Origin of the sequence: Galbibacter sp., assembly GCF_035306585.1 — a bacterium.
Lineage (GTDB): Bacteria > Bacteroidota > Bacteroidia > Flavobacteriales > Flavobacteriaceae > Galbibacter.
In genome coordinates, this window is the sequence record NZ_DATGNU010000021.1 from 1 (window position 1) to 57,671 (window position 57,671).

Consider the following 57,671-nt stretch of genomic DNA (forward strand, 5'->3'; position numbering starts at 1 on the left):
TAAGATGCGATAATATCAATTCCACCTTTTACTTTTTGATGTAGCTTTATTTTAAGCTCCGAATCCAGTGGTAAAAATAAATCTACTCTTGATCCGAATTTTATAAATCCAGCGTCACTTCCTTGAACAACAGTTTCTCCTACCTTGGCGTAATTGACAATCCGTTTTGCCATAGCTCCCGCTATTTGTCGATACAATACTTGGCCATAAGTAGGGTTTTCAATCACAATTGTGGTGCGCTCGTTTTCTTCAGAAGCTTTGGGGTGCCAGGCCACTAGGTATTTACCTGGATGGTACTTACTATACTTTACGACTCCTCCCAGAGCATACCGGGTAACATGTACATTGATAGGAGACATGAATATAGACACTTGAATTCGCTTATCCTTAAAGTATTCTTTTTCGTATACCTCTTCTATAACAACCACCTTGCCATCCACTGGTGCGATGATATGAGCGTCATTTAAGATAGTGGTTCGTTTAGGGTTTCTGAAAAATTGAAGAATTGCCACTAATAGGATGAGTAGGGCAACTTGAACAGCTTTCTCAATATAGAAGTTGTCGATATATACTTTGGCCAATAATATCCCTGAGGCAATAATTGCAAATGCGGCAATGATGATCTTGAAGCCTTCTTTATGAAACATAGATATAAATTTGAAGGGTTAAAAAAGCAAAAGGCGCAGCAAAAATTAAACTGTCCAATCTGTCTAATAATCCACCATGGCCGGGGAGAATTGCTCCACTGTCTTTTACACCTGCCAAACGTTTAAATTTTGATTCTACTAGATCTCCTATAGATCCCGTTATTACCAATACAGCTGCTAAAATTAACCATTGTATCGATGTTAGTTCTTTATCGGATAAAGATAATAAATAGGCCGCTATTAAAGCAAATATAAAACCTCCTAAAAAGCCTTCAACAGTTTTCTTGGGCGATACGCTGGGGAATAATTTGTTTTTACCAACGGCCTTACCAACTAAGTATGCAAAGGAGTCGTTCACCCAAATCAGTACGAAGACACCGATAATTAAAGACTTAACGAAATGAGGGTCCTTATAAGGGATCATGGTAAGAAAAATAGACCCACCACCAATGTAAAATATAGTAATTAAAAATTTGAGCGTATTGGAGTATTTTGGGATCTTAGCTTTAAATAAGGTTATGCATAGTAGCATGTTGACCAAAAGTGTTGCTGCCAATAAAATGTTACGCAATAGTTGCTGCTGGGATAACTCTCCGAGTAGGTAGATAAATACCCACCACAAGGCTAAAAAGGCAATAAAGATATAGTAGCCCTGAAGACGTATTAGTTTTTTAAACTCATAGATACAAGTAATCCCGAATATTAGAAAGAGGAAATCAAAGGCATCATTGCTTAAGTACACTGCTGCAATTAATAAAAATACATATATAATGCCAGTCAAGGACCTTTTTAACAGTTCTCTCACTTAGGTTAATTTTTTAGGTTTTAGCTTTTAGGTGAATTTCTAATATTGATTAGAGGTCTTCAAGCAGCAACAAATATAGGTTTTTTGAGCTACTTCCGTAAGTGAGGAAATCTTTTTCTTCTTTTATGCTAAAATGCTTGATCGTAGTAATGTTGGTCGGAATCTGATTTTTATTTTTAGCTTTGATGCCCCTTAGACCTTCTCCGATGGTGTCTACCAACTGACTTGTGGTGGCAAAGATAATAAAGTTATCAGGCAGGTCGTTTAACTTACTTTCTTTAATCTGATTGGATGAAATTAAGATCGCACCATTGTCCGCTACCAAATTTTCGCAACGGGACAACAAAATATTTGCCTGATGACAATTTGAATGGTTGCTAAACTTGTAGTTTTTAAATATTTGAGAAAGTTGTGGATCTAAACAACAAACTGTTTGGGAGGACCAATTGTTTTCTTGCAGAATATTATTGAAGCATTCGTAAATCTCATCTAAAGAATCACAGTAGAGGAACTTACCACCATTTTTCTTGAAATTAATCGTAAATTTCTCGTCAGTAGGAAGCTTTATTTCTGGCATGAACTTACCTCTTTGATCTGCGCCAGTTCCAGTGGTGTCGTCTTTTTGTTTGGATCCGAAAAGTTTTTTAAATAAGCTCATTATAAATTTAACGGGGGAGTTATTATTTATTTCACATGCCAGTTGTAGTATAAAAGTAAGAAATTCTTAGGGATAACGTATAAAACAAGGGGAAATTTTGTTTCCCCTTGTTTTTTGTCCTTATTTTTGTTCTAGATTTTCTTTTTCTTGCTTCTCTTGTGAAGGCTCCTGTGACTTATCGGCTTCTTCTTCGAATGGTCCTTCAAACGGTCTTTTACCAAAGATGCGCTCTAGGTCATCTTTGAAAATAACTTCTTTTTCTAGTAATCGATCTGCGAGCTCTGTTAACTTGTCCTTATTGTTTTTTAATAACTCAATAGCTCTAGCATATTGTTCTTCAATTATCTTAGAGATCTCCTTGTCAATTAATTGCGCTGTTTGCTCGCTATAAGGTTTGGAGAAGTTATAATCAGATTGTCCAGTGGAATCGTAATACGTTAAGTTTCCAATAGCCTCGTTAAGACCGTAAATAGTTACCATGGCTCTTGCCTGTTTGGTTACTTTTTCCAAGTCACTTAATGCTCCAGTTGAAATAGTATCGAACATAACTTTTTCCGCAGCTCTACCGCCAAGGGTAGCACACATCTCATCAGCCATTTGCTCTGGCCGTACGATCAATCGTTCTTCAGGTAAGTACCACGCAGCTCCCAAACTTTGACCACGAGGGACAATGGTAACTTTAACCAGTGGCGCCGCGTGTTCGAGTAACCAGCTCACCGTTGCATGGCCTGCTTCGTGATAGGCAATAGTTTTCTTTTCGCTTGGTGTGATAATTTTATTTTTCTTCTCTAGTCCACCTACGATTCTATCAACGGCGTCTAAGAAGTCTTGCTTGTCCACCGCTTTTTTACCTTTTCTAGCGGCAATAAGTGCAGCCTCATTACACACATTAGCAATATCAGCTCCTGAGAATCCAGGTGTTTGTTTTGCCAAGAACTCAACATCGAGTGTTTCGGCCGTTTTTATAGGACGTAAGTGTACTTCAAAAATTTCTTTTCGCTCACGAACATCCGGAAGATCAACATAGATTTGCCTGTCAAATCGACCAGCACGCATAAGTGCTTTATCAAGTACATCTGCACGGTTTGTGGCTGCCAATACAATCACGTTTGTGTTGGTTCCAAAACCATCCATCTCTGTTAGTAACTGGTTCAAGGTATTCTCTCTTTCGTCATTACTTCCAGTCATATTGTTTTTTCCTCGTGCTCTACCGATGGCATCAATCTCATCGATGAAGATAATTGCTGGTGATTTGTCTTTCGCTTGTTTGAAAAGGTCTCGCACTCTTGAAGCACCAACACCTACAAACATTTCTACAAAATCAGAACCAGATAGCGAGAAAAATGGAACCTTCGCCTCACCAGCAACTGCTTTAGCCAATAAGGTTTTACCAGTTCCTGGAGGCCCTACCAATAAGGCTCCTTTTGGAATTTTACCTCCAAGTGAAGTATATTTCTCTGGGTTCTTAAGGAACTCAACGATTTCTTGTACTTCCTCTTTAGCACCTTCTAATCCTGCTACATCTTTAAAGGATACTTTCATATCCGTTTTCTCGTCAAATAGGCGCGCTTTCGATTTACCGATATTGAAAATTTGTCCTCCCGCGCCTCCAGCTCCTCCGCCAGACATACGTCTCATTAAGAAGATCCAGATACCGATAATAAGTACAAAGGGTAGTATTGAAAATATTAATTCTCCCAGAATGTTTGAATCCGTGTCATACTTTACAGATGCGGAAAGGTTGTTTTCTTGTATGGTGTTATTTATGTCGTTTTCGAAATTCTGGAGATCCCCGTAGTTTAATTGATATTGTGGTGTGTCTCCTGATGGAAACAGCGACTTATCAACGGCGTCCTTATGAATTTCTTTTTGTTTTGCCTCGTCGGTCAAAAATACCTTGGCTTGTCTGGTATTGGTAATAATTACAATTTTGCTGACGTCCCCCGCTTTTAAGTATTCTTGTAGTTTGGCAGGGGTCGTGTCAGGTGGGGTTTGCCAATTGCTTCCTCCTGAGAAAAATTGCATACCAATGATGATCGCTAAAATAACGCCATAAATCCAATATGAACTAAATTTAGGTCGTTTCGGGCCCGTATTATTGTTGTTCTCTTTTGCCATTAATTCTTTCTTTTACTTTCTAATAGTTTAGCTTAAAGCTAAGTATTACAATAGCTTGTCTTTTGTTCTTTGTTTTTCAGAAATCTAGTTTGGTTTAATTTGATGGTATGGTCGTTAATTTGGCATCACCCCATAATCCTTCAATGTCGTAGTAGTCTCTGATGTGCTTTTGGAATACATGCACCACTACATTGACATAATCCATAAGAACCCATTCAGCATTATCAGTACCTTCGACGTGCCAAGGCTTGTCCTTGATTTCTCGACTAACTGTTTTTTGAATGGAATTTACGATGGCATTCACTTGGGTGTTTGAAGTACCATTACATATAATGAAGTAATCACAAACCGTGTTTTCAATATCTCTCAAATCTAGAATACTAATATCCTTTCCCTTAACCTCTTCAATCCCTTTTAAGATAAATGTTATTAATTGATCTGTGCTACTATTCGTGTTTACCATTAATTTTTTTTATTTTCACAAAGTTATTATTTTTTTAGTTCTTTAGCTACCTCTACGAATATAAGATTACAGTGGTAAATGTAATACTATTTAGATGAATTTAATCAAACTTAGTGCCATTGATTCGACCAATTCTTATTTAAAAGGGTTGGTCTCCAATAGTGAACTGGATGATTACACAGTTGTCATGGCAGAAACTCAAACTCAAGGTCGTGGACAAATGGGGACTAAATGGGTCACCGAACCTGGTCAAAACCTTACATTTAGTGTGTTTAAAAAGATTAACTGCCTACAAAGTGATGAACAATTCTATCTTAGTATCGCCGTTTCTTTGGCAATTTATGATGCGCTAACTTATTTCAGTATTCCTGATTTAAAGATCAAATGGCCTAACGACATTTTGTCATGGAATTCAAAAATTTGTGGTATTTTAATTGAAAACATCTTTAAAAACGGTCACATGAGTGCAGCCATAATTGGAATTGGATTGAACCTGAATCAATCCAATTTTGAAGGGATGATCAATGCAAGTTCACTAAAAAAAATTACGGGTGTTTATTATAACAAGTTGGAGGTGCTACAGAAGATCGTGGATTGTATTAAATTTTATGAACCATGGATAGTGGAGCGTAAGTTGGATGACCTTAAAACTAATTATGAACAACTATTGTTTCGTAAAGACAAACCCTCTACATTTAAACGAAAGGATGGAAGCTTAATGATGGGATTTATCAAGGGGGTCAGTAATCAGGGCATGTTAAAAGTCTTGTTAGAGGATGAGGTCATCGAATACTTCGACCTAAAAGAATTACGACTTCTTTATTGATGGAATTTTATCAAGAGACTATTGGTTCCCTTGAAACGATTACTGCTTGAAAAACTTCTTGGAAGTGTTTTAATAGTTTTTCTTTAACCTGGGATTCATCGACCTTTTCTTTTCCTAATTCTACATTTAAGGAAGTGACGCCCTTTCCTCTAATTCCACAAGGAATAATGTTGTCAAAATAACCGAGATTGGCATTGACATTTAAGGCAAAACCATGCATGGTAATCCATCGAGATGCCCTTACTCCCATGGCGCATATCTTTCTAGCAAAAGGAGTTCCTACATCAAGCCAAACACCGGTTTCTCCCTCACTACGACTAGCCTGTATCCCGTACTCTGCAAGTGTGAGAATAATGATTTCTTCTAGAAAACGAAGATACTTGTGAATGTCAGTAAAAAAGTTGTCTAAGTCTAGGATAGGATAACCTACAATTTGACCTGGACCATGATAGGTGATATCGCCTCCTCTATTGATTTTGTAGAAACTAGCATTTTTTTCCTTTAGCTGTCTTTCGTTTAGGAGTAAGTTGCTTATGTCGCCACTTTTGCCCAAAGTGTACACATGTGGGTGCTCTACAAATAAAAAGTAGTTGTCGGTGGGGATGTTCAATGATTCTTTTCGGTTTTTTGACTTTATATCGAAAATGGATTGGAAAAGTGACTCTTGATATTCCCAGACTTCTTTATAGTCTTTATATCCTAGATCTTCTAAAATTACTTTTTTGTTCATGATGCAAAGATACGGTTTCCTTTTCTTTAAACTTTATGACCGACCCATGAAGTTCGAAGACCCACTGCTGCTTATGAATTAGGATTGTTTAGGATAACAAGTGCTGCAATTATTCCTGGAACCCAGCCGCATAGTGTTAGTAAAAATACGATGACAATAGATCCACATCCCTTATCTAAGACTGCTAAGGGAGGCAATATTATAGATAAAAGTACTCTCCAAATACTCATTCTGTAGTGTTTTTATTGTTATAAGTCTATTTAAAAGACAAATGTAATTGAAATCTCTATCTATAAGACGCATTCCTTTTGGTTTTGTTACATCTTATTTTAAGCAAGGATCACCTGGTTATGTACTTTTTAGTAAATTAGTGTTCTTGAATAGGGTCAATTGTCAGGAACTAAAAGCAGTTTTTATGAATACTTCGAAGGCAATATCCATACTTTTTTTTACCTGGCGGGGGTAAGGATGGATACCAAGTGGATCGGCCAATAGTGGCTTCTCTAGAGGAATTCTTAGGAGAATCATTTCGATTGTATTATCCGGAATTGTATTGGGACGAATCTTCTAAAGACTATGGTTGGATCTGGCAAATAGGGGTGGAGCTATCTAAAATTCATAGCCCCGTTGTATTGGTAGGCCACTCATTTGGTGCCTCCATGATTTTAAAATATTTGACTGAAAATCCGTACGCTAAAATGATTCGAGGAATCTTCCTTCTGGCAACGCCATATTGGAGCGGTGATGATGACTGGATTCAAGGTATAAAGTTAAGGGATGGTTTTGAAAACAACCTTTGCACAGAGGTGCCAATTTTTTTCTACCATTTCCAGGATGATCAAGAAGTTCCAATCACCCCATTTAGATCATTACATGGAGCACTTGCCTTTTGCAACTTATCGAACTATAAAGAGTGGAGGGCACAATTTGTAGATGATATGTCATTGGTCGCGAAGGATATCACCGCTCTGTTGGGATAAAACCCCTTAAAGCTTGCATCGCTGGCTATTTGTTTTTAGACATCACCTCGAGTAGGGTGTAGTGTTCTTTAAATGGGGATGCTTGAATGGTTTTCCTTACTCTTAAGCGGTAATGATATCCCTTTTTAAAATGAAATTCTTTAATTTTCAGTATGGGTCTGGGTTTGGATTCTGTGGTTACCTTAACCAGGTATGCTTTTCTGGGTTCCTTTCCTCTAGGGATGAAGTTGATCTTTACGGGTGCTACATCCATGATGAGATCTTCGGCTGCATCCTGCGTAATAATTTTTTCCTTGGAGAGGGTTTCTAGATATTGATAAATAACACTAGATGCTTGTTTTGGAGAATGTTTGATATTAATCTTTTCCGCCTTTATGGTATAGTGATAGCCCTTTTGGTAGTTGAAAGAGGCAAAGCTCTCTCCAGGGCTTAAAAGTAATTGTTTGCTGGTGTTTTTACCTTCGGAATATTGCAGGAATTCCCCATACATGTCATCCGAAAATAAGTATTCATTGAAGCCAGTATTAGGGTAGATAGATAGCTCGACGATTTTCTTTTTATCAGTATCAAATTCTCCACTACCACTAAATAGAAAAGGATCTAGTATCAAAATATTAAAGCTATTAGTATGTTTTTGGTTAATTCTTTGAGTTTGACTATTTAGATGCAATCAATTTAAAATGGTTGCTTTGAAAAATAATTCAATTGGAATCTAAGGTCCAAAAGCCTACAATTTGATTGATAGATTGTTAAATACTCACTATCTTTGCGGGCTAAAATTCAGAATTATACATATGCAACTTTCAGAACAAGAAATTATTCGCAGAGAAAAATTAGCCAAGTTAAGAGACTTGAACATAGATCCTTATCCAGCGGCTTTATATCCAGTTGATCATACCACTAATAAGGTGAAGAATAATTTTGAAGTCGATAAGAAGGTTGTGTTAGCTGGACGATTAATGAGTAGACGTATCCAAGGAAAAGCTTCTTTTGCTGAACTTCAGGATAGTGAGGGAAGAATTCAGCTCTATTTCAATCGTGATGAAATTTGTCCAGGTGAGGACAAAACCCTCTATAATGAGGTTTATAAAAAATTATTAGACATCGGGGATATCATCGGTGTTGAGGGGGTATTGTTTAAAACGCAAGTAGGGGAGATGACTGTAATGGTGAAAAACTTCACAGTACTTAATAAATCACTACGTCCTTTACCACTTCCAAAGGTAGATGCTCAAGGAAAGGTTTTTGATGACTTTAGTGATCCTGAACTTCGTTACCGTCAACGTTATGTGGATTTAATTGTGAACCCTCATGTAAAAGAAACTTTTATTAAAAGAACTAAGATCACTACTAGTATACGAGATTTTTTCAACAGTCGGGGTTATCTAGAGGTGGAAACACCTATTTTGCAACCCATCCCAGGAGGTGCTGCTGCTCGTCCGTTTGTAACGCATCACAATGCACTTAATATTCCGCTGTACCTTAGAATTGCTAATGAGTTATATTTAAAAAGACTTATTGTAGGTGGTTTTGATGGGGTGTATGAGTTTGCAAAGGACTTTAGAAACGAAGGGATGGATAAGACGCATAACCCAGAGTTCACCGTCATGGAACTTTATGTGTCCTATAAAGATTATCATTGGATGATGGAGATGACCGAGGAGTTATTAGAAAAAGTTGCCATCGATTCAAACGGTAGTTCAGAGGTAACAGTTGGTGATCATAAGATCGACTTTAAAGCACCTTATCCAAGAGTGCCAATTTTACAAGCCATTAAAGATCATACTGGTTTTGATGTTGCGGATATGGATGAGAAGGCATTGCGCGAGGTTTGCAAGAAACTTAACATCCCAACAGATGAAAGTATGGGAATTGGTAAACTCATAGATGAGATCTTTGGAGAAAAATGTGAACATCACTATATTCAACCTACCTTTATTACTGATTATCCAAAAGAGATGAGCCCACTTACTAAAGAGCATCGTGATAATCCTAAACTTACCGAGCGTTTTGAATTAATGGTAAATGGAAAGGAATTAGCAAATGCTTATTCGGAATTAAATGATCCAATTGACCAAAGGGCACGTTTTGAGGAGCAATTAAAATTATCTGAAAAAGGTGATGACGAGGCGATGTTTATTGATCAAGACTTTTTAAGAGCCTTGGAGTATGGAATGCCTCCTACCTCTGGAATTGGTATTGGAATTGATCGATTGGTAATGCTTATGACCAATAACGCTTCCATTCAAGAGGTATTATTCTTTCCACAGATGCGACCGGAGAAAGTTGTTGAGGTTGTCCTAAGTGAGGAAGAAAAAGCGGTCTTTGATCTTCTAAAACAGGAACAAAGAATGTTGCTTGATACCCTCAAGGATAAGGCTGGATTAAGTAACAAAAAGTGGGATAAAACCATCAAAGGGCTTACCAAGAATAAATTGGTTAAGGTTGAAAAATCAGATGATGGCCTGTATTGTGAGGTCATATAAACCGTCGTTATTCGCTTTTTTACTTTATGGCGTTGGATTGTTTTAAAAACTTTTCTTTTAAAACAGCACCTTGGTAGGATTTTGATAATGGAATTGCTGTAGGGCCCAAGGTAACGCTTCTTGCGGTTATAGAGGTGATCTTATGAGCATTGATGGCATACCTGCGATGAACGCGATATACATTGTCAAAGGATAACTGTTCTAAAACCGTAGTTAGTTTGTTACGAGTTGTGATACAGCTATTGTCCTGATTAAAAATACGTACGTAATTTCCATCGGATTTTAAATACAGAATCGTATCACTAGATATCTTAATAAGGCCAGTTTGGCTCCGGATATACTTATACTGTATTGCAGAAGGGTCGGTGGACTTGGTAGGATTTCTCTTGTAATTCTGCAAGGCTAATTTAACGGTAGATAATAAGGTAGGGTTATTGAATGGCTTCATGATGTAGCCATTTGGATTGGTTTTATATATCTGTGAAAGGATTCCGTCACTTCCATAGGCTGTTAGGAAAACGATCGCACAGTCGACTGACTTTCTGATTTTCTTTGCCAGCCATAGTCCATTTTTATTTCCTTTTAGATTTAAATCAAGAATTACGATATCAACAGGAAGCTCTTGGATCTCGATCCATGCTTTTTCTGCTGTAACGGCACTTCCACAAATACAGTATTCTTTATCTTTGAGTACCGAAGCAATGGCAGCTCTTGTGACAGCCATGTCCTCAACGATATATACATTCTTTTTGCTCATGCTGTATTAAAATCAAGCTGCAGGCAAAATCCTGGTGAATCGGGCAATACGATCACGCCAGATAAATCCTCTGCAAGCATAAAGATAAGATTCATTCCTGTGTTAAAAGAATCTGGGTTGTTTTTTTGCAAAAATCCTTTCCCATTATCACTGTAGATAAGACGATAGTTAGACCTTGTTTTGGTCAAACTAATATCGATTTTACCACCTTGTGTAAAGGCGTGTTTTAAGGAATTTATGATTAATTCACATACCATCAAACCTAATGGGGTCGCTGTTTTTACATCCAGCGTTAAGGTAGTGTTGATTTTCCACTCTACTTCCAAGGCCGGATAATTGTTAATCAAAAAATTGGCCATTCTGTGAAAGTAGGCGTGCATGTCTAGTACGTCCAAACCTTTATCTTGTTCGTAGAGCAGCTCGTGGATCATGAACATACTTTGCAAGTATTCCTGGGAGGCTTGGAGAATGGAATTTTCAGATAGTTCATGCTTTTGTTTTTGAATCTCCAAAATCCCTGAAATCATCTGTAAGTTGTTTTTAGTTCGATGTTGGATCTCGTCAAGCATAATTTCTTTTTCCCGAATACCACGAGTGAGTGCTGTTTTTTGGGTATTTATAATGGAGTTTGCTCTTTTGGTTTTAAAGAATAGGTGCCCCATTAGAAGTAATAAGCCGATACTAAAGCCTGTTATGATCCATTGCAACTGAGCGTTTTTATCCTTTTGTGCTAGTAGTTCTCGATTTATCTTCAACGCTTCCTCGGACTGCGTAAAATTAAATTTTGAAGTAGCTTCCATATAATTTTTACGTTTTTCCTCCTTGATCAACGAATCTTCAAGACGGTTCGCCTCTTCGATATAGGATAGAACGCTGTCGTTTTTATGAGTTTTAAGTAGTATCTTGGCTCTTAGTAATAATGCTTTTTGTCGATTTGATGGGTTGTAAAAATTCTTTTCAAAATACAGGCAGCTATCATTATAGATGGTTGCTAGATCGTACTGTTGCCTCAGGTAATAATAGCGACTAATTTTTTCGTAGGCTTGCGCAGCAGTGCTAAATTCTCTTACTTGCTTACTGGAGGCTAGTTCTTTTTGAAAGGCTTGTTCTGCTTTGTCAAATTTTCCTTGATTCATGCGAATCTGTTCAATATTGGCACTTATGACGTTTTGAAAATGTAAGTGATAGGCCTTCGCAGGGTTGTTTGGTCGATCGCGCATATCATTGGCGAGCCTTAGCGCTTTTTTATAATATTTCAGCGCACTATCGGTTTGCTCTTCGCGATTGAAGGTCAGCCCAATATTGTTTAACATGCTTGAGGCTTGGAAGAGATCGCCACTTTCTAAAAATATCTTAGCCTGCCTTCTAAAATTACGTCGTGCAAGTTGATAGTGCTCAAGTCTGTAATATATTAATCCCATTTGGTTGTAATAAGCATAGGTTTGAGGGGCTACACTCTCTCCAAATTCTTTGTTGAATTTTATAAGTTTTTCTAGAATGGCTAATTGTTTTAAATATTGTCCTTTTCGATTGTAACTCGAGTTTAGAGCTGATAATACTAGACCACTTTCGCTGGTTTTCATTAAGATACTATCCTGAAGTAGTTTTTTTCCTAGTTCTATAACTTTATCATCATAGATACTCTTGTCGTAATACATCAAAATGAAAAACTCTGACATTGACTTTTGAACTTCATTGCCATGATTATATGCCCAACCTTTCGCATTTTCAAGCACTTGATAAAATTCTGGATTCCAAATAGGAACCTCATTAACGGGTAAGCTGAGCGCATTTAATATTTGAGACCTAAGCGCTTCAAATTTAATAGAATCCATGACCATAAAGCGCTCGGGCAGCTTCTTGTTTTCGTGCCGATCGTTCTGAGCATGGATCACACCTGCGTAAAGGATTAAAATGTAGAATAGGTATTTCTTCAAGATTATTTTTTAGATGCAAAAATTAAGGTAAAATTCTCAAACCTGCTCCAAATTAAGTTAATTGATAATTTTGAACGTAAAACTTACCTTACTTCCCTAAAATAAGTAATTACTTCCCAAAATTAAGGTATTTCTCACTTTTGTGTTGTGTGGGAATTTTTTTACTCTAGGTTTATCCTTTAAAAGTACGCGATTTTTATAAGATTCTACAATATGGATAAATACTACGCTACCCAACGATTGGGGACTCCTTTTTTGCTTATTTGTTTATTAATAATAGGTGTTTATGGTTACAGTCAAGGACCTCCGACACCTGATAGTAATGGGATTGTATACGTAAAACCCACTGCTACAGGAACTGGAAGTGGTGATAGTTGGACCAATGCGACAGCAGACCTGAAAGGAGCCATTAATGCTGTAGGTACGACGCAGGTTTGGGTGATGGTTGGTACGTATGATACGCAAGGGATCCCATTTGTTATGAAAAACCAGGTGGCTATATATGGCGGATTTGACCCAGATAATGGCGTTAGTAGCATCTCTGATCCCCGAATTATTATGGATACCAGTGGTGTTAGGGGAAGTATATTACATGCGTATGGTAACGGGAGAGTTATAGCTAATATTTTTACTGTGGATGCTCCGTTAGACAATTCTGCAATACTGGATGGATTTACAATCACGGGAGCTAATACCACAGAGATAGGTGGAGGAATATATAACTACTTTGCATCTGTATGGCTTCGCAATCTTGTAGTTATTGATAATTCAGCTAATGGTGACGGTGGAGGAATATGTAATATAGATAGTTCACCAATTATGAGTGGCTTATTCATCTCTGGAAATATTGCTACCAAAGGTGCGGGATTGGTTAATTACCAATCTAATGCCTTCATAGAGAATACCATTATATCAAACAATTATGCTAGGCTTAATGGAGGAGGGGTTCATAATAGGTTGGATACATCTAGGCTTTTTAATACCCTTATTACTGATAACCATGCGGAAGATATTGGAGGTGGAATTTATGATGAATCTGGGGGTGGAATATATATGAATGTAACCGTTGCAAATAATGGATCCAATGGATTTTATGGACATGAGACGACCCAATTGTATAACAGTGTTGTTTGGGATTCTATTTATGGAGCTGAGTTTCAAATAAGAAATAGTCTCATCAAAGGTAGTGGTGATATCACCAATGGAAATGTAGATGCTACGGCTATTACTGCTGCTGATGTTTTTAACGATATAAGTAACGCAGATTATAGCTTGTCAAATACTAGCCCTGCTATTAATGCAGGAGATAATACATTCTATACAAATCATGGGGGAGACTTAAGTTCGGATAAGGATTTAGCCGGTATGCCACGGTTATACCAAGGTCGACCGAGTGAGGATAAGGTAGATTTAGGAGCTTACGAATTTCAGGGAGAACCCGTTAAACTCCTGCATATCCTAACTTGGGATGGGGAAAGTATTTATATAGTGGCACACCAGAGTGATGCAATCCAGCAAATTAAACAGAAAATTGAAACAGCATTAGGTGTACCAGTAATGCAACAAGTTTTAGCTTTTGGTAGTACTGTGTTAGAGGATGGTCGAACTTTGGCAGACTATGAAATTGTCCTTGAAGATACCCTTCTTTTAAGTTTAGCACCCCTACCAACGGTTGAGAACATTCTGTATGTTGATGCAAATGTAGATGTAGATGCTGGAGGATATACTGGTGTTGGGAATAGTTGGCCCAATGCTAGTAAAGAACTTGCTGAAGTCCTAAGGTGGGCAAGGGAGCAAATAGACAATGGAACTGCTAGCTGGGATGAATTTAATCCATTACGCATTTTTATTGCTAAAGGGACTTATAAGCCACATTTTAGCGCCTTAGATGGTTATTACAATTTGGATCAAAAAAGGAGAAATTCATTTGTTATGGTGCCTAACGTACAACTATATGGAGGTTTTGACCCTGTAAATGGCATTAAAACACTTGAGGATAAGCGAATTTTGCCTAACCATGGAATGGATTTTCTCTCCGGTACAGTTTTAAGTGGAGACCTTAATGGGGATGATAGCATTGTTCCAACCCAGCAGCTGGCTGAGCACACAAGTCGTCAGGATAATACAAATCATGTGGTGATAATTTCAGGTCCCGTTGGCTCAGCTAGCATTGATGGATTAACGATCACGGGTGGAAATTCATGGGATCCTCCATCTGGTTCATCAGTACTAAAGGTAAATGGAGAAATTATTATTGAGGACCACAGTGGCGGGGGGATAATTATCAATTCGTCGCAATTTTTTATGAAAAATTGTGCGATTTGGAAAAATTCTGCCTATGATTCCGCGGGTGGAGTGCACATGTTGGAATCTTTTAATACCACGTTAAATCATGTTATTATTTCAATGAATACATCTCATAATGCTGCGGGGATAAAAATTGTGGATTCTAATCCCTTGTTAGGGAATATGTTAATTGTTGAAAATATTGCCAAGGAAAATTCTGGTGGTGTTGATCTATGGTCAGATGCCACAATCATAAATGCTACAATCGCTCGTAATAGCGCAGGATTGTATGGAGGAGGAATTGGGTATCATCCAAAGGAGAATGTCGATGGTATTAGTCCCAGTATATATAATTCCATAATTTCTGCAAATGATATACAAGGTGTTACCAGCGATCCCAATTCTTCTGTTTATATATTTGGGGAAATACCTAGCTCATTTTTAACGATTGAACACAGTCTAATATCTCATTCTGGAGGTAGTATGGAATGGCATTTAGAATCCGTTATTGATGGTGGTAATAATATAGATCAAGATCCAGAGTTTACAACCACTACCATGGGGGAAGCAGGTTATATGGAATTAATGCCAACTAGTGCTGCTATTAACAATGGGAGTAATTTGAAGTACGATCCTAGGGTTGGAGATATTCAAGGCAATGATTTAATTGGAAACCCCAGAGTGTATGATTTTTCAGGCGATGGGGTAATTGATATGGGCGCTATTGAATTTCAAGGGGATTATTTACCATATATTAAAAGTGTTTCTACTTTAGATAGCATTGTGGTCGAGTATGGGACCGATCTCTATGCCATTGAAAATGTTCCTGCGCAAGTTCAAGCTACCTTGAGCGATGATACTACGGTGTTGGTTTCTCTAGATTTGGATCCTGATCACTGGATTTTAAAACAACCCACCCCTGGTAGCTATGATCCAAATATAGCGGGTACCTATATATTTGAAGTGCCATTGATAATGCCTGGGCCAGATGATACTCCTGCTTTGGTTAATCGTGACGGTTTATTAGCAGAATTAGAAATTACGGTATCCAAAGATGTTCCCGATTTAAGAATCTTTTGGCAAGGGAATAGAGTCGATGTTACCTCAGTGTTTCAATTAGAATATGGAGAAGTTGGTGAATTTCTTATAGAAAGTAATGATTCGGATGCAGTACTCACCTATAGTTTTCCAGTGGGAGTGACTCCAATATTGGATTTAAGTGATCTTACTGCTGTAATTGCCCAACAAACTGGGGATGCCGTTTTAACTGTGCAACAAGCCGAAACAGATAATTTTGAGGCGGCAGAACTACATTTAACAGTTATGGTGTCCCCTAAGGCAATTACAGTCATCCCAGAGGTAGATCAGAGTAAAAAATACGGAGAGGCAGATCCGATTTTTAGTTTATTATTAGGTGAAGGTTCTGAATTGGAAAATGGAGATCAGTTGAGCGATCTCATATCTGGAATCAATCGTGAGGTTGGACAGGATGTAGGGAATTATGATTTATTACCAATTTTTGAAGGAGAAAAAGTTGATAATTATGATATTACCTTTGAGGTCGATAACGATGCTTTTGCTATTAAACCTGCTTTGCTCGATATCATCGTTGATGCCGATCAAGGCAAATCCTATGGGGGGAAAGACCCGATTTTCTCCTATACAGTAGTAGGACTTGTCAATGGAGATGATGAATCTGTGATTAGCGGAACTCTTAGCCGTGAAGACGGAGAAGAAAGTGGAACGTACGACATTGAATTAGGGAATTTAAGCGCAGGAGCAAATTATCAGATTAACTTGATTACCAATACCTTTACTATAAATCAAGGCGTATTATATGTTACTGTGAATCCTGGACAAGGTAAACAATATGGGGAGACAGACCCTCCTCTTAGCTTTAGTGTCGAAGGTTTTGTAAATGGTGATGATGATTCGATCTTAAGTGGGGCACTTATTCGGCAGGAGGGAGAAAACGTCGGGATCTACCCAGTTGAATTAGGGGATTTAAGAGCTGATTCCAATTATAAGATTCATTTTATCGCTAATGATTTTACCGTAACTCCTGCTTTGCTCAATATCACCGTGGATGCGGATCAAAGTAAATTGTACGGGTCCATAGACCCTATATTTTCTTATACTGTATCTGGACTTGTCAATGGCGATGATGAGTCTGTATTAAGCGGAGCTCTTAGCCGTGAGGTTGGTGAATCTATTGGAACCTATACCGTGGAGCAGGGTAATTTGAGCGCTGGGGATAATTACCAGATCAACTTTACGGGCGCTGAATTTTCAATTACCCTTGTGATTATTGATATAGTGGTTGACTTAGGCCAAGGTAAACGCTATGGGGAGACCGATCCTGAGATTACCTATACTGCTACTGGATTTGTCAATAATGATACTCCAGAAATATTGACCGGGTCACTCTCTAGAGGATCAGGAGAGGATGTGGGATCCTATCCAATTGATATTGGAAGTTTAAGTGCTGGGCAGAATTACCAGCTTCGCTTAGCGAGTGCAGATTTTACCATTACTGCAGTACCGCTAGAGATAATTGCTGACCCAGGGCTTGAGAAAACATATGGGTCAGAGGATCCAGTTTTCACCTATACCGTAACTGGTTTAGTAAATAATGATACTCAAGAGATTCTAACTGGGTCACTCTCTCGACAGCCAGGAGAGGATGTTGGATCCTATCTTATTGAACAAGGGACCCTCAACGCAGGATCCAACTATGAAGTGGTTATTTCGCCAGCTACTTTTGAAATTCTAAAAGTGGATCAAGAAATTCTCTGGGAGCAGGAGCTGGTTTTTGATTGTAGAGAGCACCAACAGATTGTATTGACCGCTACCTCCAGTAGTGGTTTGCCTGTTTCCTATCAAGTTTCACAGGGTTCTTCAGCACAGCTCCAAGGGAACATTCTAATCTTAAACGCCCGTGAAGAAATTGTTGTTACCGCGTTTCAACAAGGCAACCAAAACTTTAATCCTTCCTCACCTATTGAAAAGGTAAGTCTCTTAAAGCAAGGTGGACTTGTGAGACAGCAATGGGATGATGTATTGGTTTTTGATAACAGTAGTGCGAGTTTTGTCTCCTTCCAATGGTATAAAAATGGAACTGCAGTTCCAGGAGCTACCAAACAGTATTATTCGGAAGAACAAGCCTTAAATGGGGAATACTACGTGTTAGCTACCAAGTCAAATGGGGAAGTAGTTACTACATGTCCTTTGATTGTGTTGGGAGAAAACTATCAGCGAACAATTAGGATCGTTCCTAATCCTGTGAATTCAGGGGATTCTTTTGCGATCATTGCGGATTTTGATCAATCCCAGCTCGATGAGGCTGTTGTAAGCATATTTGATATCAGCGGTAAACTCGTTGAAAACACCTCGGTTACTGGAGGAGAAACTATTCTTACCGCACCACTTCAAAAAGGTATTTATATAATATCTATTGTATTGTCCGATGGGCAACGAAAAACAGCCAACTTACTAGTGAAATAAAGAAAATATAAATGAGAAATCTCAATCCAGACTTTATGAAATTAACGACATTCATATTATTTTTTATTATAGGGACGACCGCTGGGTTGTCTCAAGAATTGACCTTAAAAATAAATGCGGGGCCTTCTGGGATTTCTTATAAAAGTTCCAAAGGGGATGGTTCTCTTGGCTTTGGAGCAGGGGGAGGAATTGGGTATACGCATTTCTTTAGCCAGCACTGGGGACTTCAAACTGGATTGGAGGTACAATACAATACCAATAGCTTTGATCTTTACAATGGACAGCCACTTTCCTCCTTTGAAATCGATGATCAAGGTTCCGCTTTTCAATACACGGTAAGACCTGATTCTTATTCGGAGGATCAATCCTTTTATAGTGTTTCCATACCTTTGATGTTACAGTTTCGAACACCTATCTCGGATAAAACAGGAATCTACCTTGGGTTAGGAGGGAAGGTTCTTTTTCCTGGAGATCAAGACATACAGTCTCGTGCTAGTTCATTGGTATTAAGCGGGTACTACCCAGATCTTAACCTTGAGATTGACGATCTTCCAGCACATGGGTTTGGAACGCTAAACAACTTTGAGGATAAGGGGAACGCTCCTTTGAAAACCGCTGTGTTGTTGAGTATTGAGGGAGGTCTTCACTTTACACTTGGCGATCACATGCGCCTGTACACAGGAGTGTATGCAGATTATGGCCTAACAGATCTTCAAGAGAAAAGTGATGGGAACCTGGTAACCTATAACCCAAATGGCATCGATGGAATTGCAACAAACGGTGTGATTAGAACGACTGCTCTAGCGGATCAAAGCCCTTATTTATCTGCTGGTGTTCAAGTGAAATTAGGTTTTGATTTCAGAAAAGATATTAGGTTGCAAGCACAAGAAGAAATTATAGTAGAACAACCTCAAGTTGTCCAGACCACTGAACCTACGCCAGTTGAAACTCCTAAGCCAGTGAAACAAGAAAAGAAAGAAGTACCTGTGCTTTCTCCTAGTGAGCAAGCCTATATCTCACAACCCCTTGTAAATGGTGCTATCAATGAAATAGCCCTTACAAAAGAGATGGAAAACCGATTGGATCGTATCTATGAGATGGTAAAGGATAATGAAAATGTACACCTGGAATTATATGGACATACGTGTGATTTGGGCCCCCAGAGTCTTAATCAAAGAATCGGACTCAAAAGGGCTCAAGAGGTATCTGATTATTTACAAAACAAAGGAGTCCCGAATCAAAGATTGCATGTACAATCTAAAGGAGAAACAGTCCCTTTGTTACCCAATACTACAAGTCAAAATAGAAGTAAGAATAGAAGAGTTGAAATTAAAGTGTTGATTTTGAATTAGCCCATTTAAAATTTAACCTGCTACCGTGTATTTAAAAAAAGCTCCGGTTACCTCAACTGGAGCTTTTTTGAATACATGCCATTACTATGTTAATTGATCTTATAGCAAATGATCGAATTATTGTCCCCTTTAGTAACCATTTCTAATTTATTGTCATTGTCCATGTCATCTAAATCAATTTTAGAATCTCCATATACAGGGAAGTTCTCTAATAATTCAGCCTTGCTGTTAAAAAGATAGACTTTATTGGTTTGTAAATCGGTCGTTGTTACATAAATAGTATCGTTGATATAATAGATTTTTGGAAGGGTGTAAATACCAAAATCTAATGTCGTTGAATGATCCTTAATCGTTAATATGTTTTCTGAAATAGTGGCTAAGGTTTTAGTAGTGGCATCAATTAAGTGCTGATCTTTTAAATTGAGCTCCAATTTGTTGATCCCACCGTTTTGATCAATTTGGATGAGATCTCCTGATGCGTTTGTCGTAGTGAAATTACCATTATAGAGATACACTTGATTTCCAGAGAAATCAATAGTGCCTTTTACATTGATACGAACATCACCAGTGCGGTGAAGGATATCTAATTTTCCGCTACTCTCCTGGAAAACAAGGTAATCCTTAGAACCGATTCGAATATGTTTCGGATTGTTGATGATGCTACTTTTGGCTTTTCTAAAGGTGAAGCCATTTACAGATTCGCCATTTCGATCATACATTCTAACATCCTGATCCATTACTACTACAAAGCGATAGTCTTTCGTTTTGCTATAGTCAAAAACCGATAGGGGTTGGGTGATCGTTGCTTTGAAATCCAATGGGAAGGGCGAAACATCTTTTGAGTTTCGATCCACGATCATCAATTTAGAGGCCGTAGTAAAAGCTAGTTGAAGACGCCCATTTCTGTAAAGGTCCACTTGGGTGATCTCACCCCTTATTTTACTGTCCAACTTTTTCTTCCACAATACTTTACCTTCGGTGGAAATTAGATATAAATTGTTTTCCACGTCCTGAACGACAATCTCCTTCTTTTTGGTATAGTGATTTAAAACAAATTGAGGATCGGTGGCAACCTCTGCGTCTAATATTGTAGAGAATATTTGGGTGACAAGGTTAGAGTTTACCGTTGAGGTATTCGCTTTTTTAAGTAGGGTGTGGAAGTGTGCAAAATCACCTTCTGCAATATATTGAAAGGCTAAGAATTTATAATCCCCTAAATCCGCTTTCGAAAGATGCGTTTGAAAACCACTGTTTAGCATATGCTCATTCTCCTTAATCTTATTTAAGTTTCCAATAACGAGTATGGAAGATTCATCTGCTAATTCATTTCGAAGCGTTTTATAGCTTGATAACTGGGCAAGGGTAGCATTGTTTTGAAAATTTGTGATGATACTTTCTAGGGGCTCCATTGCACTAGTGAAAACATAGAAACTACCCACCTTGGCTACATGCTTACTCTGTATGTTTTGGAATAAGGTCGGATAGTGCTTTGAAACTACAGTACTGTCATTGAGGTTCCAAATTACAAAATCCCTAAAGTCTCCCTGATCCTTTACATACCTTTGTAGGTGATCTTCAAAATGGAGGTTATCCAAGGTGCTTACTGCAAATATTTGCTGATCGTTGATACCGATTTTAAGCAGTTCTCGGGAATTGTTAAATAACGAATCTGAAGTGTTTTTGTTTTCAACCAATCCAGCATCTGCACTGTTAATGGCAATGAAGTAATCAGCGTTTACAGGAACAATGTCTGCGCCTTCACTAGAGGAAGGAGTGGTGTTTTTTATAATGTCTAGGGTGTGGTTACCATCTGTACTGTTTAAAGAAACACCATTTAGTTTAATATAGTCCTGTGTTATCTTGGTGTCGAAGCTCGTCCAATCATTTAGTTGCGTCAGTTTTTTTGCTAATGGATCGGAGAGTATTTTTGAGAACAAATTTCCACTTTGTTGGTGGTTGATAAAAATGTTGGCTGAGGTATTGCTCTGTGCCACTTCAAAGAGTTTTACAAGGCTTGGGTCTGCATTGAGGTTACCTTGACTTCTTATGATATTTTCGATAATGAGTTTGGAAGACGAACCGATAAAATAATTCTTAATAAAGGTGCTGTACACTTTGTTTTTACCAATGGTTAAAACCCGTATAGAAGTGGATTCATATGTCAAGGTCTCCATGGTGCGATTAATTGTAGAATCTATGGAAAATAAATCGTTGTGTTTTTTTGTGATAAAGGTATAATCATAATTTCCTTTGCCAATTTCATTAATAGCTAGCAGTGACTGATCCTTTGCTTGAATGTAATTCAATGTGGAAAGTAACTCCTTACTATCTGTATAAGGTTTGGAGGTTTTAAGGAGCTCTAAGAAATCATTGTTAATTAATTCGCTCTTGAAGGCTTGGAAGTCATTGATCTTTATAACTACAGCTGCCTTTCTTGGGGTATAATGGATAATGTCTGATACTGGAATAACTTCCTTTTGACAAGACTGAAGCCCTATACAAAATATGAGAATAACTCCAAAAAAATATTTCATTTTACGTTGTTTATTTTAAAGGTTCAAAACTTCCAAAAACATGCTACTTACTCAATTCTATCCTTGATTACCTGGACCTGGTTGAATTGATTTGGCAACGCCATTGTATACAAAAATAGAAGTTACAATTAAAAGAAATTAAAAAATCAAGTTTTATTGTATGATCGATATGTTTCGCTGATTTTGATTTGTTTCCTACCCTTGTAATTCTAAGATCAATCTATTTTTAACGTCTTTAATATCAAAGTGTTGTTTCGGTTTGAGATTATAAATCAAGTTTTAATTGCTGCGGGAGCAATCGGAATGACTTTCTGTGATATTTTGTGGTGCCGTAGCGGCGAATGGCCTCCCGGTGTTCTTTGGTGGGATATCCTTTGTTTTTTTTCCATTGGTACATCGGATATTCTTCATGGATCCTATTCATATACTCATCACGATATGTTTTGGCTAAAATGGAAGCCGCTGCAATACTCAGGTATTTGCCATCTCCCTTTATAATACATTGGTGAGGTATCTCTTGGTATTTTTTAAATCGATTTCCATCTACAATTATAAATTCAGGTTGGTAGATCAGTTGCTCAATAGCATAATGCATGCCCAAGATAGATGCATTTAATATATTGATGCGGTCTATTTCTTGTGGTTCAATATGAACCACGGCGTAGGTATGAACTTGTTGTTCTATAATAGGCCGAAGAAGCGCTCTCTTTTTTTCCGAGAGTTGCTTGGAATCATTGATGAGTTCATTGTAAAATCCTTCTTTGAGGATGACCGCGGCTGCCGTTACAGGGCCCGCAAGACAACCCCGACCTGCTTCGTCAGTTCCTGCTTCTAGGGATCGATTACTATGGGTGTTTAAAAGCACGTTACATATAATTTATCAATTGCGAAAATAAGAAATTCCTGCTCGATTGATAAAATTCAACAATAGACAATTTGAAACTTTTAATTTCGTTCAAATAGTATACCTTTGTTTTTGAAGATGTAGCCTAACAAGTGCGTGCTAAAAGAATTATCGTGTGAAATACTCTAATAGCTTATTTATATTTTTCTTCCTCCTTGGGAGTTGCTTTATATTTGCCCAAGATGAAGACCTAGAAAGGGAGGTAAATGACACTACTCTTGTTTCCTCCAAAGATGCAAAATCCCCTAAAAAGGATGATGAAAAATTTCCAATCACGGATTATAGAATCATTTCCTATCAGCGTGATACCACTTATTTTGATACCACGCTGACGGTCTATAAACAGTATAAATACAATTATCTTAGAAAGGATAATTTTGAATTATTACGGTTTAATAACATAGGACAGACTTATAATCGTCTTGGGGTTACTACAGCGGATAAGAGTTTGTATCCTAGATTGGGCGCAGAGGGTAAACATTTTAACTATATGGAGGTTGAGGACATCAACTACTATAGAGTGCCTACGCCTACCACGGAGTTGATGTATAAAACTGTTATGGAGCAGGGACATATTTTGGATGCGATGATTACCGTGAACACTTCTCCGCAACTCAATATGTCAATTGCCTATAAAGGAATGCGCTCGCTAGGGAAGTATCAACACATCCTATCGAGTTCTGGAAATTTTAGATTTACCACAAGTTACCATACCAAGGACAAGAAATATCTTATGCGATTGCATTATGCAGGGCAAGATATTTTGAATCAAGATAATGGAGGGCTATTGGTTCCAGAACAGTTTTCTAGTGGAGATGAGGAGTTTATTGATCGTTCTCGAATTGATGTGAAATTCGAAGATGCCGAGAACTTCTTGCTGGGAAAACGGTATTTTCTGGACCATGAATACTTTATTTTTAAAGAGCAAGATTCGTTAAAGAATTACGGATTATCTGTAGGGCACGAACTCACCTATGAAACCAAAAGTTATGAGTTTAGACAGGAAGCTGCAAATTCTTATTTTGGGGAATCTTACCAAACTTCAAAATTGCATGATAAGTCTAAACTAAGGACTTTTAATAACTTACTGAGTTTAAATTATCAAAATAAGATTATTGGGAAGGCTAGTTTTTTGGCCAATTTCTATAAGTATAATTATTTGTTTAATAGTATTGTTGTAGGACCTCAAGGAACAATTACAAATCAACTTAAGGATAATGAGATAGCCTTAGGAGGGCGTTGGGAAAAGAACATCGGTGGTTTTTCTCTTAAAGGGACACTAATACAAAATATCGTTGGGGAAATGGGCGGTACGCAATTAAATGCCCAGATGAAATATAGCCTGAGCGATGCGATCCAACTTGATGCTTCCTTACATGCCTCCACACGTATGCCAAACTTTAATTTCCTCTTGTACCAAAGTGATTATAAAGGATTCAACTGGCAACATACGGATGATTTTGAAAAACAGAAACTCAGCACTATTACAGGGAAATTAACCCATCAGAAATGGGGGAGTCTAGAGGTTTCTTATACGGTAAGGGACGGGTATGCTTATTTTAAAGAACACGCCACCTATGATAGCATCTCAGGGGTGGACACCCAGCAATTGGCTACCGCAGAACAATTTAATGGGAGTATCAATTCTATTAAAGTGAAATTTCAAAATAACATTCATTTTCTCAGGAATTTGGGGCTGGCCAATACGATCATGTATCAAAATGTAAGTCAGAGTGAGAATATCCTCAATGTCCCTGAGTTGACAACGCGTCAATCATTGTATTACTCAAACCATTTGTTTCAAAAGGCACTGTACCTACAAACTGGAATCGAAGCGAAGTATTTTACAAAATATTATATGAACTCGTATAGCCCAGTATTAGGGGAGTTGCTCATTCAGGATAGGGAAGAATTTGGTGGTTATCCGGTGCTTGATTTCTTCATAAACGCCAAAGTTCAACGTACCCGTATTTATCTTAAAGCAGAACACCTTAATTCCCTCTTTGGTGAAAAGGAATATTATTCAGCTCCATTTAACCCTTACCGGGACTTTATTATAAGGTTTGGCGTGGTTTGGAATTTCTTTACCTAAGAGCCGTATCAAATAACTAACAATATGACCATAGAACAGTTTAAGAAAGATTACCCTGTGATGACAAGATTTTGTTATCTCAATACGGCTTCCTCAGGACTTCTTGGGGAAGGTCTAATGGAGTGGCGTCAAAATCATGATATTGACTTTCTTATCGGGGGGAGTCAGTTTCGATTGTCAGTCGATCAAACTTTAAATAGCGTTAGAACCGATGTGGCGAACTATTTTAATGCCGCTAATAAAGAAGTGTTTCTGACACCGAACTTTACTTTTGCTTTAAAAACCTTAGTGAGCGGAATGGATAAAGACAAGTCGGTTTTACTGCTACAAGACGATTATCCATCGCTTAGTTTTCCTTTTTACTCAAGCGGGTTAAAGGTGAAGACAATCGAGATTACTGCAGATCTTGAGGATCGAATTTTACAAGAGTTTAATGATAATACTCCAGATGTATTTGCTTTTAGTTTGGTGCAATATATCAGTGGTATTAAATTAGATCTTAATTTTATTAATTCTCTTAAAAAGCAATACCCTGATGTACTTTTAATTGCGGACGCTACGCAGTATAGTGGCACTGAAATGTTTTCCTTTAAAGATTCTGGAATAGATATCTTTGGAGGTAGCGGATATAAGTGGCTTCTAGCAGGCTATGGAAATGCCTATTTGTTAGTCAAAGAAGCGCAACAAAATAACTTCTATAGCAATACCCTGGAAATAGAGCCACTAGAGCAGCCATTTTTACAATCTAAAAGTCACTTGGAACTTCACTTGGAAGCAGGTCATTTAGATACCTTAAATTTAGGAAGTCTAGGTTACAGTCTAAAACAGCTGTCAGCTGTTGGACAGAAGGAAATTGAACAACACATTTCGCGTGTTGCAACTTATGCTAAAGAACAATTTCTTTCTTTAGGTCTCTTAGATGGAACTATTGTAAAACGGACTGTTAAGCACTCCAATATATTTAATCTTCAACTATCAGATAAACAAGCGCAGTTGCTCAGTGAGCGAAACATTGTGTTTTCAAAAAGAGGACCAGGCGTTCGATTAAGTTTCCATCTCTACAATACTGAAAAGGATGTTGACAAAGTAGTTAAAATACTCCGTGGTAATCCGAAATAAGGCTGTTTGTTTTATCCTTTGGCCAACCGAATTCCACTAAATTGCCATCGTAAGGAAGGATGATAGAAATTTCGGTAGGTATATCGCGTATGGTTCTTAGAGGTTACAACCGATCCTCCACGTAGCACTTTTTTATTAACCATGAAGTTTTGGTTGTACTCCCAAATGAATTCAGTACGCTTTTTGAATTTAGGATAGGGTTGATACGCGCTCTCAGTCCATTCCCAGCGTTTTCCCCAATCGAAATAGTCTTGTGCGATTTCCCATTCAAACTCGGTAGGCAAACGTAGTTCTCTCCAATTGGCGTAGGCGAAGGCTTCATAATACGAAACATGGGTTACAGGGGCTTCAAGGTCTAATACTCGGATACCCTTAAGGGTGTATTGTTGCCACTGCCCTGCGACAAAATGCCAATACATAGGCGACTTTATCTGATGTCTTTTTAACCACTGCCAACCTTCAGCGTGCCATAGATGATCATTCTCATAGCCACCATCTAATATGAATTCTAGATACTCCCCATTGGTAACGAGTTTGTTGGATATCTTATAATTATTCAGATATACTTTGTGTTTTCCTAGTTCATTGTCAAAACAAAAGTCAGTAGTGGCGTGACCAATTTCATATAATCCTTCTTTTACTTTGATCCACTTGTTTTTTTGTTTCTCAATGATGTTCTCTTCGTAGGTCTCAGAGTAACGTGGGCGCAGTGGATTACTACCTAGGAGGTATTTGATATCATTAAGCAGCAATTCCTGATGCTGCTTTTCATGTTGTATACCTAAGGTTAAAAGAAATGACATCTGTTCATCGGGATGATCATCCAAGAACTCTGCCAAATAATTAGTGATGTGATCGCGGTACTCATAAACTTCTTCTACAGAAGGTCTTGATAGATTCGCTCTACTGGATCTTAAATGGCGATCTTCAATGTGCTGGTAGGCACTGTTAAAGATGTGTTTGAATTCTGGATTATACTCCTGGTAATTTTCGTTGAATTTTTTAAGGAAATATTCTTCAAAGAACCAACTCGTATGGCCTAAATGCCATTTTGGGGGAGACATATAATTTCGTAGTTGAATCACATAATCCTCTTGGGTTAAAGGCGCGCAAATCTCTTCGGTCGTTTGCCTAGTCTGAATGAAATCGCCAATGATTTGATCGGAGATTAGCATATACTATTCATTTACAATGATTTTATGTCCTAAAATTAGTGATTTTAAAACAATTGATATAGTATAATTGCGTTAAAGTTGTTCAAAAGGCTAGTGGCGATCATAGTTGTCCTTATACGGCTACACGTCCTTTGATGTGTGGATGTGGGTCGTAATTTTCAAGACTAAAATCTTCGAATTTAAAATCAAAGATGGATTTTATCTCCGGATTCAGTTTCATTGTTGGCAATGGTCTGGGTTCTCTGGAGAGTTGTAATTCCAATTGCGTTACATGGTTGTTGTAAATATGTGCGTCCCCGAAGGTGTGAATAAAATCTCCTGCCCCGTACCCACATACTTGTGCTATCATCATAGTAAATAGGGCGTAAGATGCGATGTTGAAAGGAACTCCTAAAAAGATATCAGCACTTCTTTGATATAGCTGACAGGACAATTTTCCATCGGCGACATAGAATTGGAAAAAAGCGTGGCATGGCGGTAGTGCCGCTTTTCCCTTGGCTACATTTTCTTGGAAGCTTAATTGATTATCAGGGAGCACACTTGGGTTCCATGCACTAACGAGCATGCGACGTGAATTCGGGTTGTTTTTTAAGGTGTGAATAACCTCTGTAATTTGGTCGATCTCTTCACTGTTCCAGTTTCGCCATTGATGGCCATAGACCGGACCTAAATCCCCCTTATCATCAGCCCATTCATTCCATATTCGAACGCCGTTTTCTTGGAGGTATCCGATGTTAGTGTCTCCCTTTATAAACCATAACAATTCATAGATAATTGATTTAAGATGTAGCTTTTTAGTGGTCACCATAGGGAAACCTTTGCTCAGATCAAAACGCATTTGATACCCGAACACACTTTTTGTACCTGTGCCTGTACGGTCTCCTTTCTCATGTCCATTCTCCAAAACGTGTCTAACCAAATCGTGATATTGCTTCATCTTATGTTTTTTTTTAAAATTGTTGAAATGATCCCTTCAAATCTAAGGTTTTTTGTTTAATCCCAAAACACTATTAGGGAGTGCTTATTTTTAAAAATCCTGAAGGCTTAAAGGTAACAAATCAGGGATAATTTATCCTAGAATCATTCCTGCGATAGTGGCAGATAAAAGGGAAGCTAACGATCCACCTAACACCGCTTTTAATCCAAATTCAGAAAGTGTTTTACGCTGTCCTGGTGCTAGAGAACCGATCCCGCCTATTTGAATCCCTATGGAGGCAAAATTCGCAAAACCACATAACATATAGGTTGCCATGATCACGGATTTATTATAGGTGAAATGCGTTCCACTTGTGATGTTTTTTAATTCTGCTAATTGGACGTAGCCCACAAATTCACTGGCGGCTAATTTTATCCCTAGTAATTGTCCCATAAGCATCATGTCCTCTTTTGCCACTCCGATAAGCCACATAAGTGGAGCAAATGCAATTCCTAGAATGGATTCTAGTGAGAAGAATTCATAGGGTGTGTTATTGGCTAAGAGCGTATTTAAATTGGTGATATCTCCAACCCATCTTAGGCCATAATTAAGCATGGCGATAAAGGCAATAAAGACTAAAAGCATCGCGGCTACATTGGCGGCCAGCTTAAGTCCTTCCGTGGTTCCATTTGCAATAGCATCCAGGAGGTTGGAACCAATTTTATCCGAAGTAACTTCTAAGTTAGCATTGATCTTTTCTTGTTGCGGGTAGAGCATTTTTGAAATCACAATCGCTCCTGGTGCTGCCATCACTGAGGCAGCTAATAAATGTTTGGCAAAAACCAGTCGTAACGCTGGATCGTCACCGCCTAGAAATCCGATGTATGCCGCAAGAACACCTCCAGCCACAGTGGACATTCCACCAACCATAACTAGGAGCATTTCCGATTTGTTCATGCGTTCCAAATAGGCCTTGATCATTAAAGGTGCTTCGGTTTGTCCGAGAAATATGTTTCCAGCGACCGACAGGCTTTCAGCTCCAGATATGCCCAATAGCTTGGTTAGAACCCATGCCATTGCTTTGACCACGTTTTGTATGATCCCTAAATAAAACAGCACGGAAGTCAGCGCAGAAAAGAAGATGATCGTGGGTAATACTTGAAATAAAAAGATGTACCCAAAACTTTCTGTATTCATCAAACCGCCTAGTAAGAACTCACTGCCTGCAGCGGTAAAATCAAGTACCAATATAAAAAGGTTTCCAAGCCATTCGAAAGCACTTTGAACAAAGGGAATCTCTAATATACCAATGGCTAATATAAGTTGAGCAGCCAGGCCCAGTACGACTGTTTTCCAATTGATCGCTGATCGGTTGTGACTAAAGACAAAAGCGATAAATATTAGTACCAACATTCCCAATGCCCCTCGCCATAAGCTGGTAAAGCTAAAACCTTGATTGGGTACAATTGCGCCTTGTCCTTGAAGGGTTTGTGCATTAGGGTGCGAGGTAAAGGCGAGCGTTTGAGTTTTATTTTTTAAAAGCAGCTTCTGATCTGTTAGTTCACTTACGGTATAATATTCCACCTGATCTGGGTGATCGTAAAAGTTTAAGCTCAGCAGATCATCAATATGGGTGTAGTTTCCTTGAAGTGTTTCTGTGGCAGTTGAGAGGGTGAAAGTTCCGTTTTCAAAAATAATCTTTGTGATAGAGGTGGATGGATCGGACTCGGTTATTTGCCATTCTTTTTTGATATTTTGCCCCAAGGCTATTATTGAAAAAAGGATGCTAAATAATAAGGCTATACGTTTTTTCATCAGTTGTAAGGTGTGTCTTGTGTAAACATCAATGTAGCGGTGGGTTGGTCCTTTTAAAAATTTCTACATCTATGGGTGATATATATATGGAAAAAGTTAAACTTTATATGATTTGCTATCTGTTTTTGGGTTCTCTTCTTGAGATTTCATCGCGTATTTTAGCGGCCTTTTCGTAGTCCTCACTTCGCACAGCTCCATCTAAAAGTTCGTGTAATTCCTGCAAGGAATGAGAACGGTAAGAATTATCATCTGAAGATGGCTTGTCTTCTTTACTGATCACTTCCTCTACAATAATACTGTCTTTTTCTTTGTCTTCTTTTGGAGAGAATTTTAAATAGATTCCTGCCTTGTCTAAAATGTTTTTATAAGTAAATATAGGTGCATCAAATCTTAAGGCAAGGGCTATAGCGTCACTGGTTCTTGCATCGATAATTTCTTCAATCTTATCTCGTTCGCAAATAATACTAGAATAAAATACGCCATCGACTAATTTGTGAATTATAACTTGCTTGACCACGATTTCGAACCGGTCTGCAAAATTTTTAAACAAATCATGGGTCAGGGGGCGAGGTGGTTTAATTTCTTTTTCCAGTGCAATGGCAATAGATTGGGCTTCAAAGGCTCCAATGACAATAGGAAGTTTTCGTTCGCCGTCTACTTCGTTGAGAATTAAGGCGTATGCTCCATTCTGGGTTTGGCTATAGGAAATTCCTTTTATGTTCAATTTTACTAAGCTCATACATCATCAAAATAATAAAGGCTGCCTAAATAATGAGGACGTATCCCTATAATTTAGACAGCCCTCTGCGGGCACAATTTAGCAAAAATTATGCGTTATTTGCTTTAAATTCTTTCAATTTTTCGATTAACTCTGGCACTACCGTAAAGGCATCCCCAACTACGCCGTAATCCGCAGCTTTAAAAAATGGTGCTTCAGGATCATTATTAATGACCAGTTTTACCTTTGAAGCATTCACTCCAGCCAGGTGTTGAATGGCACCAGAGATTCCTACGGCAACATAGAGGTTGGAAGCCACTGGTTTACCGGTTTGTCCAACGTGCTCGCTATGAGGTCTCCAACCCATATCAGACACTGGTTTTGAGCATGCAGTTGCTGCACCCAGTACTTCTGCTAGGTCCTCAATGAGGTGCCAGTTTTCAGGTCCTTTTAATCCACGACCTCCGGAGACCACAATATCAGCATCTGCAATAGCAATTTTTCCAGTGGTTTTATCCACAGCACTTACTTTGATATCAAAATCTTTTTCATCCAATACAGGGGTAAATGATTCCGAAGTTGCACTCGCGCTATGTTCCTTAAGACCATAGGCATTATTGGCCAGGCCTAGGATCTTTATTGCTGAGGTAATCTCTGTGTGATTGAATGCTTTGTTTGAAAAGGCAGTTCGCTTGACTCTAAATGGCTCAACACTCTCTGGTAATGCTACTACATTTGAAGCATAACCAGCTTTTAATCCTGCTGATAATAGGGGTGCAAGGTATTTGGAATTAGCACTGGAGCTTACAACAATAACCTTGCTTGAATTTTGCTCAGCTGCTTGCTGTAATACGTCTGCATATGCCTTTGCATTGAAGTTATCTAGCTTTGAATCCTTCACTTGAAGGACTTTGTTAACTCCATAATTTGCTAAAGCAGTGGTGTCATTTACATTTATAGCCACAGCAACAACCTGGGTGTTTAGCTGATCCGCCACACCTTTAGCATAGGAGGCAACTTCCAAAGCGCTTTTTTTGAATTTTCCGTTTTCTGATTCGGTATATACTAATATTGACATGTTTGTATCTTTATCACATTAAAAATATAGTTGGATTGTTTTTTAGTTAAAACTAAAAAAATGATCCATTAGGATGCCTTAGGCATGTTATTAAATAACTTTCGCCTCATTGTGTAACAAATCAATTAAGGCATCAAGGTTATTGGCCTCTACCAATTTAACCGCTCCTTTAGGCGCTGGTTTTTCAAAAGAGACGGCCTTTGTCAGGCTAGCTGTCTCGGTAGGTTCTTGCACGGTTAATGGTTTTTTTCTAGCCATCATAATACCCCGTACATTAGGGATCTTTAAATCTTTCTCTTCGACTATTCCTTTTTGGCCCCCGATAACTAATGGGAGGGATGTTTGAAGCGATTCCTTACCGCCGTCTATTTCGCGGGTTGCTGTTGCAGTATTTCCATCAACCTCTAATCCAATACAGCTGTTGACAAAGTTAAAACCAGTAAGCTCAGCTAGAATTCCAGGAACCATGCCGCCGTTGTAATCAATGGATTCTTTACCAGCAATCACAAGATCGTAGTCTTTGGCAACTGCTGCGAGTTGAACCGCGGTGTAATAGCCATCAATTGGGGTGGCATTGATACGGATCGCTTTGTCAGCTCCAATAGCAAGTGCTTTTCTAAGGGTGGGCTCTGTGCTGCTATCTCCAACATTGACAACGGTTACCTCAGCCCCTTGTTTTTCTTTAAACCACATAGCACGTGTTAGACCAAATTCATCATTAGGATTAATGATAAATTGCACGCCAGTGGTGTCAAATTGCTGATCGCCATCGGTAAAATTAATTTTAGAGGTGGTGTCAGGAACATGACTTATGCAAACTAATATTTTCATTTTTGAAGATGTTTTTTATGATATAAATATATTGTGTAACGAAGATACTGATTAATTTAACAATAAGCTATGCATGCATAATATTTTTTTATCAGAATCTTATGGAGATAGTTGTGTTAGAATTACTATTTTTGCTAAGCTTAAAAAATAGATGTCAATACTATCAAATAAAATAAATGAGAACAATTCAGTTTAGAGAGGCAGTTTGTGAGGCCATGAGCGAAGAAATGCGCAAAGATGAAACCGTTTATTTAATGGGTGAAGAAGTTGCGGAGTATAATGGCGCCTATAAGGCATCCAAAGGGATGCTCGATGAATTTGGCCCAGAAAGAGTAATCGATACCCCTATCTCTGAGCTTGGTTTTGCTGGGATCGCTGTTGGTTCTGCTATGAATGGTAACAAACCTATTGTAGAGTTTATGACTTTTAACTTTGCCTTGGTAGGGATTGACCAGATCATTAACAATGCGGCAAAAATCCGTCAAATGTCTGGTGGTCAATTTAATTGCCCTATCGTTTTTAGAGGGCCTACTGCTTCTGCTGGTCAATTAGCTGCAACACACTCTCAAGCTTTTGAGAACTGGTATGCAAATACCCCTGGATTAAAGGTTATTGTTCCTTCAAATCCATATGATGCAAAAGGATTGTTGAAATCCGCAATCCAAGATCCCGATCCAGTGATCTTTATGGAATCTGAGCAAATGTATGGCGATAAAGGAGAAGTGCCTGAAGGAGAGTATACTATTCCAATCGGAGTTGCTGAAGTTAAAAGAGAAGGTCAGGATGTAACCATTGTTTCTTTTGGAAAAATTATCAAGGAAGCCTACGCTGCTGCCGAGGAATTAGAAAAAGAAGGGATTAGTTGTGAGATTATCGATCTTCGAACAGTCCGTCCGATGGATCATGATACCATATTAAAATCTGTAAAGAAAACCAATAGATTAGTAATATTAGAGGAAGCATGGCCTTTTGGAAACGTTGCTACGGAGATTACGTATCAAGTTCAATCACAGGCATTTGATTTTCTCGATGCACCAATTGTGAAGATAAATACCGCTGATACGCCTGCACCATATTCTCCTGTATTATTTAAAGAATGGTTACCAAATCACAATGACGTGATCAAAGCTGTAAAAAAAGTATTATACAAATAATGATTTTATTACGTTAATTAACTTCACTGGCTTTATATAAGTTCAGTGAAGTTTTTTGTTTATGAGAAGTATATTAGGATTAATAGCAATGATGTTTTCCGTGGCCTTGGCTGCGCAAACTAAGGTCAGTGGAGTGGTTGTCGATGATCAAGGTGAAGCCATTCCATATGCCAATGTGATGTTCCCAAATACTACTGAAGGGACTATTACCAATGAAGATGGCCGTTTTTACTTAGAATCCGATACCACCTATCCTATATTGAGTATTTCCATGCTGGGATATACTTCTCAGGATATCGAGCTTGAAAAGAAAGTGAGCTATGATTTAAAAGTTGTACTAAGTGAAGGGGAGGTGTTGGATGAGGTAGTTGTCTATGTTGGAAAACAACCTAAGAAAGGAAATCCTGCTGTTGCCATACTTCGCAAAATTTGGGAAAAGAAACGTCAAAACGGTATACACCTCTTCGATCAGTACAAGTATGACAAGTACGAGAAAATTGAATTTGACTTCAATACCATTGACAGTAGTTTTATCAATAAAAAGATCTTCAAAGGCATGGAGTTTATTTTTGACCAAGTAGATACCTCGCGTATTACTGGTAAGACCTACCTGCCTATTTTTATCAACGAATCCTACTCGGAGGTTTACGGGGATAACAACCTAAATGAGCAAATTGAAAAATTGCTAGGAAACAAGAATTCTGGATTTAGTAACAATCAAAGTATTGTCATGTATGTGAAAGACCTCTATGCAGACTACAACATTTATGACAATTATATCCGACTCTTTAACAAGAGCTTTGTCAGCCCGCTTTCTCGTACAGGAGTGGATGTGTATAACTACGTCTTATCTGACAGTGCTTATATTGGTAACAAGTGGTGTTACAACATCATCTACTATCCAAGGAGATCAAATGAATTAACTTTTAAAGGTAATTTCTGGGTGAATGATACCACCTTTGCCATTAAAAGAATCAATATGCAAGCCTCCAAGAGCGCCAATTTAAACTGGGTGAAGGAACTGTATATTGAGCAGGAGTTCGATGTATTGAATGATACAGTGTTTTTATTAAAACGGGATTATTTGATGAGTGATTTTAGTCTTCGTCAAAAAGAATCTTCCAAGGGGGTTTATGGAAAACGAACCACCATTTATGATCACTATAAGTTTGATGAAGAAAAGCCAAAAAGCTTTTATATAAAACGTGTGGATCCTTACAATGAATTAGTATATAACAGGGATAGTGTATTTTGGCAACAGAACCGATTAGAGGCGCTTAATAATGATGAAAAGGGGGTTTATAAAATGTTGGATACCCTAAAGACCGTTCCTAAATTCAAAAGGCTATACGATCTTGCTACTATTTTGGTATCAGGTTATGTGGAGTTGAGTGATCTTAACTTAGATTATGGTCCGATCTATTCAACCTTTGGCTTTAACGATGCGGAAGGGATGCGATTGCGAGCAGGGGGTAGAACTTATTTTGGGCCCAATGATCCTTGGCGTATAGAAGGATATACCGCCTATGGTTTCAAGGATAAAAAATTCAAATATGGTTTCTCTGCCAAATGGTTGCTAGATCGTAAAAACCGTCTTATTGTTTCAGCAGGGACACGTAGGGATATTGAGCAGTTAGGTGTTAGTTTAACCGCTACCAACGATGTCCTTGGACGAAGTTTTGCTTCTTCGGCCATTTTTACCTCTGGGAGTAACCACACCCTCACGGATATCAACTTAACAACATTTAGCGTAGGGTATGAGCCTATTAAAAATCTTACCTTGCGAACAGGACTAACTTATAGGACGCTGAAGTCTGCGCTTCCTGATGAGTTTAATTTGGATTATGTGGATATGGATGAGCCTACTGGTGTAGCGAGTCAAGTCAAGCAATTTGATATCAAGGCTGAGATTGAATACACCCCTGGTAAAAAAACCATAGGTTATGGAGTCGATAGAGGCGTGGTTAGTAATGACTATGCGCGTATTCATCTTTTATATACCGCAGGATTTGAAGGATTTTTAGAAAGTGACTTTAACTACCGTAAGCTGCAATTTTACTACCGTCAACCATTTCATGTAGGAGGTTTGGGACGAAGTATAACTACCATTGAAGCTGGGAAAACCTTTAGTGAAGTTCCGTTGAGTCTGTTGAGTCCCATTCCAGGGAACCAGACTTATTTTTCGATTTATAATACATTTCCCAATCTCAACTTCTATGAATTTGTAACTGATACCTATGTATCGGGACAGCTTGAGCACAACTTTAATGGTAAGCTATTTTCAAGGATACCGCTATTGAAGAAGCTGAATCTTCGGGAAATTGTGGGTGTTCGTGGCGTTTGGGGAGATATCTCAGAGGAGAATATTTTACTGAATTCACCTTCTGGGAATTTGCTCATAGCTCCCTCCAATCAGGTGTATTATGAGTATTCTTTTGGGGTTGGCAATATTTTTAAACTACTGAGAATTGACTTTAACTTTAGGGGGAATTACCTAGATTTACCAGATGCTCGAAACTTTTCAGTCACAGGGAATTTACAATTTTCTTTCTAGGTTTTTTTCTGTCTTAAATTTGTTACAAATTATGCACTTTACATTGCTAATAAAGAAGCTTTTCACTACTTTTGCACCCCAATAAATATGAGTTATAACGGCTTTTGTCAAGACATTATATGTACAGACAGGGCTCTAAATAAATAAATAAATGAGCGCAGATCAGATTTCTTCATTCGACGTATTAATCGAGATTCCTAAAGGAAGTAGAAATAAATATGAGTATGATTTTAAATTAAAGAAAGTCCGATATGATCGAATGATCTTTTCTTCTATGATGTATCCAGCCGATTACGGATTTGTACCAGAAACCTTGGCCTTAGATGGTGATGCATTAGATGTATTGGTTCTAGTTACAGAACCTACCTTCCCAGGATGTGTTATGGAGGTAAAACCAATCGGGGTTTTCCACATGGAAGATGAAAAAGGTCCAGATGAAAAAATCATTTGTGTGCCTGTCTCTGATCCAGTTTGGAACCGCGTTGGCGACTTATCTGAACTCAATCCTCATTTAATAAAAGAAATCGAGCATTTTTTCCAAGTTTATAAGGATTTAGAAAAGAAAAAAGTATCTATTGGAGGATGGGGTGACCACCAAGAGGCGAAAGAAATTGTCGCTTTATGTGTGAACCGATTCCAGGATAGTGATGTTCCTCGCGATGAAGTTTGCATCGACTAAGGGAATAAAATGATCACAATATTTAAAACAGCAACTCAAAAGGTTGCTGTTTTTTATTTCTATTGGTTTTAGTACATTTAACAATAATTGTATTAACTAACATTTATTTATGGAAACCAATATTATTTATCTGCCTATTATCATGGCCGTTATCGGCCTTATTTTTATGGTCGTTAAAGCTGGATGGGTTAAAAAGCAACCAGCTGGAAGCGACAAGATGCAATCCATCTCAAAGAGCATTAAAGAAGGAGCACTCGCTTTTTTGAATGCTGAGTATCGATTGCTGTTTATTTTCGTAATTATTGCTTCAGTGGCATTGTTTGGGATATCATTACTTGTCCCTACCACTAGTTGGATGATTGTACCCGCCTTTATTTTCGGTGCCTTCTTTTCTGCTTTAGCAGGAAACATTGGGATGCGCATTGCAACAGAGGCCAATACTAGAACTTCAGAAGCAGCCAAAACGAGTCTCCCTCAAGCTTTAAAAGTATCTTTTTCTGGAGGAACGGTCATGGGCCTAGGTGTTGCCGGTCTGGCTGTACTAGGGCTCAGTTTGTTGTTCTTATTTTTTATAGGACAATTTATCGGATCTAGTGCGGATTTCTACAACGATATGACCATTGTTCTAGAGGCCCTTGCTGGATTTTCTTTAGGAGCTGAATCCATTGCATTGTTTGCAAGAGTTGGTGGAGGAATCTACACCAAGGCAGCGGATGTAGGTGCTGATTTAGTAGGAAAAGTAGAGGCTGGAATTCCGGAGGATGATCCAAGAAATCCTGCCACTATTGCGGATAATGTAGGGGATAATGTAGGAGACGTTGCTGGTATGGGTGCTGATTTATTTGGCTCTTACGTAGCTACGGTACTGGCAGCGATGGTTCTTGGAAATTATATTATTAGAGATATGAGCGTGGACACACCCTTTGTCGATTCTTTTAATAATATGGGTCCCATATTACTTCCTTTAATGATTGCAGGAGTGGGCATTTTAGCCTCCGTTATAGGAACTTTCTTGGTTCGTATATCTAGTAATGATGCACGTGAACCACAGGTTCAAAGAGCGTTGGACACAGGGAATTGGGTTGCCATTGGAATTACCTTGCTGGCTAGTTACTTCCTAATTCAATACATGCTTCCAGAGGTGATGTATATGAATTTATTTGGTAGAAGTGAAGCAGTAGCAGTTCCTTCTGTTAATGTGTTCTGGGCAGCATGTATTGGACTTGCCGTAGGAGCATTCATATCGTACGTAACGGCTTATTATACAAGTTTAGGAAAGAAACCAGTATTGGATATTGTACAGAACAGTTCCACTGGGGCGGCCACTAATATAATTGCTGGCTTAGCCGTTGGAATGAAATCCACCTTTTGGTCGGTACTCCTGTTTGCGGTGGCCATTTATGGATCTTATCAACTTGCTGGATTCTATGGCGTCGCATTGGCAGCCTCCGCGATGATGGCAACCACAGCGATGCAATTGGCTATTGATGCCTTCGGTCCGATTGCTGATAATGCTGGGGGTGTGGCTGAGATGAGTGAATTGGATCCTCAGGTGCGCGAGCGTACTGATATCTTGGATTCTGTCGGGAATACCACTGCAGCCGTAGGGAAAGGATTTGCGATCGCTTCTGCTGCATTAACTGCTTTAGCGTTATTTGCAGCCTATGTGACCTTTACTGGGATCGATGGGATTAATATCTTTAAAGCGGATGTATTAGCAACGCTTTTTGTAGGAGCGATGATTCCAGTCGTTTTTTCTGCTTTAGCCATGAAGTCCGTTGGTAAAGCAGCTATGGAAATGGTTCAAGAGGTCCGTAGACAATTTAGAGATATCCCAGGAATATTAGAAGGGACAGGAACACCACAATATGGAAAATGTGTAGAAATATCCACCAAAGCTGCATTAAAGGAAATGCTTTTACCTGGATTGTTAACTATCATTACACCCATTGTGATTGGATTGCTTTTAGGAGCTGAACCACTCGGTGGTTATATGGCTGGTGTATGTGTATCAGGTGTTATGTGGGCTATCTTTCAAAACAATGCTGGGGGCGCATGGGATAATGCCAAAAAATCTTTTGAGGCTGGTGTTGAAATAAATGGTGAGATGACATATAAAGGTTCCGAGGCGCATAAAGCCGCTGTTACAGGTGATACTGTTGGTGACCCTTTTAAGGATACCTCTGGCCCTTCTATGAATATTTTGATCAAATTAACCTGTTTAATTGGACTTGTTATCGCTCCAATTCTCGGCGGGCATCACAATGAATCAGTCGAAGCGGCATATTATAATCAAAAGGAAAGAGCAATTCCTGTGTCGCTTACCTCAGCCGATGATAAACAAACCAGCGCTACCGTTAAAAATTTTGACGTAAATACTGGAAAAGAAACGGCAAGTGAAACTTTCGTTAAGCCCACCCCTTAAGAAACCTAGCAAGCTGTGCAACAAATAAATAAAACGGAGATTTGCATGAAGATTAGTGGTAGTTTGCTAAGGCAAAACCGCCTTAAATAAAATCAATTGACTCTAAATAAAAAGCCTCTCGATATAAAAACGAGAGGCTTTTTCCCTAAACTAATACCTACTACTATGTAATGATTACTTTATATACGCAGGAATTTTAGATTTGGATTTCGAAAAAGTAATTATTTTCAATTTATTTTCAATTTTGTTCCCATAAAATTTATAACTCCCTTATATTAAGAATCTTACTAATTAAAAAAAAATAAACGATTTTTTTAAATTAAATGATCCTTTAGAAATCCACCCTTACGTTATCGGGGCATTACTTTATAGGTTGGATCTTCAATGATATTGACATCAATAACTGATTCTGCATTTTTAATTAACTGTCGACAATCTGAGCTCAGGTGACGCAGGTGAATAGTCTTCCCTTCTTTTTTATATTTTTCTGTGAGTTTGTTTAACGCATTAATGGCAGACATATCCACGACCTTACTCTCTTTAAAATCTATAACGACTTCTTCTGGATCGTTAAGTACATCGAATTTCTCCATAAATACGGTGGTAGATCCAAAAAATAGCGGTCCGAAAATCTCATAATGTTTGATGCCTTGCGCATCGGTGTGCTTCCTGGCCCTGATTCGTTTGGCACTCTCCCAGGCAAAAACCAAAGCAGAAAGCACTACACCAATTAGCACTGCCAAGGCGAGGTTGTGTAATACTACAGTAATTACCGCCACTAGCATACCGATTAAAATATCGTGTCGAGGCATTTTATTTATAATCCTAAAACTAGACCACTCGAAAGTTCCTACAGCGACCATCATCATAACACCTACAAGTGCTGCCATGGGAATTTGTTCAATAACAGGTCCTCCGATGAGTATGATAAATAAGATAGTTAATGCGCCTATAATTGCTGATATTCTTGTTCTAGCACCTGCCCCAACGTTGACAAGTGTTTGTGCTACCATCGCACATCCACCCATACCTGAGAAAAAGCCATTGGTGATATTGGCTAAACCTTGTGCCGTAGCTTCTCTGTTGGAGGAGCCTTTGGTATTGGTGATTTCATCAACCATATTAAGGGTAAGAAGTGATTCTATTAGCCCTACTCCAGCCATTACTAAGGCATAGGGGAAAATTACTTTTAGCGTTTCAAGACTAAAGGGTACCTGGGGTATATTAAACGGTGGAAAAGTTCCTTGTACTGAAGCGATATCAATTACCTTTTTGGTATCTACATTTAAAAAGTACACTATCCCAAAAACCACTAAAATCGCTACTAAAGATGCGGGTATTGTTTTTGTGAATTTGGGCAGTATTAAAACAATGGCAATCGTTAACAAGGTTAAGCCTATCATGATGTACAGTTGAGTTCCTTGCATCCAATGTTCTATGCCGTTTTCAAGTAATTTAAACTGAGCTATTTGAGACATAAATATAATGACGGCTAAACCGTTTAAGAATCCATACATGACAGGCTGAGGGATGAGCCTTACAAATTTCCCTAATTTAAAAAGCCCAACAAGTACTTGAAATATCCCAGCTAAAACGACTGCTGCAAATAAGTATTCCACACCATGTGAGGCGGCTAAAGCCATTAATACAACTACAGTAGCACCCGCTCCTCCGGATACCATTGCAGGTCTACCTCCAAAGATTGCTGTAACAAGTCCCATTAAAAAGGAAGCGTATAGACCAGTAAGTGGTGATAGCCCTGCTAAAATAGCAAAAGACAGTGATTCTGGGATCATGGTCATAGCGACCGTTAATCCGGCTAAAATTTCCGTTCTGAAATTCATTTTTTGATTTAAATCAAAAACGTTTAGAACTTTTTGCATGGGTTTAAAAATTTAAGGCGCAAAAGTAGTGTTTAATACATACAACACCATATACTGAGTTGAAATTTTTCTTGAGAGCTGATTAGTCCTTTCCTGCTATTAAAAGTCTGATTGCTATCATGTTGCATGTGTATCCCATTGGTGTAGGATTGGAGCGAAAAAGTGACACTAAAATTTTCCTTAGTGAACTTCCTTATGAATCCTATGAGAGCTTTGAACCCCTTACTTCGGTTGAGGTGCCTGAGGATATTACAGTAGTAGATCCTGTTGCTATAGATGTTGGAGAATACACCGGTAAAACGTTCTACTTTGTCGCCTTGAGAAAGTATCTTTTTTCAGATGATTATTACAGTGTTACCTCTACTGCTTCAGGGCCGCTGTCAGATCACAACGCAACAATCCAGCAGGCAGATTCTACCTATAAAATATCCATGGTCTTAAGTGAACCTTCAGGAACGGATTACTGGGATACTTCTAAGTTAACTTTAAAGGTTGAACGTGAAGGAGCTGTGGTTCCAGATATGGAAGTGTATTGGTTTGGAGAAAGTTCACTATGGAGCCAGGAACACAAAGAAAACATAGAGACGCGTTATATGGTCGATGGCAGTGTAGCTTATCCTTCGATGACACAAACTAATGCTAATGGATTCTTAGTTATTAATATTCCTTTAAACGAAGCTGGAATTGTTCAACAAGGGGATTCAATTAGAAATTACAATGAACATGTGTTTTTTTGTTATTGACAATAATGTTCTCCATAGTGCCACCATTGATATAACAGGATTGGAAGTGGAGCATACTTTGAGTTACTAATCGTATTAATTTTTAAGAAGTTCATCGAAGGTTTTTTTTCATAAGACCATATCAAAAAAATAGCCCTTTCATTTTTAGAAAGGGCTTATTTGAATATATATAGACGCTTGGAGCGGTATGTTTTAAAGTATATACGCCCCGAGGTCTTTTTTAGATGACTGGTCTATGTTAAAAAAATACAAATTTTTTAAAACAGCCAATTACTTTTAAAACAAAACTTATTGGATTTCTAAACCTCGCTTCTTAAAAAGCACTATTTCGTGATCATCAATACAATTCAAGCGCTTTGGCTTGTTGAAGCATATCAACCATGTTATCCACATTGAGCTTTTTCATCAACCTTGCTTTATAGGTACTAACTGTTTTTTCATTGAGTCCTAATTCCTCCGCTACTTGTTTGTTTCTGCGTCCACGAGCAAGCAGTTTAAGAACTTCGATTTCTCTAGAAGATAGTTTTCTGAAAAACTTCCTAGGCTTATTAGAGCTCTCATCAAAAGCAATGCGTTGTGCAAGTTCGTTCGTAATAAACATGCCACCTTGTGCTACTTTTAAAATAGCTGTGGTGACGGTGTCTAAACTTGCCGTTTTCGAAATATATCCCGACGCGCCAGCTTTAATGGTGCTCAAGGCATACACTTCTTCAGGTTGGGAACTGAAAATCACAATTTTAATATCAGGAAAATCTCTTTTAATCCTCCGTAGAGCGGTTATACCATTAACCTCTGGTATATCCATTTCAAGAATAATGACATCTGGTTGCTTACCCACTAAGAATCCAAATAATTCAGAGGTGGTACTCACATTTCCAATAATCTCAATTACTTCATTATCTTGAAGTACATTTTTTAGGCCTATCCTAACTATAGGATGGTTATCAGCCACTAGAACTTTAATCATACATTTGACCGTTTTAAAGTTAAGTTTCGATAAGCCATGTTAAGAGGGTGTATAGAACATCTTCTTTACGGCTTGGGGGAGTTTGTCGTAATAGTAATAAGTAAAGATAATGAATTTAAATTTTTCAACAAAAAACTACTGAAATTCCATGATGGAATGTAAAGTTTTACCTTAATTCATGCGGTATTTTGCATACCGGTATAGGGACCATTTTATGCTGATTTGCCCTATTTAATTTGGTATATATTTCAAAAACTTCCTGTTCACGGTCTATAAAATCTGTAGCCTTTTTTCCTTGTTCGCTCATGCTCATGGCCCATTCTAGTTCTGGGTAACTCGCCCCAATTTGGTCTTCATCGTTTCGTTCATCGCCCCATAAACCATCTGTTGGTGCAGCATTTTGAATTTCTTGGTCTATTCCCATGGTGTGGGCTAAGGCGTAGACTTCTGATTTGGTTAAGTCAGCTATAGGGCTTATATCAACGCCGCCATCCCCATACTTGGTGTAGAATCCAACACCGAAATCCTCAATTTTGTTCCCAGTTCCCGCTACCAGATAATGGTGTATGGCTGCAAAATAATACAGTGTTGTCATCCGTAGACGCGCTCTGGTATTGGCTAGGGCCATCATCCGTTGCGGTTGATCGTCTACTTTGGGCACTGCCGCTACTAATTGATCAAATACAGGAGTGAGATTTGTGGTTAAGCTGGAGACATTCGGATGGTTTTCTTTAAGCCATGTGATGTGCTTTTGAGCCAAGGTCACCTGAGTGGGGTGTTGATGAATCGGCATTTCAAGACACAGGAGCTTTAATCCCGTTTGTGCACATAGGGTAGAGGTGACTGCGGAATCAATTCCTCCAGAGATGCCTATAACAAATCCACCTATTTTGGCGTTTTCAGCATAGGATTTGATCCAATTGACAATATGGTTGATAACAGCTTCTGTTTGCATGGTCTTTTTTTGAGTCTATTAGAAGTTAATATTTTAAATTTGTCCTTTTGGTTATTTTAAATATCTGGGTTTATAGTATGTTCCTATATTTAAAGTCGAAAGTACTAATTACAAAAGTAGATGTATCTTAAAATATTGAAAAACAAAATGCAGAAAGTTTTGAAAATACTGCCTATGTGTAAAATTTTAGGGCTTTTTATTGCGATCCTTATAATGAGTTGCGCTTCCGATAATAAAGTAGAAGCCGAGATCGCGAGCGTAGCTGTCAACGTGCACATCGATCGCTTTGATGAAAAGTTTGCAAGTGCCATTCCAGAGGATTTGCCAAAATTAAAAAAGCGCTATCCGTATTTGTTTCCAAAACAGTTCTCTGATAGTGTTTGGATCGATAGAATGCAGGATAGTTTACATCAGGTGATGGCTCAAGAAATTGACCAAAAGTTCAGTGATTTTAAGCAGGACACCCTTGGGATTCATCAACTATTTCAACATGTTAAATATTACTTTCCAGAATTTACGCCTCCAAGAATTGTCACTGTGAATTCTGATGTGGATTATAGAAACCGAATTATTTATGCAGACACCTTAATGCTAGTAGGTTTGGATAATTATCTTGGGAAAGATCATGAATTTTATAAAGGTATACAGCAATTTATTAGGACGAATTTTGAAAAAGAGCGTGTAGTGGTAGATATGGCAAAAGCCATTTCTAGAAGCGTCCTAAGAGCAACCTCTGAGAGAGATTTTTTAAGTAAAATAGTGTATTATGGTAAATTGTACTACCTCATGTCTACCTTCTTACCAAAGGTGGATCAACCTTTAGTTATAGGGTACAGTGAGGATCAGTGGGGGTGGTCCTTAGCCAATGAAGAATATATCTGGAGATATTTTATTTCAAATGAACTGCTGTTTTCTACGGATTCTAAATTAGATGATCGCTTTATTGAGCCAGCGCCCTTTTCCAAGTTTTACCTTGAATTGGATAATGAATCTCCTGGTCGAATTGGACAATTTATTGGATGGAGGATCGTTGATGCCTATATGAAAAATAATGAAGTATCTTTGCACGAGCTGCTAGAGGAACCAGCAGCATCATTATTTAAAAAATCACAATACAAACCAAAGAAGTAATGGCTGTAGTACACAAATCAGAAATAAATTTAAATGTTGAATTGGATGAGAATAAGGTGCCAGAGAAGCTGAGCTGGACCGCCAAAGATGGCGGTGTAGAAAATGAAGCAGCCAAAGCTATTTTACTTTCTGTATGGAACAGTGAGCAGCAGGAGACCCTTAAGATTGATTTATGGACAAAGGACATGCCAATGGATGAGATGAAAAAGTTTATGCATCAAACCTTGGTTTCTCTTAGTGATACCTTTTACAAGGCTACCCAGGATGAAAAGATGACGGCAACAATGAAGGATTTTTGTGATTATTTTGCAGAAAAACTTGAGTTGACCAGAGAAAAGTAGGTCATGGTTGATTTATTGTTATTGAATTTGCTTGTTGATCTGATCGATGTAATCTAGCAATTCCTCTCTTCCAGTCCTATTGGAGGAGGAAGTGATAAAATAATTAGGAGCTTCTTCCCACATATCATCAAGCATTGTTTGAAGATAGGTCTGAACATTGCGCTCAATGGCCTTCGGTTTTAATTTGTCCGCTTTAGTGAAAACTATAGAAAAAGGGATCTGATTTTCTCCAAGCCACTGCATGAACTCCATGTCAATAGTTTGAGGGCTGTGCCTTATATCAATCAGAATAAAAGCAGAGACCAACTGTTTGCGCTGTGAAAAATAGGAGGTTATAAATTTTTGAAATTTACCTTTAGTTGTCTTGGAAACCTTCGCATAACCGTATCCTGGTAAATCTACCAAAAACCAATTTCCATTGATTTTAAAATGATTAATCAGCTGTGTTTTTCCAGGTTTTCCAGAGGTTTTAGCAAGACTTTTTCGCTCTGTTAGCATATTGATAAGGGAGGACTTTCCTACATTTGAGCGCCCTATAAAAGCGTATTCTGGCAAGGGCTCATTAGGGCACTTGCCTACATCGGTATTGCTAATAACAAAGGTTGCTGATTTAATCTGCATGCTGCGGATTTAGAAATTACGTTCTTTAAGCCATTTATGTAAGATTGCATTAAATTCTTTAGGGTGTTCCATCATCGGAGCGTGGCCACACTTTTTGATCCAGTAAAGATCCGAATCAGGTAAAAGTTCATGAAACTCCATGGCTACATCTGGTGGCGTTACGTTGTCATTCTCACCCCAGATAATACAAGTAGGGGTGTGCATATGTGGAAGGTCTTTTGACATATTGTGCCGTATAGCGCTTTTGGCAATTGCAAGGGTTTTGATTAGTTTGCTTCGATCGTTGACAGTGGCATACACTTCATCTACAATTTCTTTGGTGGCTACCTTTGGATCATAAAATACTTCTTCGGCCTTTTTTTTCATAAACTCATAATCACCTCGCTTAGGATAACCATCACCCATGGCGCTTTCATATAATCCAGAACTGCCAGTGATCACTAGCGCCTTTATTTTATTAGGAAATAGCTTTGTGTGTAAGAGTCCAATGTGTCCTCCAAGAGAATTTCCTAACAAAATGACTTCTTCAAATCCTTTGTGCGCTATAAACTTATCAAGGTTTACTGCAAAACTCTTTACATTGGTCTTTAGCAACGGCATAGTATATATTGGAAGTTCGGGGATTAATACTTTGTAACCATTAGCGGAAAAATAAGCAGCTACATCATCAAAATTACTGAGTCCACCCATTAGTCCATGTAGTACAATCATAGGTGTGCCTTCTCCCACTTCTAAGTAAGTAAATTTACCTTCCTTCTTTAAATCGTGTACCATTAAGGGGTTGTTACATTTCTTCGGAAACAAATATAGCGAATTAGGATATATTTTGTAACATTTCTCAGGGCATGCTGTGAATTAAATGTGAAACACTACACATTAAATGTCTTATCTCCTTTTAAGTCAGTTATTAACAATTTTGAATACTCCAATTTTACTGGAGCTCCCATAGAAACTAAAGAATTTATCAACAAAGTGGTAAAAAGTGGTAAAAAGTGATTATTAGTGGTAAATATTTCTCTATATTTGAAAAGTAAACATTTAAAGGAGGTTGACTTGATCCAATTTTCGGAAGAATATGAGTGTAAGGCAGATAGCAAGGGGCGCATCATGATGCCATCTTCACTGCGCGCTAAACTGGCGCCCGTCTTGGGTGATGGTTTGGTGTTAAAACGCTCGATTTTTCAAAAATGCCTTGAGGTGTATACCATGGCGGCCTGGGAAAAAGAAATGAAGCAGGTAGCTAAGTTAAATCGTTTCGTTAAAAAGAATAATGATTTTATTAGGCAATTTACCGCTGGAGTTCGAGTTGTTGAGATCGATTCGAGTGGAAGATTGAGTATGCCAAAGAACTTGATCGCTTTTGCAGGTATCGAAAAGGAAGTAGTGCTTTCCGAATCGATCGATCGTATTGAGATTTGGGATAAGCAGCGTTATTACGATGTTTTAGATCAGGGTGCGGATTCGTTCTCTGATTTAGCAGAAGAAGTTATGGGAGGTTTTGAAATAGAGCAGGAAGATGGAGATGGAGTATCATAAACCAGTGTTGCTACATGAGACTGTCGATGGCCTTAATATTAAGGAGGACGGCGTCTATGTAGATGTTACCTTCGGAGGAGGAGGTCATTCGAAAGAGATTTTAAACCGTTTGGGGTCAAAAGGGAAATTATTTGGTTTTGATCAGGATGAGGATGCAAAGCAGAATGCGCTTGAAGATGAGCGTTTTGCGCTGATTCCACAGAACTTTAGATATATTAAACGTTTTTTGAAATTTTATGGAGTGCAGCAAGTCGATGGGATCTTAGGGGACTTCGGCGTGTCATCGCATCAATTTGACGTTCCTGAGCGTGGGTTTTCAACACGCTTTGATGCGAACCTCGATATGAGAATGAGCAAGCAAAACACTCTGAGCGCATATGATGTGGTAAATACATATGAGCAAGGAGAGCTTAAACGTGTCTTTGGTCTGTACGGCGAACTAAAAAATGCGGGCAGCATCGCCGCGGCTATAGTTGAAAAACGTGCTGAACAACCGATAATGACTACTGAGGAATTAAAGGATGGTTTACGAAAATTTTTACCTCCTTATAGGGAGAATAAAATATTAGCCCAACTTTATCAAGCGATTCGAATAGAGGTTAATCAAGAGGTAGCTGTATTAAGAGAGTTTCTTCTGCAGACACCAGAATTAGTTAAAAAAGGAGGGCGATTGAGTTTGATAAGTTACCATTCTTTAGAGGATCGCTTAGTAAAGCGTTTTATAAGGAGTGGAAAGTTTGAAGGGGAAGTTGAAAAGGATTTTTACGGGAACCCGCTGGTTCCATTTAAAAAAATTTCGGGATTGATCGTACCTTCTAAAGAAGAAATTGAAGTAAATAGTAGAGCGAGAAGCGCCAAATTGCGAATTGCTGAAAAACTATAAATGAAATGAGAAAGGGAATTCTGGACATATTAAAAGGGAAGTTTTTAGTCAGTGATGACGCGATAAAGAACTGGAGGTTTATTTTGTTCGCTTCCATCTTGGCTGTGATCATGATTTCTAGTGCGCACAATGCGGATAAGAAGGTTCATGAACTGGCCAAATTAAATGACAGAGTACTGGAGCTACGCAGTGAGTTTGTGGATATACGTACACAGGTTCAACAAGTGCGATTGGAGTCCCATATTACCTCAAAAGTGGAATCTATGGGGTTAAAACCATCATTGAATCCACCTAAAAAAATTAAAGTAGTAGGAGATAATAAGTAAATATGCCAGTAACGGATAAATCCATATTGAGTCGATTGTATTTTGTGGCAGGTTGTATGTTTCTGCTCGCATTGGCTATTGGTGTAAAACTTGTTAGTATCCAGTTCATTGACGGTGATAAATACAGGGCGCTTTCTCAAAAACGTACCATAAAGAATTTTACCATAGAGCCTAAGCGGGGAAACTTGTATTCTGATGATGGGAGTCTGCTAGCTACTTCGGTTACCAAGTACGACATTCGTTTCGATGCCCTTACCCCTAGTAGGGCAGTATTTGAAGAACATATAAAACCATTGTCCGATTCGCTCTCTAAGGTTTTAGGTAGACCATCCTCGTATTATCAGAATTTGATGAAAGAGGCTAGAGTGGAAAAAAACCGGTATTTGCTAATTGCTCGTGATTTAGGTTACACAAAATATATGCGGATCAAGGGATTTCCAATGTTTAATTTGGGGCCATATAAAGGTGGTTTTATAGTAGAGCAAGAAACGCAACGTGAGTATCCTCTTGGCGGTATTGCACATCGCAGTGTAGGATATGAAAGAGAAAACGGCCCAAGTGTTGGTCTCGAAGGGGCTTTTGGACAATTTTTAAGAGGAGAGGAAGGGCATCGCTTAAAGCAAAAAATTGCTCAAGGACAGTGGAAGCCTATTACGGATTATAACGAAGTAGAGCCGAAGGATGGTTATGATGTGGTCTCGACGATTAATGTCAATATTCAGGATATCGCCCACCATGCTTTACTAGCACAGTTAGAAAAGTACAAAGCAATGCACGGAACCGTGGTTGTTATGGAGGTTAAAACTGGAGAGATTAAAGCTATTTCCAATTTAGGAAGAACAGCTAATGGAAAATATTTTGAGCGTTTAAACTACGCTGTAGGGGAATCCCATGAGCCTGGATCAACTTTCAAATTGTTCTCAATGATAGCTGCTTTGGAGGATCATGCAGTAGATACCAGCGATGTCATTGATACTGGAAAAGGGGTGATATCTTTTTACGGAAAAAAGGTGAGAGATTCAAAATGGGGTGGCTATGGTGAGCTGTCTGTTTCGGATGTTTTAGTGCGTTCTTCCAATGTCGGGATCGTTAAAATTATTGATGATTTCTACGGCGATCAGCCTGAGAAATTTGTCAACCGTCTTTACAATATGGGACTTAATGATAAATTAGGTCTAGCAATAAAAGGAGAAGGGGCGCCTTATATTCCTCATCCAAATGATAAGGAACGCTGGAGTGGTATTACGCTACAATGGATGGCTTATGGGTATGGGGTGTCTATGACCCCACTTCAAACCTTGGCTTTTTACAATGCCGTTGCAAATGGCGGAGAGTTGTTAAAACCTAGACTTATTAAAGAAGTTCGTGATTGGGATAAGGTAATTCATAAATTCGATAAGGAGGTTTTGAACCCTTCCATTTGCTCGAAAGAAACCCTCAAAAAGGTGCAGGCCATGCTGGAGAACGTGGTTAAATCTAAGCATGGGACTGGACACGGATTGTACTCTGAAAATTTTTCCATGGCCGGGAAGACAGGTACGGCACAGAAAAATTATGCTGATAAGAGTAAGCTAAAATACATCTCCAGTTTTGCTGGTTACTTTCCAGCGGATGAACCTAAATATTCCTGTATCGTAGTAATTCACGAGCCCGATAAAGGAGTGGGTTATTACGGAGCGGATGTTTCAGGGCCCGTATTTAAAGCCATCGCTCAGAAGATATACATTAATTCACCACTGATTGATACCATTGATGAATTAAACAATGCTGATGAGGATCTATTAAAAGATTATAAATCCTACTACGCCAAGCTTAAGCAAAACAATACCACTGTTCCTAATGTTAAAGGAATGAGCGGAATGGATGCAGTTTCCATTTTAGAAAACTTAGGACTTAGAGTTAAGATTCAAGGGTCTAACGCGGGGACTGTTCAAAGTCAGTCTCTAGAGAGTGGAGTTAAAGTAGAGTCAAATAAAACTATAGTATTAAAGCTAACGTGATTGTATTAAAGGACATATTGTACAAGGTTAAAATCGATGCCGTTTACGGCAATACCGATACCCTTATAAATGCGGTACATTTCGATTCTAGGAAGGTTTCCCTAGATGATGTTTTTGTGGCGGTTCCAGGTACCACAGTGGATGGTCATGATTATATCACCAAGTCTATTGAGAGTGGCGCCATTGCTGTTATTTGTGAACGTATGCCTGCTGAACTCATTAATGGGGTGACCTATATAAGTGTTGAGAATGCGCATCACGCATTGGCTATTATGGCCTCTAACTTTTATGATAACCCTTCTAAGAAACTAAAACTAATAGGGGTCACTGGTACTAATGGAAAGACAACCGTTGCTAGTTTATTGTACGAGCTCTTTAAAAAAGCAGGATATAAAACAGGCCTTCTCTCAACTGTTAAGGTAATGGTTGGCCAGGACAGGCACCCTGCCACTCATACCACACCAGATCCAATGGCCATCAATGGGTATTTGAAGTCCATGAATTTGGCTGGAGTTGAATACTGCTTTATGGAAGTGAGTTCTCATGGTATTGATCAACAACGGACGGCAGGTCTTGAGTTTGTAGGGGGAGTGTTTAGTAATTTAACACATGACCACTTAGATTACCACCACAGTTTTGCAGCCTATCGGGATGTTAAGAAAAGATTCTTCGATGAGCTTTCACCAAAGGCTTTTGCACTGGTGAACGTGGATGATAAAAATGGGGCTTTCATGTTTCAAAATACCAAAGCAAAAAAAGTAACCTATGCTTTAAAAAATTATGCCGATTACAAGGCTCAAATACTTGAAAATCAATTCAATGGTTTGCTATTGAAAATTGACAACAATGAGGTTTGGTCTAAGTTAATCGGAAATTTCAATGCTTATAATCTACTGGCAGTTTATGCAGTAGCAGTGGAGCTTGGATTGGAAAAAATGGAAGTGCTACAGTATTTAAGTGAACTAGAGAGCGTAGGTGGACGGTTTGAGTATTTTATTTCACAAAATGAAATTACGGCTATTGTGGATTACGCCCACACACCTGATGCTTTGAAAAATGTCTTAGAAACCATTAACACGATTCGAACTGGTAATGAGAACTTGATCACAGTAGTGGGCTGTGGAGGTGATCGTGATGCCGCCAAGCGACCTTTAATGGCCAATATAGCGGCCTCATTAAGTAATAAAGCCATTTTTACCTCAGATAATCCTAGAACAGAAGATCCTGAAAAGATTTTGCAAGAAATGGAGGCGGGTGTTCAGCCTCAGTTTTATAATAAAACCCTCACCATTTTGGATAGAAGACAAGCAATACGAACTGCTTGTCAACTAGCACAAAAGAAAGATATTATATTAATTGCAGGGAAAGGACATGAGAACTATCAAGAGATAAATGGTGTTCGAAAAGAATTTGATGATATGAAGATTGTAACAGAACTATTAAATAATATGAATCAGCATTCTCAAGGGAATGCATAATGTGATAATTAAAGGATAGAGGATAACCTATGTTGTATTATTTGTTTGAATTTTTAGAAAATGAATATGATTTTCCTGGAGCAGGACTGTTTCAGTTCTTGACCTTTCGGGCTGCTGCTGCGGTGTTGTTGTCTCTATTGATCTCCACCATTTTCGGTAAGCGAATCATCAATTATCTAAGATTACAGCAAATTGGAGAAAGCGTAAGGGAGTTAGGTTTGCAGGGACAGTCTCAAAAAGCTGGCACACCTACCATGGGAGGGATCATAATTATCCTCTCTACCCTGATCCCTGTATTATTGTTTTCTAAACTGGATAATATTTATATTATAATTCTCATCGTGACCACACTTTGGATGGGTGTGATCGGATTTGTGGATGATTATATCAAAATATTTAAAAAGGACAAGGAAGGTTTAAAAGGGAAGTTTAAAATTCTCGGGCAAATTGGAGTTGGAATCATTGTGGGAGCCACCCTTTATTTTCATCCTCAGGTAACTGTTAAGGAAGAGCTTAGACTTAGCAATGCCACCGAGGTAGTTTCTACAGGAACCAAGACCGAATACGGAAAAGAAGAGAAATCCACCAAGACAACGATACCTTTTGTGAAAAATAATGAGTTTGATTATGCCATGCTTGTTCAGTGGCTTGGAGATAATTATAAAAGCTATGCTTGGCTAGTGTTTATTCCAGTGGTTATTTTCATCATAACTGCCGTGTCAAACGGCGCTAATCTAACTGATGGAATTGATGGTCTGGCAGCTGGGACCTCGGCCATTATAGTAATTACCTTAGGTATTTTCGCTTGGGTCTCTGGTAATATCATATTTTCTGATTATTTAAACATTATGTATATCCCTAGGGCAGGTGAAATCACCGTTTTTATAGCAGCTTTCGCCGGGGCGCTTGTAGGGTTTTTATGGTATAATGCCTTTCCAGCCCAGGTTTTTATGGGGGATACAGGAAGTTTGACCATAGGTGGGATTATCGCCGTAATTGCGATCGCTATTCGAAAAGAATGGTTAATCCCTATAATGTGTGGAATTTTCCTAGCAGAGAATTTATCAGTGGTATTACAGGTAAGTTATTTTAAGTATACCAAGAAAAAATTTGGAGAGGGACGACGTGTGTTTTTAATGGCACCTCTTCATCATCACTACCAAAAGAAAGGATACCACGAGAGTAAGATCGTGACTCGATTTTGGATTGTGGGCATATTGCTAGCTATTATTACCATTGTCACCCTAAAACTCAGATAGAGATGCGGTTAGTAGTATTAGGAGGTGGTGAGAGCGGGGTTGGTAGCGCCATATTGGCGAAAAAACATGGATTTGATATTTTTCTTTCTGACAAAGGGAAGATCAATGATCACTATAAAAACGTTCTTGAGGATATTGGAATTAATTGGGAGGATGAAAGGCATACCGAATCAGTTATTTTAAAAGCTGACTTGGTTATAAAGAGTCCCGGGATCCCGGATAGTTCGCCGCTGATTATAAAGCTCAATGAGCTCGGTGTGCCAGTTATTTCTGAGATTGAGTTTGCATCCCGCTATACGGATGCTATGCTGATCGGGATTACAGGTAGTAATGGAAAGACCACCACTACGATGCTGACCAATCATTTGTTATCAACTGGTGGATTGCAGGTAGGAATGGCTGGAAATATTGGAGATAGTTTTGCGAAAATGGTCGCTCAGAAAGACTTAGCTTACTACGTGCTTGAAATTAGCAGTTTTCAGCTTGATGGGATCGAGAGGTTCGCACCTCATATTGCTGTTATAACAAATATAACTCCAGATCACTTGGATCGTTATGATTATAAGTTTGATAATTATATCGATTCGAAATTTAGAATCACTATGAATCAGACCGCAGCGGACTACCTGATCTATGATGGTGATGATCCAGTGATTACAACGTGGTTAAAAGTAAACAAAACACAGGCCCGACTTCTTCCATTTTCCATAGAAAAGAAGCTTGAACAAGGCGCATATTTAGAAGATAATAAAATAGTAATAACGATAGATAAACACCATTTTCAGATGTCAACAGATACTTTAGCACTCGAAGGAAAACATAATGTCAAAAATGCAATGGCCGCTTCAACAGTAGCTCAATTGCTAAAAATTAGAAAGGCAACTATTCGTGAAAGCCTAGAGAATTTTCAAGGTGCAGCGCACCGGTTGGAAAAAGTGCTAAAAATTCATAATGTACATTACATAAATGATTCTAAGGCTACCAATGTCAACGCAACTTATTATGCCCTAGATAGCATGAATACTCCTACAGTATGGATCGTTGGAGGTCAAGATAAGGGAAATGATTATCTAACCCTTATGCCCCTTGTTAGAGAGAAGGTCAAAGCCATCGTTTGTCTAGGGTGGGATAATGCTAAGATCATTGAAACTTTTGGTAGTGTGGTTGAATTTATAGTGGAGACTACCTCTATGGAAGATGCTGTTAGAGTAAGCAAAGAAGTTGCACAACCAGGTGATACAGTGTTATTGTCACCAGCCTGTGCTTCGTTTGACCTGTTCATGAATTATCAAGATAGAGGGGATCAGTTTAAAGAGCAAGTAAGAAAATTATAATCGTATAAACACGTGCAGGAGATTTTTAAAAATATCAAGGGAGATAAAGCGATTTGGGCTGTAGTGGCACTTTTGGCCTTGTTTTCCTTTTTACCAGTGTACAGTGCTAGCACCAATCTTGTTTATGTGGTCGGTAGTGGGACGACATTTGGTTACCTGCTAAAACATGGTTTTTTATTACTACTTGGTCTTGGGATTATTTATGCGATTCATCAAATTCCTTATAATTATTTCAAGGGATTATCGATCATCGCCATGCCAATCACAATTTTATTATTGATATATACCTTGGCTCAAGGTACCACTATTGGTGGGGCGAATGCCAGTAGATGGATACAAGTGCCTTTTGTTGGAATAAGTTTTCAGCCTTCTACCTTGGCAAGTATTGTGTTGTTAACACATGTGGCTAGATATCTTTCTAAAATTAAAGATCAAACGATTCGTTTTAAAGATAGTATCCTGCCGCTTTGGATTCCTGTATTTGTGTTTTTAGCATTGATACTTCCTGCGAATTTTTCTACCACGGCTATCTTATTTTTCATGGTACTTGTACTATGCTTTTTAGGAGGCTATCCATGGAAGTATCTAATGGGAGTAGTGGGAGTAGGGATTGTAGTTTTAAGTATGTTTGTTCTTACGGCGAAGGCATTCCCAGGATTGTTTCCAAATAGGGTAGATACTTGGATAAATCGGGTGGAGAATTTTGCTGATGGTAAGGATACTGGAGAGGATTACCAGATAGAGCGAGCTAAAATTGCCATAGCTACTGGCGGAGTGGTCGGTGTAGGGGCAGGAAAGAGTATTATGAAGAATTTCTTACCTCAGAGTTCTTCAGATTTTATTTATGCAATTATTGTAGAGGAGTATGGTTTAATTGGCGGTTTTGTCATCATAGCCATATATCTCCTATTGCTTTTTAGAATCATTATTGTGGCTCATAAGGCCAATTCGACCTTTGGGAAATTGTTGGTCATTGCTGTTGGGCTGCCCATCGTCTTTCAGGCTTTTATAAATATGGCTGTGGCGGTGGAGCTATTGCCTGTTACGGGTCAAACGCTACCCTTGATAAGTAGTGGAGGAACATCCATATGGATGACTTGTTTGGCCATCGGAATTATTTTGAGCGTTAGCTCAAAAAGACAAGAAGAATTAGAATTAAAAGAACAAGATATAGATAATCAAAATCCGTTAGACATCCTAAGTGAGCAGTTATAGATTCATATTATCAGGTGGAGGAACTGGAGGACATATTTATCCAGCGATTGCTATAGCCAAGGAGCTAGAAGTACGGTACCCTGATGCCAAATTTCTATTTGTTGGTGCCAAGGATAAGATGGAGATGGAAAAAATTCCTCAAGCAGGATATGAAATTAAGGGCCTATGGATTTCTGGGTTGCAGCGTAAGTTTACGTTTAAAAACCTAATGTTTCCATTTAAACTAATTCATAGTTTGATAGTATCTAGATCCATCATAAAGGACTTTAAACCAGATATGGTAATTGGTACGGGAGGTTATGCAAGTGGTCCTTTATTAACCGTTGCGTCCTCAAAAGGAATTCCATGTGCGGTGCAGGAACAGAATTCATTTCCTGGTATTACCAATAAAGTACTGGGAAAAAAGGTGCAGAAGATCTTTGTAGCCTATCATGGATTGGAGCGTTATTTTCCAAAGGAGAAAATCGTAATTACAGGGAACCCAGTTCGGCAAGATTTGTTGAATCTTACTAACTACAAGACTGAAGAGGAAGGGTTTTTTAGTCAAAACAACGATCGTAAAACCCTCTTTGTCATGGGGGGGAGTCTAGGGGCTAGAAGGGTTAATCAATTAGTAGAAAAGCAGCTAAACTTTTTCAAACAACACAACGTACAAGTTATATGGCAGTGTGGAAAGTTGTACTATCCAGAATATAAAAAGTATCACGGTGAGTTTGTAAAGGTATATGATTTTATAAATGACATGAAGTTAGCTTATGTCAGCAGTGATTTCATCATTTCTCGCTCTGGGGCTATTTCGGTATCTGAATTGGCCTTAGTAGGCAAACCAGTATTTTTTATCCCCTCTCCAAATGTGGCTGAGGATCATCAGACAAAAAATGCGAAAGCTGTAGTGGATAAAAAAGCAGCGATCTTATTGCTGGAGGATCAGTTGGATGTTGCATTTGAAGATGCATTTTTAAAGGTACTCAGCTGCGAGGAATTGCAACATTCCCTTGGTGAGAATTTTAAAGCTTTAGCCTTGCCCAACGCAACTAAAGATATTGTAGATCATTTAGAACAATTATTAAAAAATAGAAAAGCAGCACAGTCATAACGATGGATTTAAAACAAACACATAACGTCTACTTTATTGGTATTGGAGGCATCGGAATGTCTGCACTAGCGCGTTATTTTAAATTCATTGGTAAAAACGTTGCTGGTTATGATCGTGTTGCGAGTCAAATTACCGATGAACTTATACAGGACGGCATCACAGTTTGTTTTGAGGATAATGTGGCATATATTGCGGATGGGTTTAAAGATCCGAATCATACTTTGGTAGTGTATACCCCTGCCGTTAATAACAATTCGCAGTACGAGTATTTCAATAGTAATGGTTTTACCATAGAGAAAAGAGCTGCAGTACTGGGTAGGATTACCAAAGATTCTTACTGTTTTGCAGTGGCAGGTACTC

At 38.4% G+C, this 57,671-nt stretch carries 47 protein-coding genes (1 of these 47 running past the window's edge); 24 read left to right on the forward strand and 23 right to left on the reverse strand.

Translation table 11 applies throughout. The features are described from left to right. The 5 genes from VKY50_RS02150 to rsfS all read right to left on the reverse strand — a co-directional run. A partial coding sequence (locus tag VKY50_RS02150; RefSeq protein ID WP_324298374.1) for a phosphatidylserine decarboxylase family protein occupies positions 1–647 on the reverse strand: 647 nt, incomplete at its 3' end. Then, positions 637–1,452, reverse strand: a complete 816-nt coding sequence (locus VKY50_RS02155) for a phosphatidate cytidylyltransferase (protein WP_324298376.1) — start codon at positions 1,450–1,452, stop codon at positions 637–639. The genes VKY50_RS02150 and VKY50_RS02155, both read right to left, overlap by 11 nt. A 49-nt stretch (positions 1,453–1,501) precedes the next feature. Then, complete coding sequence (locus VKY50_RS02160) at positions 1,502–2,110, reverse strand: LUD domain-containing protein (RefSeq protein ID WP_324298377.1); 609 nt, start codon at positions 2,108–2,110, stop codon at positions 1,502–1,504. Between the two features lie 120 nt (positions 2,111–2,230). Further along, a complete protein-coding gene (ftsH, locus tag VKY50_RS02165; protein ID WP_324298379.1) occupies positions 2,231–4,228 on the reverse strand; it encodes an ATP-dependent zinc metalloprotease FtsH in 1,998 nt (665 codons plus the stop codon). 94 nt (positions 4,229–4,322) lie between these two features. Continuing rightward, on the reverse strand, positions 4,323–4,691 hold the full coding sequence (gene rsfS, locus VKY50_RS02170; protein WP_008990895.1) for a ribosome silencing factor: 369 nt from the start codon (positions 4,689–4,691) through the stop codon (positions 4,323–4,325). 94 nt (positions 4,692–4,785) lie between these two features. Here rsfS and VKY50_RS02175 point away from each other — a divergent pair, with 94 nt between their 5' ends. Continuing rightward, complete coding sequence (locus VKY50_RS02175) at positions 4,786–5,517, forward strand: biotin--[acetyl-CoA-carboxylase] ligase (RefSeq protein ID WP_324298383.1); 732 nt, start codon at positions 4,786–4,788, stop codon at positions 5,515–5,517. Between the two features lie 10 nt (positions 5,518–5,527). Here the strand turns inward: VKY50_RS02175 and lipB are convergent, their stop codons facing one another. Next, positions 5,528–6,247 carry a lipoyl(octanoyl) transferase LipB gene (gene lipB, locus VKY50_RS02180; protein WP_324298385.1) on the reverse strand — a complete coding sequence of 240 codons (720 nt, stop codon included), beginning with the start codon at positions 6,245–6,247 and terminating at the stop codon, positions 5,528–5,530. A gap of 71 nt (positions 6,248–6,318) precedes the next feature. Next, the gene (locus VKY50_RS02185) at positions 6,319–6,477 is read right to left on the reverse strand and encodes a YqaE/Pmp3 family membrane protein (RefSeq protein WP_324298387.1); all 159 of its coding nucleotides are present in this window, start codon (positions 6,475–6,477) and stop codon (positions 6,319–6,321) included. A 249-nt stretch (positions 6,478–6,726) separates the two neighbouring features. On the opposite strand from VKY50_RS02185, the gene VKY50_RS02190 reads away from it, so the two are divergent. Further along, positions 6,727–7,227 (forward strand): alpha/beta hydrolase, encoded by a 501-nt coding sequence (locus VKY50_RS02190; RefSeq protein ID WP_324298389.1) that lies wholly within the window; start codon positions 6,727–6,729, stop codon positions 7,225–7,227. Between the two features lie 25 nt (positions 7,228–7,252). Here the strand turns inward: VKY50_RS02190 and VKY50_RS02195 are convergent, their stop codons facing one another. Beyond that, entirely contained in the window at positions 7,253–7,837 is a 585-nt protein-coding gene (locus VKY50_RS02195; RefSeq protein ID WP_324298391.1) for a DUF4377 domain-containing protein, read from the reverse strand. Between the two features lie 184 nt (positions 7,838–8,021). On the opposite strand from VKY50_RS02195, the gene lysS reads away from it, so the two are divergent. Further along, positions 8,022–9,713, forward strand: coding sequence for a lysine--tRNA ligase (lysS, locus tag VKY50_RS02200; protein ID WP_324298393.1), 1,692 nt, complete (start codon positions 8,022–8,024; stop codon positions 9,711–9,713). A 19-nt stretch (positions 9,714–9,732) separates the two neighbouring features. On the opposite strand, the gene VKY50_RS02205 is transcribed toward lysS, so the two are convergent. Both VKY50_RS02205 and VKY50_RS02210 read right to left on the reverse strand, forming a co-directional pair. Continuing rightward, positions 9,733–10,470, reverse strand: a complete 738-nt coding sequence (locus VKY50_RS02205; RefSeq protein WP_324298395.1) for a LytR/AlgR family response regulator transcription factor — start codon at positions 10,468–10,470, stop codon at positions 9,733–9,735. Then, complete coding sequence (locus VKY50_RS02210) at positions 10,467–12,407, reverse strand: tetratricopeptide repeat-containing sensor histidine kinase (protein ID WP_324298397.1); 1,941 nt, start codon at positions 12,405–12,407, stop codon at positions 10,467–10,469. Before VKY50_RS02210 ends, VKY50_RS02205 begins: the two co-directional genes overlap by 4 nt. Positions 12,408–12,620: 213 nt before the next feature. On the opposite strand from VKY50_RS02210, the gene VKY50_RS02215 reads away from it, so the two are divergent. Continuing rightward, entirely contained in the window at positions 12,621–18,197 is a 5,577-nt protein-coding gene (locus tag VKY50_RS02215; protein WP_324298399.1) for an MBG domain-containing protein, read from the forward strand. 11 nt (positions 18,198–18,208) lie between these two features. Then, entirely contained in the window at positions 18,209–19,549 is a 1,341-nt protein-coding gene (locus VKY50_RS02220; RefSeq protein ID WP_324298401.1) for an OmpA family protein, read from the forward strand. Between the two features lie 89 nt (positions 19,550–19,638). Here VKY50_RS02220 and VKY50_RS02225 read toward each other — a convergent pair whose 3' ends face one another. Then, positions 19,639–22,083, reverse strand: a complete 2,445-nt coding sequence (locus VKY50_RS02225; protein ID WP_324298403.1) for a ribonuclease HII — start codon at positions 22,081–22,083, stop codon at positions 19,639–19,641. A gap of 265 nt (positions 22,084–22,348) precedes the next feature. Beyond that, positions 22,349–22,948, reverse strand: coding sequence for a ribonuclease HII (locus VKY50_RS02230; RefSeq protein ID WP_324298404.1), 600 nt, complete (start codon positions 22,946–22,948; stop codon positions 22,349–22,351). Between the two features lie 154 nt (positions 22,949–23,102). Between VKY50_RS02230 and VKY50_RS02235 the strand changes: the two genes are divergently transcribed. Both VKY50_RS02235 and VKY50_RS02240 read left to right on the forward strand, forming a co-directional pair. Further along, complete coding sequence (locus VKY50_RS02235) at positions 23,103–25,079, forward strand: putative porin (RefSeq protein ID WP_324298406.1); 1,977 nt, start codon at positions 23,103–23,105, stop codon at positions 25,077–25,079. A 24-nt stretch (positions 25,080–25,103) separates the two neighbouring features. Then, complete coding sequence (locus tag VKY50_RS02240; RefSeq protein ID WP_324298408.1) at positions 25,104–26,198, forward strand: aminotransferase class V-fold PLP-dependent enzyme; 1,095 nt, start codon at positions 25,104–25,106, stop codon at positions 26,196–26,198. A gap of 11 nt (positions 26,199–26,209) precedes the next feature. Here VKY50_RS02240 and egtB read toward each other — a convergent pair whose 3' ends face one another. The 6 genes from egtB to VKY50_RS02270 all read right to left on the reverse strand — a co-directional run bounded on the left by egtB (position 26,210) and on the right by VKY50_RS02270 (position 32,731). Then, on the reverse strand, positions 26,210–27,373 hold the full coding sequence (egtB, locus tag VKY50_RS02245; RefSeq protein WP_324298410.1) for an ergothioneine biosynthesis protein EgtB: 1,164 nt from the start codon (positions 27,371–27,373) through the stop codon (positions 26,210–26,212). A 112-nt stretch (positions 27,374–27,485) separates the two neighbouring features. After that, the gene (locus tag VKY50_RS02250) at positions 27,486–28,310 is read right to left on the reverse strand and encodes a thymidylate synthase (protein ID WP_324298412.1); all 825 of its coding nucleotides are present in this window, start codon (positions 28,308–28,310) and stop codon (positions 27,486–27,488) included. A 132-nt stretch (positions 28,311–28,442) separates the two neighbouring features. Next, on the reverse strand, positions 28,443–30,104 hold the full coding sequence (locus VKY50_RS02255; protein ID WP_324298414.1) for a NupC/NupG family nucleoside CNT transporter: 1,662 nt from the start codon (positions 30,102–30,104) through the stop codon (positions 28,443–28,445). Positions 30,105–30,219: 115 nt separating this feature from the next. Further along, positions 30,220–30,843: a bifunctional nuclease family protein gene (locus tag VKY50_RS02260; protein WP_324298416.1), complete on the reverse strand. Its 624-nt coding sequence runs from the start codon at positions 30,841–30,843 to the stop codon at positions 30,220–30,222. Between the two features lie 88 nt (positions 30,844–30,931). Then, positions 30,932–31,900 (reverse strand): electron transfer flavoprotein subunit alpha/FixB family protein, encoded by a 969-nt coding sequence (locus VKY50_RS02265; protein ID WP_324298418.1) that lies wholly within the window; start codon positions 31,898–31,900, stop codon positions 30,932–30,934. Positions 31,901–31,990: 90 nt separating this feature from the next. Continuing rightward, positions 31,991–32,731: an electron transfer flavoprotein subunit beta/FixA family protein gene (locus tag VKY50_RS02270; protein WP_324298421.1), complete on the reverse strand. Its 741-nt coding sequence runs from the start codon at positions 32,729–32,731 to the stop codon at positions 31,991–31,993. A gap of 176 nt (positions 32,732–32,907) precedes the next feature. Here VKY50_RS02270 and VKY50_RS02275 point away from each other — a divergent pair, with 176 nt between their 5' ends. From VKY50_RS02275 to VKY50_RS02290, 4 genes are all read left to right on the forward strand, one after another. Continuing rightward, the gene (locus tag VKY50_RS02275; protein WP_324298423.1) at positions 32,908–33,885 is read left to right on the forward strand and encodes a pyruvate dehydrogenase complex E1 component subunit beta; all 978 of its coding nucleotides are present in this window, start codon (positions 32,908–32,910) and stop codon (positions 33,883–33,885) included. Between the two features lie 61 nt (positions 33,886–33,946). Next, positions 33,947–36,439 carry a DUF5686 and carboxypeptidase-like regulatory domain-containing protein gene (locus tag VKY50_RS02280; RefSeq protein WP_324298425.1) on the forward strand — a complete coding sequence of 831 codons (2,493 nt, stop codon included), beginning with the start codon at positions 33,947–33,949 and terminating at the stop codon, positions 36,437–36,439. Between the two features lie 151 nt (positions 36,440–36,590). After that, entirely contained in the window at positions 36,591–37,118 is a 528-nt protein-coding gene (locus VKY50_RS02285) for an inorganic diphosphatase (protein WP_008990914.1), read from the forward strand. Positions 37,119–37,227: 109 nt separating this feature from the next. Further along, complete coding sequence (locus VKY50_RS02290; RefSeq protein ID WP_324298427.1) at positions 37,228–39,543, forward strand: sodium-translocating pyrophosphatase; 2,316 nt, start codon at positions 37,228–37,230, stop codon at positions 39,541–39,543. Between the two features lie 350 nt (positions 39,544–39,893). Here VKY50_RS02290 and VKY50_RS02295 read toward each other — a convergent pair whose 3' ends face one another. Beyond that, positions 39,894–41,426, reverse strand: coding sequence for a SulP family inorganic anion transporter (locus VKY50_RS02295; RefSeq protein ID WP_324298430.1), 1,533 nt, complete (start codon positions 41,424–41,426; stop codon positions 39,894–39,896). Between the two features lie 119 nt (positions 41,427–41,545). Here VKY50_RS02295 and VKY50_RS02300 point away from each other — a divergent pair, with 119 nt between their 5' ends. Then, positions 41,546–42,169 (forward strand): hypothetical protein, encoded by a 624-nt coding sequence (locus VKY50_RS02300; RefSeq protein WP_324298432.1) that lies wholly within the window; start codon positions 41,546–41,548, stop codon positions 42,167–42,169. Positions 42,170–42,506: 337 nt separating this feature from the next. Here the strand turns inward: VKY50_RS02300 and VKY50_RS02305 are convergent, their stop codons facing one another. Together VKY50_RS02305 and nadE are read right to left on the reverse strand one after the other, a co-directional pair. Next, a complete protein-coding gene (locus VKY50_RS02305; RefSeq protein ID WP_324298434.1) occupies positions 42,507–43,136 on the reverse strand; it encodes a response regulator transcription factor in 630 nt (209 codons plus the stop codon). 166 nt (positions 43,137–43,302) lie between these two features. Beyond that, entirely contained in the window at positions 43,303–44,091 is a 789-nt protein-coding gene (nadE, locus tag VKY50_RS02310; protein ID WP_324298436.1) for an NAD(+) synthase, read from the reverse strand. Between the two features lie 174 nt (positions 44,092–44,265). Here nadE and gldB point away from each other — a divergent pair, with 174 nt between their 5' ends. Together gldB and gldC are read left to right on the forward strand one after the other, a co-directional pair. Next, a complete protein-coding gene (gene gldB, locus VKY50_RS02315) occupies positions 44,266–45,222 on the forward strand; it encodes a gliding motility lipoprotein GldB (protein ID WP_324298438.1) in 957 nt (318 codons plus the stop codon). Continuing rightward, the gene (gene gldC, locus VKY50_RS02320; RefSeq protein WP_324298440.1) at positions 45,222–45,563 is read left to right on the forward strand and encodes a gliding motility protein GldC; all 342 of its coding nucleotides are present in this window, start codon (positions 45,222–45,224) and stop codon (positions 45,561–45,563) included. The genes gldB and gldC overlap by 1 nt, the downstream gene beginning before the upstream one ends. Before the next feature lie 18 nt (positions 45,564–45,581). Here the strand turns inward: gldC and yihA are convergent, their stop codons facing one another. Both yihA and VKY50_RS02330 read right to left on the reverse strand, forming a co-directional pair. Beyond that, complete coding sequence (yihA, locus tag VKY50_RS02325) at positions 45,582–46,184, reverse strand: ribosome biogenesis GTP-binding protein YihA/YsxC (protein WP_324298442.1); 603 nt, start codon at positions 46,182–46,184, stop codon at positions 45,582–45,584. Positions 46,185–46,193: 9 nt separating this feature from the next. Next, positions 46,194–46,958, reverse strand: coding sequence for an alpha/beta fold hydrolase (locus tag VKY50_RS02330; RefSeq protein ID WP_324298445.1), 765 nt, complete (start codon positions 46,956–46,958; stop codon positions 46,194–46,196). Between the two features lie 279 nt (positions 46,959–47,237). Here VKY50_RS02330 and mraZ point away from each other — a divergent pair, with 279 nt between their 5' ends. The 10 genes in view from mraZ to murC are tightly spaced (at most 29 nt apart) and all read left to right on the forward strand, a layout consistent with a single transcriptional unit that may run on beyond the window. After that, entirely contained in the window at positions 47,238–47,720 is a 483-nt protein-coding gene (gene mraZ / locus VKY50_RS02335) for a division/cell wall cluster transcriptional repressor MraZ (protein WP_414652273.1), read from the forward strand. Beyond that, on the forward strand, positions 47,707–48,603 hold the full coding sequence (gene rsmH, locus VKY50_RS02340) for a 16S rRNA (cytosine(1402)-N(4))-methyltransferase RsmH (RefSeq protein ID WP_324298449.1): 897 nt from the start codon (positions 47,707–47,709) through the stop codon (positions 48,601–48,603). Before mraZ ends, rsmH begins: the two co-directional genes overlap by 14 nt. A gap of 5 nt (positions 48,604–48,608) precedes the next feature. Beyond that, complete coding sequence (locus tag VKY50_RS02345; protein WP_324298451.1) at positions 48,609–48,929, forward strand: FtsL-like putative cell division protein; 321 nt, start codon at positions 48,609–48,611, stop codon at positions 48,927–48,929. Positions 48,930–48,931: 2 nt separating this feature from the next. Beyond that, on the forward strand, positions 48,932–50,929 hold the full coding sequence (locus VKY50_RS02350; RefSeq protein WP_324298453.1) for a penicillin-binding protein: 1,998 nt from the start codon (positions 48,932–48,934) through the stop codon (positions 50,927–50,929). Then, positions 50,926–52,407, forward strand: coding sequence for a UDP-N-acetylmuramoyl-L-alanyl-D-glutamate--2,6-diaminopimelate ligase (locus tag VKY50_RS02355; RefSeq protein WP_324298455.1), 1,482 nt, complete (start codon positions 50,926–50,928; stop codon positions 52,405–52,407). Before VKY50_RS02350 ends, VKY50_RS02355 begins: the two co-directional genes overlap by 4 nt. Before the next feature lie 29 nt (positions 52,408–52,436). Next, positions 52,437–53,666 carry a phospho-N-acetylmuramoyl-pentapeptide-transferase gene (mraY, locus tag VKY50_RS02360; protein WP_324298457.1) on the forward strand — a complete coding sequence of 410 codons (1,230 nt, stop codon included), beginning with the start codon at positions 52,437–52,439 and terminating at the stop codon, positions 53,664–53,666. Positions 53,667–53,668: 2 nt separating this feature from the next. After that, the gene (gene murD, locus VKY50_RS02365) at positions 53,669–55,000 is read left to right on the forward strand and encodes a UDP-N-acetylmuramoyl-L-alanine--D-glutamate ligase (RefSeq protein WP_324298459.1); all 1,332 of its coding nucleotides are present in this window, start codon (positions 53,669–53,671) and stop codon (positions 54,998–55,000) included. 12 nt (positions 55,001–55,012) lie between these two features. After that, positions 55,013–56,215, forward strand: a complete 1,203-nt coding sequence (locus VKY50_RS02370) for an FtsW/RodA/SpoVE family cell cycle protein (RefSeq protein ID WP_324298461.1) — start codon at positions 55,013–55,015, stop codon at positions 56,213–56,215. Next, complete coding sequence (murG, locus tag VKY50_RS02375; RefSeq protein ID WP_324298463.1) at positions 56,202–57,311, forward strand: undecaprenyldiphospho-muramoylpentapeptide beta-N-acetylglucosaminyltransferase; 1,110 nt, start codon at positions 56,202–56,204, stop codon at positions 57,309–57,311. The genes VKY50_RS02370 and murG overlap by 14 nt, the downstream gene beginning before the upstream one ends. A 2-nt stretch (positions 57,312–57,313) precedes the next feature. Further along, positions 57,314–57,671: the beginning of a UDP-N-acetylmuramate--L-alanine ligase gene (gene murC / locus VKY50_RS02380; RefSeq protein ID WP_324298465.1), read on the forward strand. 995 nt of this gene lie beyond the right edge of the window; only the first 358 of its 1,353 coding nucleotides appear in the window; the start codon lies at positions 57,314–57,316; the stop codon falls past the right edge of the window.

Coding starts and splice junctions, on each gene's coding strand:
- VKY50_RS02330 (WP_324298445.1), bottom strand. CDS start 46,958: ATGGTACACGATTTAAAGAAGGAAGGTAAATTTACTTACTTAGAAGTG.
- mraY (WP_324298457.1), top strand. CDS start 52,437: ATGTTGTATTATTTGTTTGAATTTTTAGAAAATGAATATGATTTTCCT.
- lipB (WP_324298385.1), bottom strand. CDS start 6,247: ATGAACAAAAAAGTAATTTTAGAAGATCTAGGATATAAAGACTATAAA.
- VKY50_RS02175 (WP_324298383.1), top strand. CDS start 4,786: ATGAATTTAATCAAACTTAGTGCCATTGATTCGACCAATTCTTATTTA.
- VKY50_RS02265 (WP_324298418.1), bottom strand. CDS start 31,900: ATGTCAATATTAGTATATACCGAATCAGAAAACGGAAAATTCAAAAAA.
- VKY50_RS02160 (WP_324298377.1), bottom strand. CDS start 2,110: ATGAGCTTATTTAAAAAACTTTTCGGATCCAAACAAAAAGACGACACC.
- murD (WP_324298459.1), top strand. CDS start 53,669: ATGCGGTTAGTAGTATTAGGAGGTGGTGAGAGCGGGGTTGGTAGCGCC.
- rsmH (WP_324298449.1), top strand. CDS start 47,707: ATGGAGTATCATAAACCAGTGTTGCTACATGAGACTGTCGATGGCCTT.
- VKY50_RS02305 (WP_324298434.1), bottom strand. CDS start 43,136: ATGATTAAAGTTCTAGTGGCTGATAACCATCCTATAGTTAGGATAGGC.
- gldB (WP_324298438.1), top strand. CDS start 44,266: ATGTGTAAAATTTTAGGGCTTTTTATTGCGATCCTTATAATGAGTTGC.
- VKY50_RS02295 (WP_324298430.1), bottom strand. CDS start 41,426: ATGCAAAAAGTTCTAAACGTTTTTGATTTAAATCAAAAAATGAATTTC.
- nadE (WP_324298436.1), bottom strand. CDS start 44,091: ATGCAAACAGAAGCTGTTATCAACCATATTGTCAATTGGATCAAATCC.
- VKY50_RS02345 (WP_324298451.1), top strand. CDS start 48,609: ATGAGAAAGGGAATTCTGGACATATTAAAAGGGAAGTTTTTAGTCAGT.
- VKY50_RS02240 (WP_324298408.1), top strand. CDS start 25,104: ATGACCATAGAACAGTTTAAGAAAGATTACCCTGTGATGACAAGATTT.
- VKY50_RS02250 (WP_324298412.1), bottom strand. CDS start 28,310: ATGAAGCAATATCACGATTTGGTTAGACACGTTTTGGAGAATGGACAT.
- VKY50_RS02350 (WP_324298453.1), top strand. CDS start 48,932: ATGCCAGTAACGGATAAATCCATATTGAGTCGATTGTATTTTGTGGCA.
- VKY50_RS02290 (WP_324298427.1), top strand. CDS start 37,228: ATGGAAACCAATATTATTTATCTGCCTATTATCATGGCCGTTATCGGC.
- VKY50_RS02260 (WP_324298416.1), bottom strand. CDS start 30,843: ATGAGCTTAGTAAAATTGAACATAAAAGGAATTTCCTATAGCCAAACC.
- VKY50_RS02185 (WP_324298387.1), bottom strand. CDS start 6,477: ATGAGTATTTGGAGAGTACTTTTATCTATAATATTGCCTCCCTTAGCA.
- gldC (WP_324298440.1), top strand. CDS start 45,222: ATGGCTGTAGTACACAAATCAGAAATAAATTTAAATGTTGAATTGGAT.
- VKY50_RS02205 (WP_324298395.1), bottom strand. CDS start 10,470: ATGAGCAAAAAGAATGTATATATCGTTGAGGACATGGCTGTCACAAGA.
- VKY50_RS02270 (WP_324298421.1), bottom strand. CDS start 32,731: ATGAAAATATTAGTTTGCATAAGTCATGTTCCTGACACCACCTCTAAA.
- rsfS (WP_008990895.1), bottom strand. CDS start 4,691: ATGGTAAACACGAATAGTAGCACAGATCAATTAATAACATTTATCTTA.
- VKY50_RS02225 (WP_324298403.1), bottom strand. CDS start 22,083: ATGAAATATTTTTTTGGAGTTATTCTCATATTTTGTATAGGGCTTCAG.
- VKY50_RS02280 (WP_324298425.1), top strand. CDS start 33,947: ATGAGAAGTATATTAGGATTAATAGCAATGATGTTTTCCGTGGCCTTG.
- egtB (WP_324298410.1), bottom strand. CDS start 27,373: ATGCTAATCTCCGATCAAATCATTGGCGATTTCATTCAGACTAGGCAA.
- VKY50_RS02285 (WP_008990914.1), top strand. CDS start 36,591: ATGAGCGCAGATCAGATTTCTTCATTCGACGTATTAATCGAGATTCCT.
- VKY50_RS02300 (WP_324298432.1), top strand. CDS start 41,546: ATGTTGCATGTGTATCCCATTGGTGTAGGATTGGAGCGAAAAAGTGAC.
- VKY50_RS02215 (WP_324298399.1), top strand. CDS start 12,621: ATGGATAAATACTACGCTACCCAACGATTGGGGACTCCTTTTTTGCTT.
- yihA (WP_324298442.1), bottom strand. CDS start 46,184: ATGCAGATTAAATCAGCAACCTTTGTTATTAGCAATACCGATGTAGGC.
- VKY50_RS02255 (WP_324298414.1), bottom strand. CDS start 30,104: ATGAAAAAACGTATAGCCTTATTATTTAGCATCCTTTTTTCAATAATA.
- VKY50_RS02275 (WP_324298423.1), top strand. CDS start 32,908: ATGAGAACAATTCAGTTTAGAGAGGCAGTTTGTGAGGCCATGAGCGAA.
- VKY50_RS02220 (WP_324298401.1), top strand. CDS start 18,209: ATGAGAAATCTCAATCCAGACTTTATGAAATTAACGACATTCATATTA.
- ftsH (WP_324298379.1), bottom strand. CDS start 4,228: ATGGCAAAAGAGAACAACAATAATACGGGCCCGAAACGACCTAAATTT.
- lysS (WP_324298393.1), top strand. CDS start 8,022: ATGCAACTTTCAGAACAAGAAATTATTCGCAGAGAAAAATTAGCCAAG.